This window comes from Streptomyces sp. CB02414, from assembly GCF_001905385.1.
In the GTDB taxonomy this organism is placed as follows: domain Bacteria; phylum Actinomycetota; class Actinomycetes; order Streptomycetales; family Streptomycetaceae; genus Streptomyces.
Window position 1 is genome coordinate 57,672 of record NZ_LIPF01000015.1, and the last position, 55,950, is coordinate 113,621.

The following is a 55,950-nucleotide window of genomic DNA, read 5'->3' on the forward strand; positions in this document are numbered from 1 at the left end:
GCGGTCCAACCGACAGATCAACTCCTGTGGTGTGTCGTCGGGATGGACTCTCCGCAGGCGCTCGACATTTTCCCTGGCCCGCGCCTGCTGGGAGACCATCGCGTTGTCGAGTGTCTGCTGAATCAGGCCCTTGACGTCATCAGCCATGCCCATCGGAGTACTCGCCCTCTCGGATCGAGGCGCCTCGCGGGCCCCGGTATGTCGCCGCGCCTTCGGCGGCCGGATGTACAAGTCGGTGACGGCGGCTGCGCCGTGGCGCGCGGTCATCGCATGTGCGCCCACCCGTGCAACCCCTCCAGATGCCGGGGCGTCCGGCTCCCCTGCCATCCCAGCACCAGCCGCTCACGGGCCCGGGTGATCATGACGTAGTACGCCATGCGCAAGATCGCCGACGTGGGATCGGTACCCGAGTCGGACTCCGCGTCGGCGATGACGACGGTGTCGAAGTCCAGCCCCTTGGCGCTGGCCCGGTGGACGAGGACGACGCCCGGACGGGCGAGGTCGAGGTCGCGGTAGCGACCGGATGTGGCAGCCGAGCTGTACAGCTGGGGTTCCTGGGCGAGGCCGGCACGTTCCAGCAGGCGCATCAGGTCGGCCGCCGTGCGCAGGGAGTTGACGATCACGCCGATCCGATGGCGCGGTTGCCGCACCGCCATGGTGGTGATGTCTTCGGCGATGTCCTTGACGCCCGAGTACTGACGGACCACGGGCAGGGAGCCGCTGCGGAACGGGATGTCGGGATGGGCACTCCCGGTGCGGAAGTGTTCGGCCAGGGAGGCGATCTCGCGGGTGTTGCGGTGGTTGCCGGAGATCTCCACCCGCCCGGAGGAACGGCCGAGAGCGTCGGCGATCTCGGTGAGCGTGGAGTTCGTCTCGGTCAGGCGCTGGCACTCGTCGGCGAAGACCGTGACGGAGGCGGCGGCGAGACGGGCCAACCGGTAGAAGCCCGGCGACAGGTCCTGGCCCTCGTCGACGACGAGGTGGGGGACGGCAGTCTCCTCGTCCTCGTCGACAGTGGCTGCGGCCTGACGGGTAAGGGCCGTCCAGTCGAACCAGCCGTCCTCGGTGCGCGGAGCGTCCCGGCCGAAGCGACGCTGGATCCAGGCGTGCACGGTGGTGGCCTCGACCGGTGCGCCTGGGACCGTGAGGCCGTGCAGGGTGTCGCGCAGGAGCTGGCGCAGCAGGTTGGAGCGCGACAGCAGCACAGTGGGGCGACCGGTGAGGGCCAGGTGAACGGCGCGGTGTCCGGCGAGCAGGCTCTTGCCGCTTCCCGGCGGCCCGCTGACGACGTGGTTGCCGGTCAGCGGCAGAGTGTCCAGGCAGTCGCGCTGGGCCGGGGTGAGGTCGGGGTGGAGCAGGGGGGTGTTCGCGGTGGCCATGGATGTCATTCCTGAGCGGTGGCGGCGGCGTACTCGCGGCTCGCGGTGAGGACGTCGGTGAAGTAGCCGGGGACGCGGGCCGAGCCGACGACCAGGGCCCGGTCGAGGAGTGTGTTGCCGGTCTCGCAGCTCGTCTCGGGCAGCAAGGTGCAGGCGTGGCAGGCGGCCCGGTTGAGATTGCCGAAGCCCTGGCCGGTGTGTTCGGCGCACAGCGGGTCGGCGGAGCACCAGGCGGCCGCCTCCAGCATCCGGATCAGCGTCTCGGCGAAGTGCGGTGCCTCGCCCTGCCGGACGAGGCCACCGAGGGTGCCCTCGGCGTCCCCGGCAGCCGTGTAGATCAGCAGACCGTGCTGACCGTACTCGGGACGGCCGTAGACGCGTTCGCGCAGGCTGGCGGTGGTGTATCCGGAGTCGAAGGAGAGTTGGCGGATGAGGAGGTGGGCGACGGTGTGCAGGAGCTGGAAGCGGGGGGACAGTTCGCTGCCCACGGCCTCGGCGAGCTGTTCCGCGCGGAACGAGGCCTCCAGGTCGGCGCGGACGCCGCGGACGTGGACCTGGACGCGGGGATCGTTCTCCCAGGCGGTCAGACGCTCTTCGTCGAGGGTGAGGACGATGCCCTCGCCGTACACCTCGGTCGCGGGCAGCCAGCGCAGACGGCCGCTGGTGTCGGCGGGTACAAGGGTGCCGTTCGGGGAGTGCCGGCGGAAGCCGGTCAACGCCCTGACCTCGCGCAGACGGTCGGCGAGGACCACTTTGCCGACATGCGCGTCGAGGGTGGCCCAGGGCTCTTCCTTCTCGCCGTCCAGGCCGAGGCCGCCGCGCCGGATCGTGAACTCCTTCGCGGCTTCGGGGAACCGAGTGGCGTCGAAGGCGTACCACTCGTCGCGGCTCAGGTCGACCTTTCCCGTCTTTCCGGGCTTCGGCTCGGGAGACGGCGTAGTGGGGGCACCGGTGGCCTCCGCGGCGAGCTGGTCGATGAGGCCGTCCGGAGCGTCGGTGTCCTCCTTGATCATGCCGCGGAAGGTGTCTGCCCTGCGGGTGCCGAGTGCGTCGAGCAGAAGCGGCCAGTAGTCGTGCGCCAAGACGGCCGCGGCCACGCTCTGCTCCGCACGGGGGGGTTCGTCGGTCTGAGGGATGTCCAGGGCCGAGTAGACGACCGGGTAGTAGACGTTTCCGGCGGTGCGCTGCACGATGTGCACCTGCTGGCCGCAGGAGCTCCTCGCGTCCCAGCGCTGCCAGGGGTTGCGGCCCGAGCAGTGTCCGCTCTGAGGGCCGAGGACGTCGAGCAGGTCGCGTTCGGCACCGCAGGGCTTGCCGCCCGCTCCGGTGGCTCCGCAGCGCACCGAGAGCGCTTCCAGTCCGGTGGCGCGGTCGGCGACTCGAAAGCTGAGCCGGCGTGCCTTCCAGGCGTTGTCGGACTCGGAGCACGAGTCGCGCAACTCGGGCGCGAGCCTGGAGTGGGCCCAGTACCACCAGTCGACGTCGTCGAGGTGTCCGTCGGCGCAGATGCGAACGAATCGCATCGGGGTGAGGCGGGGCGCGGCGGCGCAGGACGCGCAGACGGGGGGCTCGCCCGGCTTCTCGTTCTCGCGCAGGTAGCGGGCCATGCCCCGGCAGGAGCCGCAGAACAGCCAGCCGGGAAAGCGCACATAGGGGACGCCGGGGCGGTCGGGCTGGTCGTACCGGTCGTTGAGGGTGTGTGGCGCGGCGTAGAAGCCCTTGCTGCCAAGCCGTGCGGCGAGTCGTTCGCAGGATACGGGGGTCTTGAGGTCCGGCCACCTCTCGATGCCGGCGGCGACGAAGCTTTCGCCCTGGACGTCGAGTACGGCGCCGACCCCGAAGGGAAGCACGGTCTGGGCCTGCCGGACCCGGAGTTTGCGCTTCACTTTCCTGCTCCCGTCACGGTGATCTGGCACTCCCGGTCCACGCTGCGCATCGAGTTGAGGGTTTCCCACAAGCCGTAGCGCTGCTCGAAAGCCTTGAGCAGGTTGTGCTGGCCCTTGCCCTGGCTGCGGTAGTGGAGGTTCTTGCCCTCGGCGGCGGCGGTGTCGGCTTGCCGGTACCAGTCGTCCAGCAAATAGCCGAGTTCCGTTCGCACACCGGCTCGTACGGCATCGGTGCCGGCTCCCGCGGTGACGCCGCGTTCGGCGGTCGCGGCACGCTCGGCCAAGGCGTCGGCGATACGCCCCACCTCTTCCTTGTGGTCGGTGATTCGTCCGGCCTGGTTCTCGGCGGCCAGGCCCACCCGGTGGCGGACCAGGATGACGAGTGCGGCGTGCAGGGCCCGTCGACGAGCGGGCAGCGACCAGGGGGTGACGCTGGCGGGTTCGACGTAGCGGTAGAGCGCCCGGTGGTAGTCGATGAAGGTCTCGTAGTGGGACCGGTCGCGCGGGCGCGTGGCGTTGAAGTACGTGACGACGAGTCCGGGCACCTGGTGGCGGCCGACGCGGCTGGTGGCCTGGATGTACTCGGCGGTGGTCTTGGGCTGGCCCTGCATGAGCATGTAGGCGAGCCGCTTCACGTCGACGCCGACGGAGAGCATGTTGGTGCACGGGAGGAACGACACCGAACGGGGGTCCGCCCAGGGCTTCTCCAGGCGGTCGAGGAGGATGGGCTGGTCGGCGCGCTTCACACTGCTGTCGAGTTGTTGCACCTGCTCGCCGACCAGCTCTCGGACGCCGGTGCCTTCGCCGAGTCCGCGGAGCTGGGCGGGGATGTCGTCGCCGGCGGCGGTGACGGTGCGGCCGAGTTCACGCAGGCTGTGGTGGTAGGCGACGAGCGTCCAGTAGTCGTCGCGGTGTTCCTCGGGAAGCCGGTGGACGCCCTGGAGCATGGCCGCCGTGGTGGCGACGGCGCCGCGGCCCGCGGTGTGGCCCTGCGCCATGACGCCGAGATAGAGGCGGCCGGGGCGGCCGGTGTCGGGGACGGCGAAGAAGCTGTCACGGGCGTCGAGCCCGGATGGCGGGAACAGCTGGACATCCTGTTGGTGCAGGGCACGGACCTGTTCCGCGGAGCGCCGGATCGTGGCCGTCGCTGCGACGATCTTGGGCGGGCGGCCGTCCGGGCCGGTGCACAGCTCCAGGATGGCCGCTTCGTAGAGACCGACCGTGGTGCCGAGCGGACCGGTGAGCAGGTGCAGCTCGTCCTGGATGATCAGAGACGGGGGGCGATGACCGGTGCCGGCGCCGAAGAGGCGGCCCGAGTCGGGCTCCCAGGCGAGCCGAGCGAACTTGTCGACGGTGCCCAGGACGAAGGTGGGCGGATCCTGGTACAGGTGCTGGTCGACGACGGCGACGGGCAGGACGTCGTGGAAGGCGCACGCGTCTCGCGGGCAGTAGAAGGCGAACTTGTCCGCCTTGGCGCGGACTCCGTAGTCGGAGCGGACGCTGGACCAGGTCGGTGGCAGGATGCGCGTGCCGCACCAGGGGCAGCGGTCGAGAATGAAGATGTCCTCGGGGTGGCTGGCATCGCGCTGCTCGCCGAAGGCGACCTTGGCGGACTGGAACTTGTTCGGGGTGGTGGTGTCTCCGACCCACAGACCGATGGTGATGGGTTCGTTCCCGAGGCCGAGTCCGGGCTCGGTGCGGCGGAGGTGTTCCAGGGCGCAGATCGTGGTGGCGGCGCGCTGGAACTGCTGGGTCGTGAGCAGGCTGAGGGTGTAGCGGCTGAGTACCGTGGTGCCGCCGCCCTCGCCCCAGATGCGGCGCAGGGCAATGGTGAAGGCGGCGAGGAGCAGATACGCCTCGGTCTTTCCGCCACCGGTCGGGAACCAGATGAGGTCGGTGGTCTCGCGGTCACGGTGTCCGGGGTCGACGACCCCGTCGAGGGCGAGCAGAAAGAACGCGAGCTGGAAAGGGTGCCAGCTCGCCTCGGAGTCGACGGGCGGATCGAGGGCCACGTCGTCGGAGCGCAGGCGCCGCTGACCCGCCTGGTCGGAGGCGGAGTGCCGCATCTGCAGCAGCATCGCGCGCTGAGCGATACGGAAGGCATCGAGGAGTTCGGGGCGGTCGGGGTCGCACAGGGTACGCACACCGGCCTCGACGCGGGTGACCGTCCGGCGGACGCGGTCGAGGATCCGCTCCGCGGCTTCCCGGCCCCAGGGCGGCACCTCGACGGATCGCTGCCCCGCGTACCAGGCGTGGTAGGCGGCGGCGAACTCGGCGAGCTCCTCCCGGATCTGGTCCCTGCAGACGGCGGAGTCCGCCAGATGGGCGATCCTGAGCGCCGGGGCGTCGAGCGGGCCGCCGGCCCGGATGGCAGGAACCTCGGCGCGGGGCAGCACCTCGCAGGCGAGGAGTTCGACGCCGCCGTCCTCTCCCCTCTCCTCGCGGACGGCGCAGCCGTGACCGACGGCGTGCGTGATGACGTGCCGGTACTGCAAGCGCAGTTCGCGCTCCTCGGGGTCCCGGCTGGCAAGCCGGACGCTGGGGTAGGGCAGCACTGATCCTTCGACGGGGCGAACGGTGAGCCCGCACTGGAACAGCATGTCGTCCCAGCTCGGCGCCTTGTCGCCGGATCCGGTGTGGCGCTTCTCGTTGATCAGGGCCACGGTGACCAGCGTGCCGTCCCCGTAGGAGCGGCGGGTCACCTGGATCCTCGCGCGGCCGTCCAGGACGACGACGTCCTTCTGGTCAGGGCCGATCGTGTGCGGTGTGGACGGCAGGGGTATGCGGCGCCAGCGGCGGCCACGCCCCGGTTCGCCCCGCTGCGTCTCGTAGCGGGCGGCGGTGCAGGTCACCTCGACCCGAGCGGCGTCGGTGTAGAAGCTCAGGCCGATGGACGCGGGCAGCCAGCTGTTGGTCTCCGGTACCGGGTCGGCGGCGGGGTTCACGTCGGCGGCGTCCTGCTCGGCGCCCGGTGCCTCGGGGTCGTCGGCCGCGAGGGCGAGCTGTCGCCGGAGTTCGGCCTGCTGCGGGTAGAGGGTGCCCATGAGGTACTGCCGGTCCGGCGGGGCGTCGAGCACCTCGTGGTCACCGCCGGCAGGGCCGACGAGCTGGTCGGTCAGGTAACGCACCAGCTGCTCGCGGGGGTCCATAGGGGTGATCCTTCGGGTCAGGCGGGAGGAGGTGGTTCAGAGGTTCGAGGGGATCAGCCCGTGGCGGATCAGCTGGCCGCGGAACTTGGCCTTGGCCTTCGATTCGATCTGGCGGATGCGCTCGCGGGTGACGCCGAAGACGACACCGATGTCCTCCAGTGTGTCCGGCTCGTCGCCGTCGAGACCTGTGCGCCGGATGAGGACGTGCCGCTCGCGCTCGGTGAGATGCCCCAGGACGTGTCGCAGGCGCTCCTGAAGCTCCTTGCGGAGCAGCACGACTGGAGGGCCGGGCAGACTACTCGGCCCGATGACCAGATCGGCGAGGGCGGTGTCGTCGCCGATGATCCGGTCCAGGGAGTCGGTGGGCCGGCTGATCCGGCGCACCTCCTCCACTTCGGCGAAGGTAAGACCGGTCGCGTAGGCAACATTGGCGACGGTCCTGGCGCGGCCCTCGCTCAGAAGCCTGCGCTCAGCCACGGAGACCTTGCTGACCCTTTCGTGCACGTACACGGGCAGTCGGATCATGGTGCCCTCGTCAGCGATGGCGCGGGTGATGGACTGCTTGATCCACCACGTTGCGTAGGTCGACAGCTTGAAGCCCTTGGTCGCGTCGAACTTGCGGACCGCGCGCATCAGGCCGAGAGTGCCGTGCTGGACGAGGTCCTCGACGTCCAGCCCGCGCCCCTGGTAAGCGTGTGCGATCTTCCACACCAGCCGCTGGTTGTGCAGGACGAGGCATTCATAGGCGCGCCATCGCTCGCCACCGCGAGACAGCGACTTCACCTCCTCGGCCGGAACATCGCGGTTGAGGAGATCGCCGCCGTCGCGCAGCAGCACGGCGAGGCCGACTTCCTCGTCCGCCGTGAGCAATGCCTTGCCCAAGTTCCGGCGCCACCGATCGTCTTCCAGGACGGCCCGGGCTGCTCGAACGGCGAGCGACAGTGCGTCTTCCGTGGTGGAGACGGCGGAGCGGGCGGGACGCTTCTTGCCCGTTGCCGACTTCGAGGATGCCGGAGCACGTGCGGGTGTCTCAAGGCCGACCGTTTGGGCCCCGGTGGCCCTCTGGCCGGACTGGCGCCCCGGGCGAGGGCGGGTGATAGGGAAGTAGGCCGTCAGCTCACGCGCTTCGGCGGGGCTGAGCCCATGGAGTCGCACGACACCGTCGTGGGCCAGCTTGCCGACCTTGCCGTCGCTGTCGGCGTAGCGGCCCAGCATGCGCCGGGCCTGGGCCAGGCGTTCGGCCGCTTCGCTCAGCACGGGCGCCGGTTCCAGGACGGCCCTCAGCGACGCCTCCGGTGGCGGAGACTGCCCAGCAGGCCGCCGGACCGGCCCAGCGGCTTGCGGGGCCGGCGCAGCGGTGAGCCCTGCGGATGCGGCTCCGCTCCGTCTCCGGCGCTGGGCTTTCACGTGAAGACCTACAGCGTCGAGCCCGTGGCGGAGCCTGCGCTGCTGCTCATCGCTCGTGAGTCCGAGCCGGTTCGCCTCCAGGGCGAAGGCCCGGTGACTCACGAGGCCCGAACGAGACGCGGAGCGACTCAGCCTCTCTATGACCGACGGCAACTCCGCCTCGATCGTGCGCCGTCTGGCCTCAGCCGTCGACTCCCCACCCATAGTGCCCCCCACTTGAGCGTTCGAGCACCCGGAACTTGACGTACGAGCCGGCCGGGCACATCAGCACTTTAGAACCACCACGTTTACACCGTCAACACAATCGCGTGATCGTTTACCCGTTCGAGTTGGGTCGCTTGACGGCGTCAACGGGTAGGGTGAAGAACGTCAGCGCAGACCTCGCGCGCCCCGGAAGGTCGCCCATGCCCCAGCTCGAACTCCTGGCTGAAACACCCGAGTTCCGCATCAAGCTCCCCAAAGACGGAGGCTACGCCCGCGGGCACCTGCTCGCCGAGTTCGGCGGCAACGGCACCCACAAGTTCGTGCTGCGGGAGGGCTCCGTGGTCGCCGCCGAGGTCTGGCCCGGACTGGGTGATCACGCCCGCCGCAATCGTGCGGACCTGCGCGCGGGTGGCGCCCTGATCGACGCCCCTGCGGATGCCGACCTGCCGGGGGCGCCGAGCCGGTGGGTGGTGACCAGGGACATCGAGTGCAACTCGTCCTCGGCCGCCGCTGCGCTCGTCTACGGCTACGACGCCTCCGGCCCCGAGTCGTGGCGCACGGCGGAGGGCCATCCGCTCGCCGACTACCTGTCCACCGGCTGGCGTGCTCCGCGCAAGGCGTGGCTGGTGCGCGGCTCCAACGTCTCCGGTCACAACCTGGTGCGGCAACTGTGGCTGACGGAGGGATTCGTCTCCCTCGCGGCCGCGCACCTGCCGCCTCTGGAGGAGGCTGATCCGACCAAGAGCGCGCTGCGGCGCTTCGTGGAGGACGGGTACGAGGGAGCGGCCTCGTACAACCAGAAGCGCGGTCTCGTCGACGAACTCCACGCCTTTCTGACGCAGATGCGCGTCGGTGACACCGTCGCCGCCATTGGTGACGGACGGCTGTACATCGGGCGGATCACCGGCGACGCCGTGCAGGCCTCGTCGCCGGGCGGGCTGTCCAATCTGCGGCGCACCGTCACCTGGTCGCCGCGGAACCACGCGTACGAAGACCTGCCGGAGGAAGTGCAACAGAAGCTGTCCGTCCAGCATGACGTCGTCGACCTGACCGGCGTGCTGGAAGCACTCGATGAGCTCACCGGGCAGCCGGAGCGCACGGACTTGGCTGCACCCGGCGAGGCCCCCACCGCGCAGCGGCCGGCGCCCCGAGAGCTGTCCCTTCCGGACATCAGCGAGGCGCTCGCCGAGGACCTTCTCGTCCACGACCGGGCCTGGCTGGACGAAATGCGGGAACTCCTCGCCGACGAGCGACAGCTGGTGTTCTACGGCCCACCCGGCACCGGCAAGACGTTTCTGGCGATGAGGCTGGCCGAGTACCTCGGCGGCGGACCGGAGCAGGTCAAGATCGTGCAGTTCCATCCCTCGTACGCCTACGAGGACTTCTTCGAGGGGTTCCGTCCCGTGGAGGACCCCGAGACACGGGAAGTGGCCTTCCGGCTGACGGCGGGGCCGCTCCGAGAGCTGGCCGATCTGGCCTCGCGCGAGGGCAACCGGCACGTCCCGCACTTCCTGATCATCGACGAGATCAACCGTGCCAATCTGGCCAAGGTCTTCGGCGAGCTGTACTTCCTCCTGGAGTACCGGGACCGCTCCGTCCGTCTCACCTACTCCGGGGACGACTTCCCCCTCCCGCCCAACCTCTTCGTGATCGGCACGATGAACACCGCCGACCGCTCGATCGCCCTCGTGGACGCGGCGATGCGGCGCCGTTTCGCGTTCGTCGAGCTGTCTCCACGCACCGAGCCGACCGCCGGGCTGCTCGCCCGCTGGCTGGAGCGAGAGGGCAGGGACCCGGAGCCCGCCCGTCTCCTCGACGCTCTCAACGCCCGGATAGACGACGCCGACTTCGCCATCGGGCCTTCGTACCTGATGAAGCCGGGCGTGTACCGCGACGGCGGCCTCGAAAGGACTTGGCGCACGAAGATCCTGCCGCTTCTGGAGGAACACCACTACGGCGAGGGCCTCGACGTCGCCGCCCGCTACGGCCTCGACTCGCTGCGCGAGCAGCACCCGTGACGCAGCCTGGGTCCGACGTGTCCCTGCGCGAGTACGGACCGGCCGTCTCCGTGCCGCTGAGCGCCGAGGCCGGACGGGCGCTGGCCGCCTCCGGCGTCCTGCAGAGTGCGACCCCCGACCCCGGGCAGGTCGGGCACTGGCTGCTCAGGGCGGGCAGCCGGGTCGGCGCCGTGCGCACACCCGGCGGTCCGGTCGTGCGGATCATGCCCAAGACGCCGGTGAGCCGGCTGTTCTTCCTTCTCGGCTTCAGCCTCGACCCGGCCCGCGCCTGGCGGGACAGCAGGGAGGGCACCGTCGATACCGGCACGTACGACGACGTCGTCCCGGCGCTCGCGCACGCCGTGGAGCGGCAGATCGACGGTGCGCTGCGGCGGGGCGTCCTCCAGGGGTACCGGGAAGTGGAGGAGTCAGCGCTGGTCGTCCGCGGGCGCTTGCGCGAGGCTGAGCAGATCCGCCGGCACTTCGGCCGTACGCCGCCCGTGGAGATCGTCCACGACGCGTACACCGCCGACATCGCCGAGAACCGCATCCTGCGCGCCGCCGCCGAGCGGTTGCTGCGGCTGCCGGGCGTTCCCGGGCCGGTCCGGCGGCGCCTGGCCCACCAGCGGGTGCGGCTGGCTGACGCGCAGCCCCTGGTGCGGGGGCAGGGACTGCCGCGTTGGCAGCCCTCCCGCCTGAACCTCCGTTACGAGCCGGCGCTGCGGCTCGCCGAGGCGGTCCTGCGCGGCACCTCTCCGGAGCACCGGCCCGGCGGGACCGACCCACTCACCGTGGACGGCTTCCTCTTCGACATGAACCAGCTGTTCGAGGACTTCGTCACGGTGGCCCTGGGCGAGGCCCTCCGGGAGCACGGCCTGACAGCGCGTCCCCAGGACGTCCATCACCTCGACGTCGCCGGTCTTGTGCGGGTACGCCCGGACCTCGTCGTACGGACCGGCGACGGCCGCACCCCGCTCGCCGTCGTCGACGCCAAGTACAAGGTGGAGAAGGGCGACGGCCTCCTCAACGCGGACCTCTACCAGGCGCTCACCTACGCCACCGTGCTCGGACTGCGCGAGGCACACCTGGTGTACGCGGCCGGACGCCGGCCCGAGCGCTTCCACGAGGTGCGGGGAACGACAGCGGGACCGGACGGCCGGGGAGTGCGGCTCTTCCAGCACAGTCTCGATCTCTCCGGCGAACCCGCACGGCTTCTGGCCTCGCTGAGGCACATCGCCGCGCGGCTGGCCGGGAGTTCCCCTCATCCGCGATCATGAAGAACCGTCCGGTGGAAAGGAAGGACCCCCATGCCCCGGCTCGCCTTCACCCAGAGCTTCTGGGACGGATACGACACCCTGGAGAAGCCGGTCCGAGCCGGAGTGCGCAAGGCCATGGCGAAGTTCCAGGCCATGCGCGTCGCCGAACTCAACGCGGACAAGGGACTGCACCTGGAGTCCGTGGAGAATGCCCGTGATCCCCGGATGCGCACCATTCGCATCACCGACTTCTGGCGGGGCGTCGTTCTCGCACCCGACGACGGCAGTGACACGTTCCTGTTGGTCAACGTCCTGCCGCACGACGACGCCTACACCTGGGCGGCGAAACGCCTGTACAGCTCGAACTCCGCCACACGAGCCCTGGAGGTACGGAACGCCGTCGCCCTGGACGAGCTGACACCGCTGTACGAGACGGCCGCACGCACCGCCCCCCAGCTGCTGTTCGCGGGTGTCTCCGACGGCACACTGCGGGAGCTCGGCGTCGACGACCAGGTTCTGCGCGCCGCACGGTCCCTGGTGGACAAGGCACAGCTGGAGGCCTTCGCCACGCTCCTCCCGGAGGACCAGCTGGAGGTGCTCCAGTACCTCGCCGAGGGGTTCAGCCCGGAGGAGGTCTACCGGGACGTGGTGGCGGTCCGCCGTCCCGCCGACGCGCCCACCGAACCGGTCGAGGACCTGGCCACCGTGATCGCCAACACTGCCGCACGCATCCGGCTGGTCACCGGACCGCATGAGCTGGAGGAGATACTGGAGAAGCCGTTCGCAGCTTGGCGGGTCTTCCTGCACCCCTCCCAACGTCGCGTGGCCTACCGCGCCTCGCACGGCGGCCCCGTCCAGGTCACCGGAGGACCCGGCACAGGCAAGACGGTGGCCGCCCTGCACCGGGTCAAGCACCTGCTCGGCCGCTCCGAGGACGGCCGTATCCTGCTCACCACTTACACGAACGCGCTCGCCGCCGGACTGCGCGACATGCTCGGCCTGCTCCTCGACGAGGACGACAGGCTGCTGGCACGAGTGGACGTGACCACGGTCGATGCCTTCGCGAACGGCGTCGTGCGCGCCGGCTCGGCTGCCGCGCCGAAACCGATCGGGGACCGGGAGCAACGGCAGCTGTGGGAGAAGGCGGTCAAGCAACTCGATCTGCCGTTCGCCGCCCAGTTCCTGGCACAGGAGTATCGGCACGTCGTCCTCGGCCAGAACCTCCGCGACCTGGACGCCTACCTCGGCGCGAGTCGCCGTGGCCGCGGCACGGGCCTCGGCCCCGCTCGACGCCGCGAGGTGTGGAGCGGCGTGGAGCGGTTCGAGCAGTTCCTGCGGGACCGCGGCGAGACCACGCACCTGCGCGTCTGCGCCCGCGCGGCGGGACTCCTCGCCGACCGGCCGGCTCCGTACGCCCACGTCGTCGTCGACGAGGCACAGGATCTGCACCCCGCGCAGTGGCGTGTGCTGCGCGCAGCCGTCCCACCCGGTCCCGACGACCTGTTCGTGACCGGCGACCCGCATCAGCGAATCTACGACTCCCGGGTGTCGCTCGGCTCGCTGGGCATATCCACGACCGGCCGCAGCTTCCGGCTGCGCGTCAACTACCGGTCCACGGAAGAGATCCTCGCCTGGTCGGCTCGCCTCCTCGCACCCGTGGCCGTCGACACCCTCGAGGGCGAGGGCACGGATTCGCTGGCTGGGTACCGTTCACTGCTCCATGGCCGCCGCCCGGAGGTACGGGGGCACGCCACTCGGCAGAAGGAGACCGAGGCGCTGGTGGCACGGGTCCGCACGCTGCTCGACGAGGGACTCGCGCCGCACGAGATCGGCGTGTGCGGACGTTTCAACCTCTCCCTGGACACCGCCGAGGACAAGTTGAGGGCCGCCGGCATCCCGGTACTGCGGGTGAGGGGCCAGGTCACGAAGGGCGCGGAAGGCGTACGGCTGGCGACGATGCACGCAATGAAGGGGCTGGAGTTCCGGGCGGTGTCCGTGCTCGGTGCCGCCGAGGGCACCGTGCCGTTCGCGCGGGAGGTCACCCCTCGTGAGGCTGACCCGCTCCAGCACGAGGCCGACCTGCTCCGTGAGCGCTGCCTGCTCTTCGTCGCCTGCACACGGGCTCGCGAGTCCCTGAGCGTAACGTGGAGCGGGACCGCAAGCCCGTTCCTACAGCACGCGGCCTGACACCCGTGTCCTCGGCACCGTGTTCATTGCCGCGGTGCCAGGGCACCCGTAGCAAGACCGTCACGGGCGACCTCGGCGAGTTGCCGACTCAGCTCGTCGACTTTGCGCATTCCCTCCTCGAACGTGGCCAGGGTCCGGAAGGCGGAGCCGTACCGGCGTTGGTCGTCGATGCCCATACGGGGGATGCGTGCGCCCTTGCCGTCGAAGCGGTAGGTTCCGCTCGCGCTCGTGGACCGGCGGGCGTTGGCGGAGCTACGCAAGAATCCTTGCAGGTAGTCCGTGTCGAGTTGCTCGCTGGCCGAGACCGGCTCCTGCCCTTCGTACGCCACGAGTCCGGCTCGGGCGAGATCCGCGACGCTTGTGGTGGCGCCGTCCAAGGAACCCGGCCCCTCACCCGCCAAGAGCTCGGGCAGAAGGGCGGCGAGTCGACGGATCCGGTCCTCCAGCTCCTTGCGCAGGGCGGCGTACTCACCGGGGTAGTCACGGTGCCGGGGAAGGAGATGACTCCCGGGCGTCAGATCGACGGTGTCGTCGAGCAGTTCGATCAACGGCACGTCGGCGACCTGGTCCGGGAGTGGTTCCAGATTCCCGTCAGGGCTGTTGTCCGTCAGGTCGACCATGCGCACGGTGCGATACGTGTCCGCGCCCTCCGAGCTCTCGGGACGCTCCAGACACCACAGATGGACGGGCAGAGCGTGTGAGGTCGCCGTGCCCGGTGGCAGGGCGACGACTTGGCGCACGATGCCCCGGCGTACGAGCTCCGCACGGATGCGTCGTCCTGCCTTGCGGTAGGCGACCGAGGCCGGCATGACCATGAGGACGTGGCCCCCGGGCACGGTGTGCGCGTAGGCATGCTGCAGCCAGGCCAGCTCGCCTTCGGCCTTCGACGGGGTGCCCAGGTCCCAGCGGGAGTCGAGGAGCAGTTCCTCCCTGCCCCACTCGGTCACGCCGGCCGGAGGGTCACAGACAACCAGGTCTGCCTTGAGATCCGGCCATGCGTCCGCGCGCAGTGAGTCACCTGCCACGATGCGCACGCCCGACTGTCCCAGAAGGTCGGCGCGGAGCTGCGCGAAGCGAGCACTGTCGGCGTCGATCTCCTGACCGAGGCGACGTAGGGCGACTTCGGAGGCGACGGACAGGAGCAGCACGCCGATTCCGCAGGCAGGATCGAAAATGGTGGCGTCCGACGACAGCTCGGGAGCGAAGTGACGGACGGCACGCACCAACCGCTCGGACGTCACCTGGTCGGATCCGGCACGCCGGGCGGAGTCCATGAACCGTTCGACCAGTCCGTCGACGAGGTCAGCGGGCGTTTCGCCGCGGATCAGCTCCTGGACACGGGTGGCGATGTCGGCGGGCACTCCGGTTTCCGCCCCTTCGGCAAGCACCGCGGCGACCTGAGCCAAGCCCACGATCATCTGCTCGCCGTACACAGCCCGCATGGCCTGCCACAACTCGACCTCGGGCGATACCTCTTGGCCCTTGCGCTGCCTGTCCAGCCACTCCTGGACTTCCGCGAGCGCGTAGAGCGGGCTGTTCGAGGCTCCTCCCGCCGGCGCCGGGAAGTCGTCGTAACGCCGACGCCAGTTGGAAACAGCAGCCCGGGTGACTCCGGCCAGCCGAGCGATCTCGGCGCCGGTGACCAATGGTCCGACCGAAGAAGCGGCAGTGTCCGTCGTGTCCGTCATAGCCTCAGCGTACACGGATAGACACCCGCCCTCCAGAGCTAACTCTGTTGACGGAGTACACGGATTCCTGACACCCTTCACCGTGTACTTTGACCTCTCCTGTACCGGTACGTCGCAATGCGCGCCGCAGACCCTGTCCGTGGAGGCAATCACCCTTGGCATCGAACACCGCAGTACGCACCGTTTACCGACTGTCCGGCGTCTCCCCCACCTCGGAGGCCATGCTGTCCGCACTCGACGCCGCGCTTCTGGACGGCCTCGGCGCCGAGCTCCATGTACCCAATGCGCTGGGACACCGGCCGTGTACGTCACCTGCGGAATGGAACGCACCGAGGCCCCTTGGTGCGGCCCCATGTCGCGCACCACCGGTATCACGGTCAGTGAGAGCGTCCGACGCACCGCCGCCCTGCTCCTGCTCGCCGTCGACGACACGGTGTACGCCATAGGCTGCGACCAGGGGTACCGGCTGCTTCCCGACCACCTCAAGGACGAGCGCTTCGGCTTCTCCTTCGCCATCCGGCAGATGGACCCGAACGTGATCCGCGGAGCTGTGTCCAGGTCTCTCGGGCAGGCACGCACCGACATCTCACTGGTTCCGGGGGGAGCCTCGGTTCCGCTGCTGGGCATTCGTGATCACTCCCGCATCGTGCGGAGTCTGGGCGGATACCTCGACGAGCTGCCGCTCACCCGCTCGCGATTCACTCGCGGACGGGCGGTCAGCGCTCAGGGGGGGTTGCGGCCTGAGGATCGCTCTCGGCGTCGAGCCCGAGGCCCTGCTCTCCGACCTGCGGACGATCGCGAGGATCTGCCGCGAGGACACCCCGCACCAGGAACTGGAGTTCGTCGACCACATCGTGCCGGTCAGCGACACGAGCGTCCTCGACGACCTCGCCCGGGCGCTGGACAACCGTCTCGGCCAGCCCGACGACGGGACCATCTCCGTCTCTGTCCCCTCCGAACACCACGAGGCATACACAGAGGCCACCACGTACATGACGCAGATCAACAGCTCAGGCGCCTTGCACTCCGACGGCTTCGACCTCGGCTATGTCCTCACCTGTGCCCGGCTCGCGCCCTCCGGTGGACGCGTCGAGGTGCTGCGCGAAGGGACGGTGACCCTGTCCAAGGGCCGCCGGGCAGGGGTCGCCGACACGCTCGCCGTCACCAGCACGTTGAGTTGGTTGGAGACCGGCATCCCACTCGGTTCGCGACGTTAGGGTGACGCCGACGCCCCTTCCTCTCCTTCGCATGACGCAGCGATCCGCACGACGGTCCGCTGCTGACCCTCGGACGCTTGGCCACCGGCATGCCCTGCACTTGGGTGCGGCGGATGGGTCCCCAGTGATCGCACCGGCAGCCCCTCCTGGACAGCAAGACCCAACTGCTAGTCGACTGGGCGGCTCCCCGCGCATTCGCGGCGTCCTCGACATTCTTACGTGAGGAATGGACGAACTGGGCCGGGTTCGTTCTATATCCGCACCGTACGGAGGGTCCCAACTCTCGTTACGCACGGGTGACGGATCGTTCGGCGTAGGGCACGGCACTTCGCCCATGCCCCAATATGTCCGCCGGGTGCCGCCTCGTCGCCAGGCTGCCGGAACTACTCACCAACTGCATGCCGTTGGGGCAGGCGCACACGCATGCCCTGTGCAGAGCCGAATAGGACGCCCTGCCCCATGGAAGCCCTCTGGGAGTCTTCTGGGACTTCCGACCACATCAGCCAGCACGAGCATGAAAGAAGCGAAAGAGCGCTCACACAGGTCAACGACTACCGGCGGCCAGACGTCGCAGGTCACGACCTTGGCCGGTCTTTCCCGGGACACCCGACCGGCTCCAGGACCATTGCCGCCGATCACCTCCTGAGCCGCGTGCACGTGAGTCAGGAGGGGATCGGCTTCGTGCGGAACTCGCTCACCGCGGCCTGGATGCCACCCTGTCCCCCATGTCGAACTCGTATGCGCAGCCCATCCTGAGAACGGCCGATCTCGCGGCGGCCATGCGGCTCGTTCAGCAGTTGCTCGACATCGCCGACACGACCGAGCTCGAGATCGACTTCGAGGCGAGGATCTCATCGGCTCCCTCCCTGACAGCGCTGATGGAGCTGCTCCCGGACACGGACTGGTGGGCCGAAGGAGACCGGGACGCGTCGTCGGCCGACGGGGACGACCCGGTGGCGCATCTCCCCGTCAGAGTGCTGGGCTGGGCGCTGCCGCCCGCCTCCGCGGCTTCGCTGCTCAAGATCGCGGGCAGCGCCCCCGCCGCAGTGCGGTGGGACTTCTCCGGCTGGCCGGAGGCACCCGAGGTGGGGCTCGGTGTCGGCGGGTACCGAGGCGCGTTCGTGACGCTGTGCCTGAACTGTCTCGACCTTGACCTGGAGGAGCCCGCGACGGACCACACCGTGTTCGTGCACGTCAAGCAGTTCGAAGCCGAACGTGCCCCGTGGCTGGCGGCGCAAGTGGGTCTGCGGGTCATCGGCGACCTGGTGATGTCTCCACACTGATCGGTGCCATTCACATCCGGTAGGAGATTTCCTACGTTTGACGCGTAGGGAATCTCCTACCTATGGTGGGTCGCATGAACATCACCCACGCCTCCTTCGTCACCGTCCCCGTGTCCGACCAGGACGCGGCCCTCCGCTTCTACACGGACGTGCTCGGCTTCGAGGTCACCGCGGACCTCCAGACGGCCCCCGGCCGCTGGCTCCAGGTCGCCCCGAAGGGCGCCCAGACCGTGCTCACCCTCTCCGGCCCCGGTATGGGCGGCTTCACTCCCGGAACCGCACGAGGGATCATGTTCGTGACGACAGACGTGGACGCGGACTGCGCCAGGCTCGCCGAAGCCGGAGTGACCGTGGACGGCCCGACCGATCTCCCCTGGGGACGGATGGCCGGCTTCGAGGACCCCGACGGCAACAGCCTGATGCTGCTCACGGAGAAGGAAGGCTTCTGACCGAAGTGGTCACCCAGAGCGCCCGGGACCAGGGCCAGGACCAGGACCGGCTCTTCGCCGCCCTCGCGAACGCGACCCGGCGCGAGGTGCTGCGCCTGCTGCGTGACCAGGGTCCCCAGTCGGTCCAGACGCTCGCGGAGCACTTCGACATGCGCCGCCCCAGCCTCTCGGAGCATCTGAAGGTGCTCCGGGAGGCCGGCCTCGTCTCCGAGGAGCGCCGGGGCAGACAGCGCATCTACCGGCTGGAGGCGGCCCCGCTCGCCGAGGTACAGGACTGGCTCCATCCGTACGAGCGGTTCTGGCGCGACAAGCTGAAGGGTCTGGGCGATCTGCTCGACCGCATGCCGGACGATGAGACATGACGATGCCCCAGGCGCCCGACGGACCGGATGACGACGACCTGACCACGATCAGGGTCGATCACTTTCTGCCGCACCCGCCCGCCAAGGTCTGGCGGGCCCTGACCGAGCCCGACCTGATCGCCCAGTGGATGATGCCCGGCGATTTCCGCCTGGAGGTCGGCCACCGCTACACGATGACCGCCGTGCCCCGCCCCAACACCAACTTCTCCGGCACCGTCCGGGCCGAGGTCCTCGCCTACGACGTCGGGCGGATGCTGAGTGTCCGCTGGCAGGACGCCGTCGGGAGTCAGGGGAACGCCGCCGACTGGACCATCACCTGGACCCTGGAGCCGGAAGGCCGCGGCACACGTCTCTTCCTCGTGCACACCGGGTTCGACCCGGACGACCCGGCCCAGCGGATGGCGCACCGGATCATGGGTGGAGGCTGGCGTTCCTACGTCATCGGCGCGCTGGAGAACGTACTGGAGACGTACTGACTCCGCCGACCCGCGAGGCTCACGCTTCCGGATGGCGTTCCGCGGCCGGGCGCGCCGGTTCCGTCCCGCCAGGCAATGACTTCAGTGAGTGACTCGGCTCCGGGCCACCAGTCGTCGAGAGCGGGCATGCGATGTACCGGCACTTGGGTCACGGGCTGCGCTCCTCCTTGCGCAACAACGGACAGGCGTACGGGTTCTCCGTGACCATCACCGCGGCCGCCGCGGTGCTGAACGCGGAGGCCGGCCGGTCCGGCTCCGTGCACCTGCTCTACTTCGCCCTGGGGGCCGCGGCCGGGTTCAGCCTGCTGGAGGCCGTCGCGACGGGAGGCTTCCGCAAGCCGCTGGAGAAGGAGCCCAGCAGCGTCACCGCGCTCGGAGTCTCGTTCAGCGTCGTCTCCGTGGCCCTGACGGTGTGTCTGTCCTGGGTCGCGGCCCATTTCGTCGGGGGCACGGGCGCCTGGCCGCTGACCGGTTTCCTGGTCTCCGTGCTGTATCCCGTCGGTGCGGGGATGGAGCTCGCCGCCGCGCAACGAGTCCGTGAGGCGAAGGACGTCGCCACGCGGGAGGAGGTCGAGAGGGACGAGGAAGAGCGCGGCGGCGGCCAGGCCCCGGACTGAACGTGGTCACGGCGTGGTCGTGCGCGGGTCCGCCGTCACCCGGGGAGACGTCCCAGCAGTCCCGTGAAGTCCGCGCCCGCCCTGCTTCTCCGTCATGCCCATCCCGGCGAGCAGGCCGCGCTTGCCGGCGGGGGTGCGCAGGCCGGGGTCGTAGACGCGGCTGGTGAGCAGGGGTTCGCAGGTCTTGGCGAGGTCGGGCGCGTGGCGCAGGGCGGGGACGACGGCGTACGTCATGGAGACCGGGCACAGGTGTCCCGGTTCCAGTGTCGTGGCCAGCATGAAGCTCGCCGCGCGTGCCACGTGGGCGCCTGGCCGTTCGTCGGCCCAGGCGGCGCCCTCGATGCCGGCGCTCACCGAGACGTCCATCAGCGAGTGGTAGGCGGGGTGGAAGCCGACCTCGTCGACGCGGCGGCCACCGCCGAGGTGTTCGCGGGCGACTGGTACCGCAGCGGTGACCTGGGCCGGGTCGACGAGGACGGGTTCGTGACGGTCGTGGACCGCATGAAGGACATCATCGTCACCGGCGGTGAGAACGTCGCCTCACAGGAGGTGGAGGGCGCGTTGCGCGGCCACCCGGACGTCCTCGACGTCGCCGTCGTCGGCCGTCCGCACCCGCAGTGGGGCGAGACCGTCGTGGCCGTCGTGGTGCCGCGCGACGGCACGGAACCGGACCTGGAGGCGGTGCGCGGCTGGCTGGAGCCGCGGATCGCCCGGTACAAGATGCCGCGCGAGCTGGTTCTGCGCCGGGAGTTGCCCCGTACCCCCTCGGGGAAGATCACCAAGCATGTGCTGCGGGCGGAGCTGGCACAGGCCGCGCCGGCGGTGCGCGGCTGATCCCGGCCGCCGGCGGTGGGCGGCAGGGATCGGCCGCCCCTCGTACGGCACACCGGCCGGGCCCGCATAGGGTCTTGGCATGGCCGACGATCAGGGACAGAGCACACGGAGGGGGCCGGGGCGCCCGCGCCAGGCGCACGTCACCCGCGCCGTCCTCGACGCCGTGGTCGACCTGGTGGCGGAGAGCGGGATGGGCGCCCTGACCATGGACGCCGTGGCGGCCCGCGCCGGGGTGAGCAAACCGGCCATGTACCGGCGCTGGCCCACCAAGCAGGATCTCGTCATCGCCGCCGCGGAGTCCCGCATCGGCCCGCTGACCGTGCCCGACATGGGCGATTTCCGGGCGGAGCTGCGCGCCGTGCTGACCGCGCGCATGGAGGCCTACCGGCAGCCCGGCGTCGACCGGCTGCTGGCCGGGGTGATCGGCGCAGCCGCGGAGGCGGGGGCCGAGCCGGGCGCCTACCGCGCCTACACGTCCCGTGTGATGAGCGAGACGCGTCACCTGCTGGAACGCGGTGTCGCGCGCGGTGACGTCCGGCCGGACGTCGACGTGGCCGACGCCGCGACGCTCGTGGCGGCGTCCCTGGTCTTCCGCATGGTCGGCGAGCAGCGGATGCCGGACGATGCGCTCGTCGAATCGATGGTGGAGCTGATCGGCCGGGCGGTCGGCACCCGGCCGTAACCCGGCCGCCGGCGCTCGCGCCCACGCCGGTCCGTCACCCCGTGCGCCGCTCCGCCCTCTCCTGCCCCGCCCTGCCCGGAATCGGCCGCTCCGCCGTACGGAGCGCGCTCACGAAACCCACGCCGAAACAACTCGTCCCGACCCCTTGCCCCACCACGAGCCAATATCGATACTGCCGGTTACGTAATCTGTCCGCTGTCGGGAGGTACCCCATGCAGGCCGTCGCCTCGACCCCTGTGGCCAACCCCAAGCCCGTACTCGACAAGCCCCTCATGCACTACGGCAGCCGCGTCCTGGACCGACTCGCCCCCGGCGCGGAGCAGTTCACGTACCGGCTGCTGGAAATCTCCCCGCTCACCCCGCACTTCGGTGCCGTGCTCGGCGGCGTCGACCTGACCCGGCCGGTCACCGACGAACTCGCCGCGGAACTGCGCCAGGCGCTGCTCGAATGGAAGGTGATTTTCTTCCGCGGCCAGCGCGGCTTCACCGCCGAGCACCAGCTCGCCCTGTCCGGCGTGTGGGGACCGCCCGAACCGAACCCGTTCTTCGCGCGGACCGGGACCCCGGGCATCTCCCGGCTCGCCAAGGACGCCAAGGCCGCGGGCAACAAGAACATCTGGCACAGCGACCACTCGTTCATGGCCAACCCGTCGCTCGGCGCCGTACTTCGCGCGGTGGACGTGCCGGCGGCGGGCGGCGACACCATGTGGGCGGACATGGCCGCCGCCTACGACAACCTGCCCGATGACGTGAAAGAGCGGATCGAGGACCTCACCGCCGTCCACGACTGGGAGGCCAGCTGGGGTGCGCTCATGAACGACGAGCAGAAGGCCGCCTTCCGTGAGAGCTGGCCGCGGGTCGAGCACCCCGTCGTCGTGCGCCACCCGCGCAGCGGCCGCCGGACCCTGTACGTGAACGAGCCGTTCACCCGCCGCATCAACGGCCTGTCCGGCGCGGAGAACCGCGAACTCCTCGACATCCTGGTCCTCCAGGCGCGCATCCCGGAGTTCCAGGTCCGCTTCCACTGGGAGCCCGACTCCGTCGCCGTCTGGGACAACATCGCCACCCAGCACTACGCGGTCAACGACTACTTCCCGCAGCGCAGGGTGATGGAGCGCGTCGCCATCGTCGGAGTCCCGCTGTCCTGACCGGCCCTCCCTCTCTTCCCCAGGAGCCCCCATGACCGCGGTACCCACAGTGCCCCAGCACCCCACGGGGACCACCGAGGCCACCGGCAGCGGCCGGCGTGCCTGGACGGTGACCGTGCTGCTCGTGGTTTTCATGATGGTCAACTTCGCGGACAAGTCCGTCCTCGGCCTCGCCGCCGACGAGATCCGCGCCGATCTCCATCTGAGCGCCACCCAGTTCGGTCTCGCCAACAGCGCGTTCTTCCTGCTCTTCTCCGTGGCCGCGGTCGTGGTCGGGCTCGCCGCCGACCGGATGTCGCCGAAACTGCTGATCCTGGTGATGGCCGTCCTGTGGTCCGTGGCCCAGGTACCCGCGGCGATCGGCGGCGGCCTCGCCGTGCTGGTCGCCTCGCGGGTCTTCCTGGGCGCGGCGGAGGGCCCCGCCTTCCCCGTCGCCCAACAGGCCACGCTGGCCTGGTTCCCCGACCACCGGCGCAACCTGCCCGGCGCCCTGATCACCCTCGGCGTCACGCTCGGCGTGATCGTCTCGGCGCCCGGCCTGTCGTGGGTGATCCAGCACCACGGGTGGCGGGCCGCGCTGTGGGTGCTCGTCGCCGTGGGGGCCGTGTGGGCCGCGGCCTGGGCCGTTCTCGGCGCGGACGGCCGGCACCGGACCGTCACGGCCGCGGCCGCCCGGCCCGAGAAGGTGCGGGCGGCCGTGCCGTACCGGAGGATCTTCGCCAGCCGCACCTGGATCGGCGCCACCCTCGCGTACTTCACCAGCTACTGGACCGTGGCCCTGATGCTGGTCTGGCTGCCCTCCTACCTGCGGGGCGGCCTCGGCTACTCGGCCCACACGGCCGGCACCGTCGTCGTCGCGCCGTGGACGATCGGCGCCGTTGTGCTCCTCGCGCAGGCGGGCGTCACCGGCCGGCTGATGCGGCGCGGCGTCGGCAGCCGCCGCGCCCGGGGCTGGGTGGGCGGCTGGCTCCTCGCCCTCGGCGCCGCCTGCTGCCTGGCGCTGCCGCTCGCCGACAGCACGACCGCGAAGACCGTGCTGGTCGCGCTCGGCTTCGGCTTCGGCGGCTCGTACGCCACGATCGCCGCGACCACCGTCGCCGAACTGGCCCCGTCGTCCCGCGAGGGCGGCGCCCTGGGCACCATGAACGCGGTGGTGACGGCGGCCGGTCTCGCCGCGCCCGCCCTCGTCGGGGCGCTCGTCGACGCCCAGGGCACCGACGGCTACCAGAGCGCGGTCCTGCTGTCCGGGCTGCTCCTCGCCGTGGGCGCCGCCGCTTCCTTCGTACTCGTCGACCCGGCGCGGGACACAGCCCGGCTGACCCGCTGACGCCACCCTCTCCCCGCCCCTTGAGGAGTTCCCCTTGACCACCGCACCCTCACTCGACACCGCGCCCCTCGACCAGGCCGTCGCCGACCTGCGCGAGCACGCGGCCTCCTGGACCGCGACGCCGCTCGCCGAGCGGATCGGCCTGCTGGAGCGGATGCTCCCCCGCATCGGCGACGGGGCGCCCGCCATGGTCGCCGAGTCGGCCCGCACCAAGGGCTACGACGCCTCGTCCGACCGGTCCGCCGAGGACTGGGTCACCGCGCCCTGGGCGCTGGCGCAGACCGTGGGCGCGTATCTGCACGTGCTGCGCCGACTGGCCGCCGGGCACGGTCCGGTGCCCGCAAAGGCCGTCCGCACGCGCGACGGCCGCACCGTCGTCGACGTCTTCCCCGCCACGACCGCCGACCGCCTCCTGCTGAGCGGTTTCACCGCCGAGGTGTGGTCCTTGCCCGGCACGACGCGCGAGCAGGTCCTGGCCCGCGCCGCGGGCGAGTACCGCGGCCGGCCCGGCGAACCGGCCGTCGCGCTGGTGCTCGGCGCCGGTAACGTCCCGGCGATCACCCCGCTCGACGTCCTGCACAAGTTGTACGCGGACGGCCAGGTCGTCCTCGCCAAGATGAACCCGGTCAACTCCTGTCTGCGTCCGCACTTCGAGAAGGTGTTCACCGATTTCGTGGAGCGCGGCTGGGTCCGCTTCGTCGACGGGGGCGCCGCCGAGGGGGCGTACCTCACCGCTCACGACGACGTCGACACCATCCACGTCACCGGCAGCGAGCGCACGCACGACGCCATCGTGTGGGGCACCGGCGAGCGGGGCGAGGAGCGCCGGCGCGCGGACACCCCGCTCAACGACAAGCCGTTCACCAGCGAACTGGGCGGCGTCAGCCCCTGCATCGTGACGCCGGGCCCGTGGAGCGCCGCGGACTTCCGCTTCCAGGCCGAGCACATCGTCACCAGCAAGCTGAACAACTCCGGCCACAACTGCGTCGCCACCCAGATCCTGCTTCTGCCCCGCCACTGGGACGGCACCGAGCGGCTGCTCGCCGAGATCCGCCGGGTCCTCGGCACGCTTCCGCGGCGCCGTGCCCACTACCCCGGCGCCGCCGACCGCCTCGCCGCCGTGACCCGCGCGCACCCGGAGGCCGAGACCTACGGCGACGACAGCACCGTCCTGGTCCCGGACATCGCCGACGCGGAGGACCCGATGCTCACCCACGAGGTGTTCGCCGGCGCCCTGGGCGTGGTCCGCCTGCCGGGCGAGGACGTGACCGGCTTCCTGCGCGCGGCCACCGAGTTCGCCAACGACAGGCTGCCCGGCACCCTCGGCGCCACGCTCCTCGTCCACCCCCGCACCGAGCGCACCCACCGCGCCGCCGTGGACGAGGCCGTCGCCGCGCTGCGCTACGGCACGCTGGGCGTCAACTGCTGGTCGGCGTTTGGCTTCCTGCTCGGCTACACCCCGTGGGGGGCCTTCCCCGGCCATGACCGCCGGGACATCGGCAGCGGCGTCGGCTTCGTGCACAACGCGTATCTGCTTCAGGACGTGGAGAAGACCGTGCTGCGCGCCCCGTTCGCACCCGCGCCGCGCGGCCTGTTCACCGGCGCACCGTCACTGTCGCCACGCCCTCCGTACTACGTCACCAACCGCACGGGACGTACGACGATGGCACGGCTCACCGCGTACGCCACGGACCCCAGGCCCACCCGGATGCCCGGCATCTTCGCATCGGCCCTGCGCGGCTGAGCCGGAGGACGACGTACTCGTCGACGACGCGGGTGTCATGGCGGATTCGCGTGCCCGCATTCCGGCTTTTCGTACAGCGATACTTTCGATGTGGTGTGAATTCTGGATTGGGTAAGTATCGCAGAATTCGTTCACTCGACTGCCGCGCATCCGACGGACAAGGCAGACGTTAATTCGGATATGACCAAGGAAAACGGGGAATTGGTGACGCTTGGCCCATACACCTACCGGCCCGGCAGAAACCACTGGCCGTCACCGAGCGACGGAACTCTGACCAGAGGCGGACTCCCCGTCCCGCTCCGGGTGACGGAGCCCGTGCTGCGGCGTTTCCTGGACGTCATGGCAGACCTCGAGGCCGGCTTCGCCGAGCGTTGGGGGCGATCCCAGGGGGCCCTGACGTACACCCGGGCGGAGTGATCCGGGACGTCATGCACGAGGAACAGTTCCAGCATCACTTGTCCTACGGCGAGGGCCGATTCCGCTCCACGGGAACCGGACGGCACCGCGCCCCCGAACAGGCCTTCCAGGAAACCCTCGTCCCGCCGGAACCCGGCTGGGACCCCGCCGAAGAACTCGCCTTCCTGCTCCAGGACGCGATGGAGCAGCAGCCCCCCTCGCCGCACGCCCCGGACGCGTCGGCCCTGGCCCCCGCGCCCGGTACACCGCTGAGCAACCTGCAGGAGATCACGGCCGAGCTGCCGCCGTTGCGGGAGACACCCACGAGTCATCGCAGGATCCGCAGAAGGGTGAGCCGGCTGCGCGCCGCGAGCCTGTTCGTGGCGGCGCTCGCCGCGGTCATCGCGGCCTCGGTGAGCCTGTTCGGCGGCATGGTGGCCTACGAGCCCCTGCGCCTGGCAGCCGTGACCCGCACCCGCGGCAGCGTCGTGTCCTGGTGGCCGCTGCTGGTCTACGGGCCCTGGCTGGTGGCGTCGCTGGCCGTGCTGCGGTCCGCGCTGCACCAGCGCCGCGCGGTCCATTCCTGGGCGGTGGTCCTGCTGTTCTCGGCCATCGCGATGCTGCTGTGCGTCGCCCAGGCACCCAGAACGCTCAGCGACGCGGCGGCCGCCGCCCTGCCGGGGCTGGCCTCGCTGGTCTGCTTCCAGCAGATCGTTCGGCAGATCACGCTGACCCGCCCGCCCCGGCGGGCGGTGGCGCCGCGCCACCGGCAACGCGACGCGTCCGGGCCGGGCGCCGGGACGGCCGGTCCGGCGTCCCCGGACCCGGTGGCCCTGCCGCAGCAGCGGCAGAATCCCCCGCGCTCGCCGCGGCCCGGCGCCGAGACGAGGAAGCGCCCCTGACCACAGCCGACCGCCGATGCCGCGGGCCCCCGCACCGACGTGATGCGGGGGCCCGCGGTGTCGGGGCTCAGCCCTGGACCAGGGTCACGTCCTGGCCGTGGCGCGCGTGGAAGCTGGGGAGCGGCACGATGCCCATGGGGCGCAGCTCCATCAGGGTGGCTTCGACGTGGGCCGCGCCGGGCCTCAGGGCGACCGAGTCGGGAGTGCCCGTGTTGACCCAACGGTGCTCCAGTCCGTCGCAGACCGCGCGGGTGCCGCCGACGCCGTACCGGACCGACGGGTCGCTCTGGCTGACCGTGGAGCTGACGTAGACGGGGCCGGTGCCTGCGGTGCAGCGGTAGGTGCCGGAGAGGGTGACGGTGCCGTCCGCGGCGATGCGGCCGGTCGGGTCGACCGTCACCGACTCCGTGACGTGGCGGGCGTCGTGCGGGGCCGCCGTGGCGGCGGGGGCGGCCAGCAGGAACAGGGCGGCGCCGGCGGCCGTGGCGAGGGCCGCGGATCGTACGGGCATGGGGGACCTCCCGGTCGGGTGGGAATGGGGGTTCCACTGGTACCGGGCGGACGGGCCGACGGGGGTGACCGTCACCCCTTCGGTGGCGAGTCCCGTCCGGCCTCGCACGGTGGCTAGGGCCTGTCCGGCGGATCATGCCGCAGACGCGGAGTCCGGCACGCCCATCTGCGGCGTTGTCGTCGGTTGCCGACTCCCCCACGCTCGGCTTCGCTCGCGCGGGGGGACCCCCATCGCGTCGACGCCCTCCTCCGCCTTGCAGCTGGACGCACCAGACTCCGCTCACCTGCACTGATCAGTCGCCGCACCTTTCCTGCGACCTGATCCGCCGGACAGGCCCTAGTCCGCTCCGGCCGTCGTGGAACGGTCGCCGGGTTGTCCGGGTGTTGTCACGCTTGCCGGCCGGGTCTTGGCGACGACTCGGCGCCGGGCGCACGGTCTGTACATGCGACGGTCCCGACGACGGGACGGTCTCCCGATGTGGAGGTGCGCCATGTGTACCCACCGGTCCTCCTGCCCCGCCGCCGGCTCCCCCGCCGCGCGACCGGCGTCCGCGCACGTCGTCGCCGCCCACCCCGAGCAGGGGTGGAGCCTGTTGTGCGACGGCACGATCGTCTTCGACGACACCGGCGAGCTGCGGCCCGACGGCCGGGTGGTCGGGCCGCGCCGGGTACCGTCCGGGCGGCTGGCGATCGCGGCCTGACCGGTCCCGCCCGGGGCGGCGCTCAGGGCTTCTCGGCGATGAACTCCCGCAGCAGTGAGGCGAGCAGTTCCGGCTGGTCCTCGGCGACGAGTGTCCGGGTGTCCTCGATCTCCACGAGCCGTCCCCGCGGGAGCAGTTCGGCCAGCCGTCGGCCGTGGGCGCGGGGCATCATCAGGTCCTCGGTCGCCCAGACCACGAGCGCGGGCCGCTCGAAGCGCCGCAACCCCTGGGCGGCCGCCAGCAGTTCGTCACGGCGCACGTGCGTGTTGTAGTGCCGGAAGTCGCGCCGGATCGCGGGGTCGGTGCGCAGCGGGCGCAGCCAGCCGTCGACGATCGCGTCCGGCACGGGCCGCTTGGTGAGCGCGCCGATGCCGACGGGGAGCCGGCGCAGCGGCTTCAGCCCGAGCACGCGGACCAGCAGGGACACGCCGCCCGGCACCCGGCAGACGGCGCCGATCATCTTCCCGGGCAGTCCCGGCGGATAGTTGTCGAAGGCCTCGCACGCGACGAGGACCAGCCGCGCCAGGCGTTCCGGGTGCCGGGCCGCCACCGTCTGGGCCCGTCCGCAGTCGTTCTCGACCAGGGTGACGTCCCTCAGGTCGAGGCGGTCGAGGAACTCGGCGATCAGCTCGTTGACCAGGTCCGGCGTGGGCGGCCGGGACATGGGCCTGCGGTGGGCGCCGTAGGGCAGGGTCGGGGCGACGACCCGGTGGTCGGTGCGCAGGTCGGCGATCACCTTGCGCCAGACGGTCGCGTCGTGGACGAGGCCGTGGAGGAGGACGACGACCGGGCCGTCGCCGCCGGTGTCCTCGTACTCGATGGTTCCCGCGGTCAGTTCGATGTCCGGCATGCCGGAACTCTAGGGTCTGGGGGCCGTCTAGGGCAGTACGGCGAATCCGTCGAGTTCCACCAACGCCCGCTCGTCCCACAGGCGTACGACCTCCACGACCGCCATCGCCGGGTAGTCGCGGCCGGCCAGCTCGCGCCAGGTGCGGCCGAGTTCGGCGGCGTGGGTGCGGTAGGCGGCGACGTCCGTGGCGTAGACGGTGACGCGGGCGAGGTCGGCGGGGGTGCCGCCGGCGGCTCGCAGGGCGGTGAGGAGGTTGGTGAGGGCCTGCTCGAACTGGTCGGGGAGGGTGTCACCGGTGACCTTGCCGTCGGTGTCGAGGGCGGTCTGGCCGGCCAGGAACACGACGCGGGTGCCGGTGGCGACGACGGCGTGGGAGAAGCCGGTGGGAGGGGAGAGTTCGGGCGGGTTCAGCCGTTCGGCGGTCAACTTCCGGCCTCCTCGGTCGTCGCGTCCAGGGTGCGGTACAGCTCCTTGGCGATGATGCCGCGCTGCACCTCGCTCGCGCCCTCGTAGACGCGCGGGGCGCGCACCTCCCGGTAGAGGTGTTCGAGGAGGTGGCCGCGGCGCAGGGCGCGGGCGCCGTGCAACTGGACGGCGCGGTCGACGACGTACTGGGCGGTCTCGGTGGCGAGGAGCTTCGCCATCGCGGAGCGGCGCGGGACGTCCGGCGCGCCCTCGTCGTACGCGGTGGCCGCCGCGTACACCATCAGGCGGGCCGCCTCGGTGCGCAGGGCCATCTCGGCGGTCTGGTGGGCGACGGTCTGCAGGTCGCGCAGTCTGCCGCCGAAGGCCTCGCGGGCGGTGGTGTGCGCGAGGGTGGCGTCGAGGGCGGCCTGTGCCATGCCGACGGCGAAGGCGCCGACGCTGGGGCGGAACAGGTTGAGGGTGCCCATGGCGACCCGGAAGCCGCGGTCGGGCTCGCCGAGGACGTCGTCGGCGGTGACGGGGACGGCGTCGAAGGAGAGGGCGCCGATGGGGTGCGGGGAGAGCATGTCGAGGGGGGTGCCGGTGAGGCCGGGACGGTCGGCGGGCACGAGGAAGGCGGTGACTCCGCGGGCGCCGGCGCCGGGGGTGGTGCGGGCGAAGACGGTGTAGAAGTCGGCCTCGGGGGCGTTGGAGATCCAGCATTTCTCGCCGGTGAGCCGCCAGGCGGAGGGGCCGTCGCGGTGGGCGGCGAGAGGGGTGGGTACGGGAGAGGGCTGGGCGCCGGGCCCCCCGGCGCCCGCCCGGTCCGTGTCCGGTGCCGCCGCGAGGGTCAGCGCCGCCGCGTCCGAGCCGGCGTCGGGCTCGCTGAGGGCGAAGGCGGCGACCGCGCTGCCGTCACTCACCCGGGGGAGCCAGCGGGTGCGCTGGGCCTCGGTGCCGTGGGCGTGGACGGGGTGGGCGCCGAGTCCCTGGAGGGCGAGGGCGGTCTCGGCCTCCGTGCAGGCGTGGGCCAGGGACTCGCGCATCAGACAGAGGTCGAGGGCGCCCGAGGTGAACAGGCGGGGCAGCAGCCCGAGGGTGCCGAGTTCGGCGAGGAGGGCGCGGTTCACGCGGCCCGGCTCGCCCTTCTCGGCCAGCGGGCGCAGCCGTTCGGCGGCCAGGGCGCGCAACTCGGCACACCAGGCGAGTTGTGCCGGTTCGAGCGAGAATGCGGTCATCGACGGTCCCTTCCCCTGCCACGTCCCCCGCTACGACCCGCGCCGCGTCCCGGCCTCCCGTGCGCCGGGCCACACCCGAGGTTATCGCGCACCGTTGACTGTCGTCACCAACACGATACGCTCGTTGCGCGAGCCCACCACGACAAAGGGGGCGAACCGCCATGGCGCAGACGCACCGCGCGGAGCCGCACCGCTCCGGCCACGTCGACACCTTCGCGCGCGAACACCTGCCGCCCCCGGACCAGTGGCCCGAGCTCCGCTTCGACCTGCCGGAGCTGCGCTACCCCGCCCGGCTGAACTGCGCGGCCGAGCTGCTCACCGGCCCGCCCGACGACCGCCCGGTCTTCCGCACCGCGTCCGGGGACGACTGGACGTACGGGCGGCTGCGGGACCGGGTCGACCGGCTCGCCCACCTCCTCACCGGCGACCTCGGGGTCGTCCCGGGCAACCGGGTGCTGCTGCGCGGCCCCACCACCCCGTGGCTGGCGGCCTGCTGGCTGGCGGTGCTGAAGGCGGGCGCGGTGGCGGTCACCGTGCTGGCCCAGCAGCGCCCGCACGAGCTGCGCGCGATCTGCGAGATCGCCCGGGTGCGCCACGCGCTGTGCGACGTACGGTCCGTCGACGACCTCGCCAAGGCGGAGGTGCCGGGGCTGCGGATCACGACGTACGGCGGTGACGCGCCCGACGACCTGCTGACCCGCGCGGAGGCCGGCACGGAAGCCGGCGGGGAGGCCGGCGCGGCGCCCGGTACGCCGTACCCGGCCGCGGACACGGCGGCCGACGACGTGGCGCTGATCGCGTTCACCTCCGGCACCACCGGCCGGCCCAAGGGCTGCATGCACTTCCACCGCGACGTGCTGGCGATCGCCGACACCTTCTCCGCGCACGTGCTCCGACCGCGCCCGGACGACGTCTTCGCGGGCAGCCCGCCGCTCGGTTTCACCTTCGGTCTCGGCGGGCTGGTGATCTTCCCGATGCGCGCGGGGGCGAGCGCGCTGCTGCTCGAACAGGCGGGCCCCCGGCAGCTGTTGCCCGCCGTCGCCGAGCACCGGGTGTCGGTGCTGTTCACCGCGCCGACGGCGTACCGCGCGATGCTCGACGAGCTGGACGCGTACGACGTCACCAGCCTCAGGCGCTGTGTCTCGGCGGGCGAGAACCTGCCCGCGGCCACCTGGCGGGCCTGGCACGAACGCACCGGACTGCGCGTCATCAACGGCATCGGCGCCACCGAGCTGCTGCACATCTTCGTCTCCGCGGCCGACGGCGACATCAGGCCCGGCACGACCGGCGTCCCGGTGCCGGGGTGGCACGCGCGCGTGCAGGACGAGTCCGGGGTGCCGGTGCCCGACGGGGAGCCGGGGCTGCTGGCGGTGCGGGGGCCGGTGGGCTGCCGCTACCTGGCCGATCCGCGGCAGCGGGAGTACGTGCGCGACGGGTGGAACATCACCGGGGACACCTATGTGCGGGAGCCCGACGGGTACTTCCGGTACGTGGCCCGTGCCGACGACATGATCATCTCCGCCGGGTACAACATCGCCGGGCCGGAGGTGGAGGACGCCCTGCTGCGCCACCCGGACGTGGTGGAGGCGGCGGTGGTGGGCCGGCCCGACGCGCACCGCGGGCAGGTCGTGGTCGCCCACGCGGTGCTGCGGGAGGGCGCCGAGCGGGACGCCGACGCGCTGCGCGCCTTCCTCAGGGCGGAGCTCGCGCCGTACAAGTGCCCGCGCGAGATCCACTTCCCGGACGCGCTGCCGCGCACGGCGACCGGGAAGCTCCAGCGCTACCGGCTGCTCCCGCCGCCCGACCGTCCCCGGGGCGACCAGGCGTGATGACGACAACCTAAGATGATCAACGTGTCCGAGCAGCACGCGCAGCACGCCCCTAGGTCCCTGATCGTCACGCTCTACGGCGCGTACGGCCGCTTCGCGCCGGGCCCGGTGCCCGTCGCCGAGCTGATCCGGCTGCTGGCCGCGGTCGGGGTGGACGCCCCCTCCGTACGCTCGTCGGTGTCCCGGCTGAAACGGCGCGGACTGCTGATGCCCGCCCGCACGTCCGAGGGTGCGGCCGGTTACGAACTCTCCCCGGAGGCCCGGCAGCTGCTGGACGACGGGGACCGTCGCATCTACGCCACGGCGCCCTACGACGACCAGGGCTGGGTGCTCGCGGTGTTCTCGGTGCCGGAGTCGCAGCGGCAGAAGCGGCACGTGCTGCGCTCCCGCCTGGCGGGGCTGGGCTTCGGCACCGCGGCCCCCGGCGTCTGGATCGCTCCCGCCCGCCTGTACGGGGAGACCCGGCACACGCTGGGCCGCCTCGGCCTGGAGCCCTACGTGGACTTCTTCCGCGGTGAGCACCTGGGTTTCACGCCGACCGCCGACGCGGTGGCCCGCTGGTGGGACCTGGCCGCGGTCGCCAAGGAGCACGAGGCGTTCCTCGACCGCCACGCGCGCGTGCTGCGCGACTGGGAGCGCCGGGCCGACACCCCGCCCGAGGAGGCGTACCGCGACTACCTCCTCGCGCTGGACTCCTGGCGCCACCTGCCCTACGCCGACCCGGGCCTGCCCGCCCGGCTGCTGCCCGAGGGATGGCCGGGCACGCGCTCGGCGGCCGTCTTCCACGCGCTGCACGAGCGGCTGCGCGACGCGGGGGCGGTCTACGCCGCGCTCGACACCCCACCCCCTCAGTGACTCCCATCACATTTTGTGATGATCATGGAACCCTCAGCCTTCTCAGGCCCTCTTCTCAGGTTCGTCACCTACCGTGCGGACGCATGAGTCTCGCACGTAACTTGAACCGGGCCCTCACCGTCACCACCGGCCTCCAGGTACGGAGAGCTCCCCACAGAGCGAAGGGGAAGAAGGCGTCCGCCGCGCCGGAACCCGCCCAGCGGCCCACGCCCGCCTACCGGTGCCCGCCGACCGGGGAGCTGGCGACCGAGCGGCTGCTGCGGCGGCCCGTCTTCATCATCTCCTCCATCCGCTCCGGCTCCACCCTGCTGCGCATGATGCTGGGCGCCCACCCCCGACTGCACGCCCCGCACGAGCTGCACCTCGGCCGGATGGAGGTCGACTGCACCAACTGGTTCTCCCAGCGCGCGATGAGCACCCTCGGCCTGGAGCGCGGCGACCTGGAGCACCTGCTGTGGGACCGCGTGATGCACCGGGAGCTGACCAGGTCCGGCAAGGACTTCGTCGTGGAGAAGACCCCCGCCAACGTCTACATGTTCCAGCGGCTGAAGGACTGCTGGCCCGACGCGCGCTTCGTCTTCCTGCTGCGCCACCCCGAGTCGATCGCCCGCTCCTGGCACGAGAGCGACCCCGTCAAGCGGCCGTACGACAAGGCCGTCGGCGACGTGCTGCCCTACGTGAACGCCGTCGAGGAGGCCCGCACCGCCGACTCCGACGGCTTCACCGTCCGCTACGAGGACATCACCGACGCCCCCGAGCGGGAGATGCGCCGCCTGTGCGCGTTCCTCGGCGTCGACTACGACCCGGCCATGCTCGACTACGGCCGCAAGAGCGACGGCGAGCTGGTCCGGGGCCTCGGCGACTGGCGGGACAACATCCGCACCGGCACGGTCCAGCCGGGCCGCGCGCTGCCCGCCGAGGACGAGATCGCCGGACCGCTGCGCCCGGTGAGCGCGGCCTGGGGCTACACGTCCTGACGTCCGCCGTGCAACGTGAGCCTGGGCTTGGGGGCGTCGGTGCGTCCGGTCACCGGGCGGCGACTGCCCGCCCGGTACGGGGCCGGCCATCCGACGCCCGGCCCCTCGTAACCCTGCTCGGCCGCCGCGTGCAGGGTCCAATGCGGGTCGTAGAGGTGGGGGCGGGCGAGGGCGCACAGGTCGGCGCGCCCGGCAAGGATCAGCGAGTTCACGTCGTCCCAGGAGGAGATCGCGCCGACGGCGATCACCGGGACGCCCGCCTCGTGCCGGATGCGGTCGGCGTACGGGACCTGGTACGAGCGCCCGAACTCCGGCCGCTCCTCGGCCACGACCTGCCCCGTGGACACGTCGACGGCGTCGGCGCCGTGCGCCGCGAAGGCGCGGGCGATGGCCACGGCCTCCTCGGGGCTCGTGCCGCCCTCGGCCCAGTCGGTCGCGGAGACGCGTACGGTCATGGGCCGGTCCTCGGGCCATTCGGCGCGTACGGCGTCGAAGACCTCCAGCGGGAAGCGGAGCCGTTTCTCCGGTGAGCCGCCGTAGGCGTCGGTGCGGCGGTTGGTGAGCGGGGAGAGGAAGCCGGAGAGCAGGTAGCCGTGGGCGCAGTGCAGTTCGAGGAGGTCGAACCCGGCCCGCGCGGCGCGGTGGGCGGCGGCCGTGAACTGTTCGCGGATGTCGGTGAGCTGTGCCCGGGTCAGCTCGCGCGGGACCTGGCCGCCCGGTTTGTACGGCAGCGGCGAGGGGGCCACCAGGGGCCAGTTGCCCTCGGGGAGCGGTTCGTCCATGCCCTCCCACATCAGCCGGGTCGAACCCTTGCGGCCGCTGTGCCCGAGCTGCACGCCGATCGCGGTGCCGGGCGCCTGCGCGTGCACGAAGTCCGTGATCCGCCGCCACGCCTCGGCCTGGCGTCCGGTGTAGAGACCCGCGCAACCCGGGGTGATGCGGCCCTGCTCGCTGACGCACACCATCTCGGTCATCACCAGTCCGGCGCCGCCCAGGGCCCTCGCCCCCAGGTGGACCAGGTGGAAGTCGCCGGGGACACCGTCGGTGGCCGAGTACATGTCCATCGGGGAGACGACGACCCGGTTGCGCAGGGTCAGGCCGCGCAGCCGGAACGGGGTGAACATCGGGGGCGTGCCGGGCGGGCAGCCGAACTCGCGCTCGACGGACTCGGTGAAGCGGGCGTCGCGCAGCCGCAGGTTGTCGTGGGTGACGCGACGGCTGCGGGTGAGCAGGTTGAAGGCGAAGCGGCGGGACGGCTGGTCCAGGTACCGGGGCAGGTCCTCGAACCACTCCAGGCTGGCCTTGGCCGCCCGCTGGGTGGAGGCGACGACGGGGCGCCGTTCCTCCTCGTAGGCGGCGAGGGCCTGTTCGAGAGTGGGCTGTTCCTCCAGGCAGGCGGCGAGCGCGAGGGCGTCCTCGACGGCGAGCTTGGTGCCGGAGCCGATAGAGAAGTGGGCGGTGTGGGCGGCGTCGCCGAGCAGGACGACGTTGCCGTGCGACCAGCGTTCGTTCACGACCGTGCGGAAGGTGGTCCAGGCCGACTTGTTGGACTTCAGCGGGCGGCCGCCGAGGGCGTCGGCGAAGATCTTGGCGCAGCGGGCGGTGGACTCGGCCTCGTCGAGCTCGTCGAAGCCGGCCGCCTGCCAGACCTCCTCGCGCATCTCGACGATGACGGTGGAGGCGTGGGGCGCGTAGGGGTAGCCGTGCAGCTGCATCACGCCGTGCTCGGTCTCGGCGATGTCGAAGCGGAAGGCGTCGAAGGCGAAGTCGGCGGCCAGCCAGATGTAGCGGCAGCGGTGGGTGGTGAGGCGGGGCCGGAACGCGTCGCGGTAGGCCTCGCGGGTGGTGCTGTGTACGCCGTCGGCTGCGACGACCAGGTCGTACTCCCGCGCCAGCCGGTCCGGGGACGGGGCCTCGGTGCGGAAGCGCAGGTCCACGCCGAGGGAGCGGCAGCGGTCGTGCAGGATGGTGAGGAGGCGGCGGCGGCCCAGGGCGGCGAAGCCGTGTCCTCCGGAGGTTCGGCGGGTGCCTCGGTGGGTGATGTGGATGTCGTCCCAGCGGACGAAGTCGGCCTGGAGAGCCGCGTACACCGCCGGGTCGGCGTGTTCGATGCCGCCCAGGGTCTCGTCGGAGAGGACCACGCCGAAGCCGAAGGTGTCGTCGGGGGCGTTGCGTTCCCAGACGGTGACCTCGCGGTCGGGGGCGAGGCGTTTGAGGAGGGCGGCGGTGTAGAGGCCGCCGGGGCCTCCGCCGATGATCGCGGTGCGTAGGGGGTGGCTTGTCGTCGCGGGCGCGTGCGGCGTCGTTGTGGTTGCTCGCGCCCCGCGGCGGAGCCGCATATCGACGCTGTCCCGCGCCCCTGAGGTTGGCGTGCTCCCCTGAGTTGAAGACATGCCCTACCTCCCTTGCCACTTCGGGGGGCGCTTTTCTGTGAAGGCCGCGTGGAACTCGGCGTAGTCCTCGCCGTTCATCAGGAGGGCCTGGGTCGAGGCGTCCAGTTCCACCGCTGCCGCGAGCGGCATGTCCAGCTCTGCCGTGAGGAGGGCCTTGGTCTGGGCGTGGGCGAGGGCGGGGCCGTCGGCCAGGCGGCGGGCCAGGGTCTGGGCGGCCTCGTCGGCGCGGCCCTCGTCGGTCAGCTCGCTGATCAGTCCGATCCGCTCGGCCTCCGGCGCCCGCACCGCGTCGCCGAGCATCAGCAGCCGGGTCGCGTGGCCCAGGCCCACCACTCTGGGCAGCAGGTACGCCGCGCCCATGTCGCCGCCGGAGAGGCCGACGCGGGTGAAGAGGAAGGCGAAGCGGGCGGACGGGTCGGCGACGCGGAAGTCGGCGGCGAGGGCGAGGACCGCACCCGCCCCGGCGGCGACTCCGTGCAGGGCGGCGATCACCGGGAACGGACACTCCCGTACCGCCCGCACCACCTGGCCCGTCATGCGGTTGAAGTCGAGGAGCTGGGCGGTGTCCATGGAGAGCGTGGCGCCGATGATCTCGTCGACGTCGCCGCCGGAGCAGAAGCCGCGCCCCTCCCCCGCCAGCACCAGCGCCCGCACGGACCGCTCCCGGGACAGCTCGGCGAGCAGGTCGCGCAGGTCGGCGTAGGCCTCGAAGGTGAGCGCGTTGAGCTTGTCGGGCCGGGCGAGGGTCACGGTGGCGACGCCGTCGGTGAGATCGACGCGCAGGTGCCGCCAGTCGGAGGTGGGGGCGGCGGAGCCGGTGAAGGGACTCATGACACTCGAAGTTATCACCGTTCTGTGACTGTCGTCACGGGTGCGCGATAGAGACGGCGGGCCCGTGAGCGCCGGGCCGAAGGTCCCGGGCGGTGCCCGTCGAACGGCTCTGCCGGTGGCGCCGTACCATTCATAAGGTTGAAAGCAGGACAGGACCGCCTGCTCCACGAAACGGACCCGCCGTGCACGATCACCCTTCCGCCCCCGCCTCCTGGCGCATCGCGCTGCCGCACTCCGCCGCGGCCGTGCCGGTGGCCCGTGCCCTGGTGCGTACGGCGCTGGCCGAGCGGGAGCACACGGCCGACGGCGACACGGCGGAGCTGCTGACGGCGGAGCTGGTGGCGAACGCCGTCGAGCACACCGCGGGCGGGTCGCCGATCGAGCTGGTCGTGGAGCTGATGCCGACCAGCTGCCAGGTGGAGGTCCACGACCCGGACCCGTCGCCGCCCGGTGACCTCACCCGGCCGGGCATCGAGCCGCCCGACCCCTGGCAGGAGCACGGGCGCGGTCTGCTGCTGATCCGCGCCCTCAGCTCGTCCTGCGGTCACCGGCCCACCGGGGCGGGCAAGGCGGTCTGGTTCAGGCTTCCTGCGATACCCGCTCAGCGGGGTCCCGCGGAGTGACGTCCGCGTCCGTCCGGGCCAGGCGGGAGTGCCGGCGCCCGTAGGCGGCGTACGCCAGCAGGCCCACGGCGAGGAACACCGCGAACTGGAGCCAGGTCGTCGCGCCCGTCTCGTAGATCAGGTACAGGCAGAAGCCGACGCCGAGCAGCGGCGTCACCGGGTACAGCGGCACGCGGAAGGTGCGGGCGAGGCCCGGCTCGCGGCGGCGCAGCGCGATCACGGCGACGTTGACGGCGGCCATGGTGGCCAGCGTGCCGATGGTGCAGAGGTTGACCACCGCGTCGAGCGGGGCGAAGGCCGCGGGGAGGGCGAAGAGCACGCCGACGATGAGCGTGCCGGCGACGGGGGTCGCGGTGCGCGGCGAGACCTTCTCGAAGACGCGGGGGATCAGGCCGTCCCGGGACATGGACATCAGGATGCGGGTCTGGCCGTACATGACCGCGAGCACGACCGAGGCGATGGCGACGACCGCGCCGAAGGCGACCACGCCGCCGCCGACGGTGGAGCCGGTGACCTCGTTCACGACGTAGGAGAGGGCCGCGGGCCGGTCGCCGACCTGGTCGCCGCCGACGGCGCCGATCGCGGCCACGGCGACCGCGCAGTACAGCAGGGTGACCAGGCCGATGCAGACCAGGATGGCGACGGGGATGTCCCGGCGCGGGTTCTTGGCCTCCTCGCCGGCCGTGGTGATCGCGTCGAAGCCGATGTACGAGAAGAAGGCGGCCGTGGTGCCGGCGCCGATGCCGCCGAGACCGGCCGGGGAGAACGGGCTGAGGTTGCCGTCCTTGAAGGCGTAGAAGCCGATGGCGCAGAAGGCGATCAGGACGGCCAGCTTGAGGACGGCCATCGCGGCCGTTGCGCGGGCGCTCTCCCGTACGCCGCGCACCAGGAGCACGCAGGCCAGGGCGATGACGATCACCGCGGGGAGGTTGACCGCGCCGCCGTCGCCGGGGCCGGCGGAGAGGGCGTGCGGGAGCTGGACGCCCAGGACGCTGTCGAGCAGCTCGTTGACGTACTGGCTCCAGCCGACGGCGACCGCGGAGACGGAGACGCCGTACTCCAGGAGCAGGCACCAGCCGACGAGGAAGGCGGTGCGCTCGCCGAGTCCGGCGTAGGCGAAGGAGTACGAGGAGCCGGAGACCGGGATCGCACCGCCCAGCTCGGCGAAGGCGAAGGCGGTGAAGACGCAGGTGATCGCGGCGAGGACGAAGGAGACGACGACGGCCGGGCCGGCCTCGGCGACCGAGTCGGACAGGCCGACGAAGATCCCGGTGCCGACGATCGCGCCGACGCCGAAGCAGACGAGCTGGAACAGGCCCATCGTGCGCTTCAGGCCGTGGCCTTCGCGGTCGGCGCCGGACTCGGCCACCAGGAGGTGGGGGGACTTGATGCGGGAAGCGGGCATTGCGGGTGGTGCTCGTTTCTGGTGGTGCGGGGGGCGCGACGGTGGTCGCGGCCGGCGGCACCGGAAGGGGTGGCTCCGGGACCGCCGGTCAGGATAACGGTCCTGGTCAGGCCAGCGTGGTGACGAGGACGGCCTTGATGGTGTGCAGCCGGTTCTCCGCCTCGTCGAAGACGACCGAGTGCGCGGACTCGAAGACCTCGTCCGTGACCTCCAGGGAGTCGAGGCCGTGAGCCTCGAAGATCTCCTGGCCGACCTTGGTGCCCAGGTCGTGGAAGGCGGGCAGACAGTGCAGGAACTTCACGTCCGGGTTGCCGGTGGCGCGCAGGACGTCCATGGTCACCGCGTACGGGGCGAGGGCCTTGATCCGCTCGGCCCAGACGTCCTTGGGCTCGCCCATGGAGACCCAGACGTCGGTGACGACGAAGTCGGCGCCGCGCACGCCGTCGTCCACGGTCTCGGTGAGGGTGATGCGCGCCCCGCTGGACTCGGCGAGCGCCTTCGCCCGGTCGACGACCTCCTGGGCGGGCCAGTAGGCCTTCGGGGCGACGATGCGTACGTCCATGCCGAGCAGGGCGCCGGTGACCAGGTAGGAGTTGCCCATGTTGAAGCGGGCGTCGCCGAGGTAGGCGAAGGCGATCTCGTGCAGCGGCTTGTCGCTGTGCTCGGTCATCGTGAGCACGTCGGCGAGCATCTGGGTGGGGTGCCAGTCATCGGTCAGGCCGTTGTAGACGGGGACGCCGGCGAAGGCGGCCAGCTCCTCGACCTTCTGCTGGCTGTCGCCCCGGTACTCGATCCCGTCGAACATGCGCCCCAGCACGCGCGCGGTGTCCTTCACGGACTCCTTGTGCCCGATCTGCGAGCCGGACGGGTCGAGGTACGTCGTGGACGCGCCCTGGTCGGCAGCGGCGACCTCGAACGCGCACCGGGTGCGCGTCGAGGTCTTCTCGAAGATCAGCGCGATGTTCCGGCCCTGGAGATACCGTGTCTCGGTCCCGGCCCGCTTGGCCGCCTTCAGCTCCGCGGCCAGCTCGACCAGGCCGCGGAACTCCTCCGCGGTGAAGTCGAGCTCCTTGAGGAAGTGGCGGCCGGCGAGGGCGATCGGGACTGTCGCCATGGGGTGCTCCAGAAAGTACGGGGACGGGACTCAATGGAACAGTATACGAGAGGTTGAATTCTTATACGGGCCGCCGCTCGACCGGGCAGCTCATGCAGCGCGGGCCGCCCCTGCCCCGGCCCAGTTCGCTGCCCGGGATCTCGATCACCTCGATGCCCTGTTTGCGCAGGTGGGTGTTTGTGGTGGCGTTCCGCTCGTAGGCGACGACGACGCCGGGCTCGACGGCCAGCACGTTGCAGCCGTCGTCCCACTGCTCGCGCTCGGCGGCGTGCACGTCCTGCGTCGCGGTCAGCACCCGGATCTCGTTGAGGCCGAGACCGGCGGCGATCGCGCGGTGCATGTGCTCCGGCGGGTGGTCGGTGACCTTCAGCTCCTTGTCCCCCGCGCCCGGCTCGATGGTGTAGGAGCGGAGCATGCCGAGCCCGGCGTACTGGGTGAAGGTGTCGCCGTCGACCATGGTCATCACGGTGTCCAGGTGCATGAAGGCCCGTCTCTTCGGCATGTCCAGGGCCACGATGGTGCGGGCGGAGCCCGCCGCGAACAGCTTGTGCGCGAGCATCTCGACGGCCTGGGGCGTGGTCCGCTCGCTCATGCCGATGAGGACGGCGCCGTTGCCGATGACGAGGACGTCGCCGCCCTCGATGGTGGAGGGGTAGTCGGCCTGCCCTTCGGACCAGAGGTGGAAGGTCTCGTCGCGGAAGAGGGGGTGGTGCCGGTAGATCGCCTCGAAGTGGACCGTCTCGCGCTGGCGGGCGGGCCAGCGCATGGCGTTGATGGAGACACCGTCGTAGATCCAGGCCGAGGTGTCCCGGGTGAAGAGGTGGTTGGGCAGCGGTCCGAGCAGGAAGTCGTCCAGTTCCATGGCGTGGAAGCGCACGGAGGTCGGCTCCGGGTGCGCTTCCAGGTACTCCCGCTTGGTCATGCCGCCGACCAGGGCCTCGGCGAGCTCCCGGGCGGGCAGCGTCTCGAAGGCGGCCCGGAGGTGGTCCGTGGCCAGCACTCCGTACTCCTTCTCGTCGAAGACCCGGTCCAGGACGAGCCGGCGGGCGGCCGGGACGTCCAGGGTCTCGGTGAGCAGGTCACCGAAGAGGTGCACCGCCACCCCGCGGTCGCGGAGCACGTCGGCGAACCCGTCGTGCTCGGCGCGCGCCCGGCGCACCCACAGCACGTCGTCGAAGAGGAGGGCGTCCTTGTTGCTGGGGGTGAGCCTTTTGAGCTCGAGATCCGGCCGGTGCAGTATGACGCGGGTGAGCCGCCCGGCCTCGGAGTCGACTTGGAATCCCATGACTCCATCCTGACCATTCGGGCGCCTGTTCACCCCCTGCTTGCGCAGACCCGTGCGCGTCAGGGCCCGGCGGGCCGGAGCAGCTCCGGGCGGGCGAGTGCGTGGCGGGTGCCGGGGCCCGGGTCCAGGAGCGCGCGGGCGACGATCCAGCCGGACCGTGCGTGGGGGTCGGCGGGGTCACGGGCCAGGTCCTTGGCGTAGCCGTCCAGCGCGGTGGCGGGGTCACCGGCGGCGAGGTGCTCGTCGGAGGTACGGGGGACGGCGGGGCGGGTGGCGAAGGCATGGGTGCGGGTGTCGGGCCAGAAGCCGCGGTCCGGCCGGAAGCGGAGGGTGCCGTCCGGCCCGGCAGGGGCGGCGGCGACGTTGCGCAGCCGCCACTGGGTGCGGTGCAGGGCGGCGGCCGTACGGGCGCGGGACAGGGCGGCCGGGTCGACGGGTTCGCGCAGCCAGCCGTCCAGCGTCCGGGCGAGGCCGGTGACCAGTCGGCGTCCCGGCGCGGTGAGGCGGGCACTGCTCAGCAGCGTGCGCACGACCAGCCGGCTCTGCAGCCGGCGCAGCGCGAAGTGGTAAGCGGCGGCCTCGGCGTGCGCCGGCTCGGCCAGCCGGTCCCGCCAGAAACCGGCGACTCCGGTGAAGGCGTACGCGCCGTGTAGCAGACCGGTGAGGTGGCGCGGGTCGGCGCGCCAGGGGGCGTAGTAGCGCTCCGCGCGGTCGTCGTCGAGGAGGGGGAAGAGGTGGAGGAGGGCGGCGAGCTTGCTGTGCTGGAACTCGTGGACGAGGGTCTCGGCGAGGGCGAGCGCGGACCCGGGGCGGGAGATGAGCATGGCGCCGAAGGAGTCGCCGCTGGAGGCCGAGACGGCGACGGTGGGCGCGGCGGGCGGGGTGGCGGCGGTACGTCCATAGGGCACGACGGCGCGTATCAGGGCCGGGTCGAGCCGCCCCGGGCCCTGTGCGGTGCCGCTCGCGGCGAGTATCGCGACGGCGTCGTCGAAGACCCGCTGCCACTCGGCCGCCTCCTCGGCGTCGAGCCGGGCGGGCGGCACCGGGTCGTCGAGGTCGCGGTAGGGGTCGAGGTCGTCGAGGGGGATGGCGACGGGGCCGGCGGGGGTGGGGTGAGTGAGGGTCCGGAGCGGGAGCCAGGGGTCCGTCTCGGTGGCGGGGGGTGTGGTGGCGGTGGCGGAGGACGCCGTGCCGACGGCGGGCGACGTCACTACGGAGACGGAGGACGCCGCTTTGGAAGCGGAGGGTGCCGTACCGGAGGCGGAGGACGCCGTGCCCGAGGCGGGTGACGTCGCCCCGGAGACGGAGGGTGTCGTACCGGAGGCGGGCGACGTCACTCCGGAGACGGAAGGCGCCGTGCCGAAGGCGCTGGGCGCCGCCCCGGAGACAGAAGGCGCCGCCCCGGAGACGGAGGACGCCGTGCCGGAGGCGGAGGACGCCGTGCCGAAGGCGGGCGACGTCACTCCGGAGACGGAAGGCGCCGTGCCGAAGGCGCTGGGCGCCGCCCCGGAGACAGAAGGCGCCGCCCCGGAGGCGGAGGGTGTCGTGCTGGTGGACGAGCCCTCGGTGGTGGACGCTGGTGCGGTCGGGCGGGTGCGGGAGGAGTCCTGGGGGCCGTCCGGCCCGGCCGGGGAAGGTTCTGTCGGGCGGGCGGCGGGAGTGCCGCCCTCGACGGGCGGAGGCACCGAGGAACCGGCTACGCGCAAGCCCCCAGGGTCCTCAGGCCCGTCCGGGGCGGCCCCGGACGGGCCGACACCGGAGAAGCCCCGGGAGCCGCCCGACCCGGTGGAGGGGGCAGGTGGACAAGCTCGGGAAGCACCGTCCGCGATGTCCGGTCCGGCGGGAGGGGACGTCGGCGGGGTCTTCGCCGGAGCGGTTCTGGGGTGGCATGTCACCGATGGCCGGGGGCCGTGGTCCAGAGGGCCGGTGAGGGTCAGTTCGCCCGTCCTCGTCGTGGTGGCCCGGGCGACGGTCGGGCCCGGCGGTGCGTCCGGGAGGCGGAGCAGGCCCAGGCCCGGCAGGTGCAGGCCGCCGTCAACCAGCGGGACCGTCAGCTCCGTCTCCGCGCCGGCGTGCAGTGCCGCGGTGACCGCCAGGACGTTCAGCCGGCCGGCCTCGGCCCACAGCGGCGGCCCGGTCGCGGTGCCGTGCACCCGGCGCAGCATGTGGGCGATCCAGCCGCCGGTGGTCGGCGCGAGCAGTAGCCCGTCGACGGCCTCGGGGGCCCGCCCGGCGGCCAGCTTGAACACCTCCCAGGCCTCCGCGACCGGGGTCAGAGGCGTCGGCAGTGGGGCGAGCCGGTCCAGCAGCGTCCGCAGCAGGAGCAGCCGCCGGGCCCGTTCGCCGCGCTCCAGGAAGGCGACGGCCTCCGTGGAACCGCCTCCGGCGGCCAGTTCCGCGAAGAGCCGGTCCGGTACGCGGAACGGGGCGGGGCGCGGCTCGCTGGTCATGGGCGGGAACCTCCGGGTCGGGGCGGGCATGCCCGAAGCCCGGCGGGCACACGGTCCCGTCGGGTTCCGTCGCCGTCGGGGTCGGACGCGATGAGCTCTGTCGTCGGGTGCGGGCGGCGGCTATTCGGCCCGGGCGCCGCCGCCACCGCCCTCGCTGCCCCCTCTGACGCCACCGCGGGCGCGCAGGACCTCTTCGAGCAGGCGGGCGGTGGGGGCGAGCGGCGTGAGACCGTCCACGGCGGTCAGGGGCACCGCCGCGACGTCCGCCAGGTCCGACTCCCAGACGGCGTCGGCGCGCCCGGGGGCGGCCGGTCGCGCACGGGCGGCGGCTTCGGCATGGCGCAGAGCGGGCGGCTGATCCAAGATGCTCCCCCTTCTCGCACGGTGGCACTCGATGCCCCGCGTCTCTTTCCATCATGGCCATTTGAAGGCATGTCGAAAACCGTACGATCACGCCACCCGATCATCACCTGGTGTGCGAGCGTCCCGCGGAGTCCGCCAAATCCCTTATCGCATCGGCGAGTTCGCCTTTCCGTTCAGGATCGTCGTCGACGGTCACCACGGCGTCGTACAGATCCCACAGCGCCTGCGGGCGGCGTCTGAGGAGCCCGCCCAGGATGCCGGCCGCGTCCGTGCGCGCCTTGGTGTGACGGGGAAGTGTCCCGGTGACGCCCGGGTCCAGCGCGGCGACCACCGTCTGCCGCTCGGCCGGGTCGCTCATCAGCGGATAGGCCAGGAGCGCGTCCACGGCCCGCAGCAGCGGAGAGGCCGGCCGCTCCCGGCCGCCGGGCGCCCCCGGGACGAGGACCTCGGTGCGTTCGGGGCTCTGCAGCCGGATCTCGGGATACTGCAGAGTACGACCCGCTTCCCTGAGGGCTGCGATACGCGCTCGTACGGCCGGAAACAGTTCCTCCGGATCGGGCGGCGCGGGCAGTACGGCCGCCCGGTCGGCCAGCAGGGCGAGCAGGACGTCGGAGAACAGACCCGTCGCGCGCACCGGGTCGTTGGCCGCGGTCCGGCCCCGTCCGGCGGCGCGTAGCACGGTCTGCCGGTGCGCGGTGCCGCGCCTGCCGACCGGCAGCGCGTCCGGCGGCAGCGCCTCCCGGAAGGCGAGCGCCTCCTCGAAGGTCTCGCAGGCGTCCACCAGCCACAACTGGTCCGCGAGGCCCGGCACCGCGTCCCCGGCGTAGCGTTCCAGCGCGGAGTCCAGGTCGATGCCCAGCTTGTCCTCGGTGGTGGCGTCCGCGCAGAACAGCCGCAGGTGCCCGGCCCGGTCGAGGACGCCGTGCCCGCCCCACCAGACCCAGAGCACCTCGCCCCGGGCGGTCGGCAGTTCGCGTACGAGCTGCCGGCGCAGCGTGGCGTGGTCGGCGGGGGCGTAGGGGATTTCGGGGACGTACGGCGGCAGCGGCGCGAGGTGGAGGCGGATGTTGGCGTCCGGTACTCCGGCGGCGCGCAGCAGGCGGTGGAAGCGGACGGCGTCGCGGGCGGGTCCGGGCAGGTCCCAGCCGGGGCCTGCGTCGTAGGTCTCGACGCCGACGACGAGGGCGTGCACGCGGGCGGGGTCCACGGCCGGGGCGGGCGTCGGGCCGGTCACGGGAGCCGGTCCGCGATGGCCCGGTACACGGCCGGATCGGTCCAGTAGGCACTGTGCGCGGCGGGGAACGGCTGGCGGCTGTCGACGGCCACGTCGGTGACCCGGCCGGGGAACAGGCCGGCGCCGAGGTAGGAGAGCAGGTCCCGGGGGTCGTAGAGGTTGAGCCAGTCGGGGACGTGGGCCGGCAGGGGCTCGGGGTGTTCGAGGGAGGGCAGGGACCCGGACTCGTACAGGAAGGGCGCCTGGGAACCGGCGGTGACCAGCAGCCTGACCTGGGGCAGCGGGGTGAGGACCAGGGTGTCCAGGGCGATGATGCCGCCGAGGCTGTGGGCGACGATCGCGACGGGCGGCTCCAGTCCGGCGATCAGGGTGCGCAGTCCCGCGCGGACCGCCTCGCCCCGGCTGAGGTAGCGCAGGACGTCCCCGGCGGCGGGGTGGGCGGCCTCCGTGAGGGCGCGGCGGCGGCGTACGACGGCGCGGGAGGCCGCGGAGCCCGCGACCCGCAGTGCCAGGGAGCGCACGCCGCGCTCCGTACCGCGGGCGGGTGCCCCGAGAGCGGCGGCGAGCCGGCCGGCGACGGCGTCCCGGGTGGCGCCGCCGGGCACGAGGGGCGCGTCCGAGTCGAGGAGGCCGGCGACGACCCGGGCGGTCAGGCAGCGGGCCGCGACCTCGGCGAGGTCGTCCGCGGCGAGGGAGACGGCCGCGGCGGTGAGCAGCGGGTGGGCCGCCAGGTCGGCGGCGGCGCGGGCCAGGCCGGGGCCCAGCTCGGCCGCCGGTCCGTCGCCCTCGGCGGCGAGGGCGGCCAGCCGGGTCCGTAGGTGCTGGTCCGGTGGCAGGGTGCCGGGCGGCAGTTCCGCGGCCGGGGGCGAACCGGCGGCGACGAGCGCCAGTTCGGCGTACGGGTCGGCGTAGAGGGCCGCCCAGCCGGCGGTGTCGTCGTCGCCGGGGGCGTCCGCCTCGAGCGGGCCCCGGCCGGTGCCCGAGGCGGGAGGCAGGCTCGCTCCGCCCGCGGCCAGCACGGCTCCGTGTTCGCCGCCCCAGTAGTACGGCACGACGCGCAGGCCGTCGCGCAGTGCCGTCACTCCGACGGAGAAGCGCCCCGCCAGCGCAGAGAAGCCCGGTTCGCGCACTCCCGTGCCGTGGATGAAGACGACCGCCGTCATGTGCCCCCCGTGACCCTGGTGATTCTCCGTGTACGACTTTCGATGGACCGTCAGATCGTTTCTATTCTAGGCAAGTTGGAGCGCGTTCACGGGAACGCTTCGAACGCGGGGCCGCCGAACAGCGGACCGCCGGACATGTCTGCGGGCCGGACGGCCACCGGACCAACGGGGGGACAGGATGAGCCCTGACGCGCTGATCACGCACTTCGTGGGGGCGTCGGCCCTCGTGCTGGTGGCCGCCCACGCGGCCGGCTGGCTGGCCCGGAGGCTGAAGCAGCCGTACATCGTGGGCCAGTTGTCGGCGGGCATCGCGCTCGGGCCCTCCCTGCTCGGCACGGTGGCTCCGGACGCGTACGCGACGCTGTTCCCCGCGGAGATCGGGACCGCGCTGACCGGCTTCGCGCAGTTCGCGCTGGTGGTCTTCCTGTTCGCGGTGGGCTACGAGCTGGATCTGAAGATCCTCGGCGACCGGGCCCGCACCTCGCTGACCGTGGCCCTGGCCTCCTTCGTGGTGCCGATGGCGGTGGGCTGCGGGGGCGCGCTGCTCTTTCGGGAGCAGCTGCACGGCCTGGGCATGCCGCGCGACCCGTCCCCCGCCATGGTGGTGTTCGCCGGGATCGCCCTGTCGATAACGGCGGTGCCCGTGCTGACCGCCATCGTGCGGGAGAACGAACTGTCCCGGTCCGTTCCCGGGGTGGTGGCGGTGTCCGCGGCCGGGGTGCTGGACGCGGTCTGCTGGACGGTGCTGGCCGCGGCGCTGATGGACGGCGGCGAGCCGACGGCGCCGGCCTGGCCGTGGCGGGTGGCGCTGGCCGCCGGCTTCGTCACCGTGATGCTGCTCGCGGCCCGGCCGGTACTGCGCCGGCTGCTGTGGCGGACGCGGCTGGAGCCCTCGCTGCGGCTGGCGCTGCTCATCGGGTTCGCCCTCGGGTCGGCCTGGGTGACGCACTCCCTGGGCCTGCATGTGATCTTCGGTGCGCTGCTCGCGGGGGTGGTGGTCCCGCGTGAGGAGGGCGGCACGCTCGATCCGGACCTGCTGCGTCCGCTGCACGAGGTCAGCTCGCTGCTGCTGCCGTTCTTCTTCGTGCTCTCGGGTCAGTCGGTGACGCTGAACGGCATGGACGGCACGGGCTGGGCCGTCCTGCTGGTGGTGACGGTGCTGGCGGTGGTGACCAAGGTGGGCAGCGGGACGCTCGCCGCCCGGCTGGGCGGACTGGACCGGCACGACGCGCGGACCGTCGGCGTGCTCCTCAGCGCACGGGGCCTCACCGAGCTGATCGCCCTCGACGCCGGCCTGCGAGCGGGCCTGCTCTCCCCCGCGCTGTACACGGTGCTGGTCCTCATGGCCCTCGCCACCACCCTGTTCACCCAGCCGCTGCTGCTCCTGACCCGCCGCCTGGCCGAACGCGACCACGCCCGCCGGTCTCCCCCGCCCCGCCTCACGTCCCCGCCCTCCCAGGACGGCACGACGACGGCACCGGCGGACCTGGGCTGAGCCCCGCCCCCGCACCGGGGCAGCGCCCCCTTCCCTCCGACCCACGTACCGCCGGACACCACCTGCCGGGCGCGCCCGGCACGCCGCACGCACCGAACCGCGGCGCACTCCGCACTGCCCGGCCGTACGCCGCGTCTCAGGCCGGGCCCGGCACCCCGCCCGACCGCCGGAGGCTACAGCGGCATCGGAGCCATGTCGCACTCGATGCGCCGGCGGCGGCGTGCGGCGGTGAGCCAGGGGTGGTCGGCGCGGACCTTCTCGGTGAAGCCCTCGACCGCCCGGCGCTCCAGTTCGTCCGCCTCCGCGCCGCGGCCCAGGCCCCGCAGGTCGAGCGCGAGGTTGGCGGTGCAGGCGAGGGTGAGCGGGTGGTCCTCGCCGGCGACCTCGGCGAGCAGCGGCAGGTTGGCCTCGTCGATCTCGCGGGCCCGGTCGAAGTCCAGCCGGGCGTAGGCCGTGCTGGCCTGTCCGATGGCGGTGGTCAGCGTGGTGATGTGCCGCTCCCCCACCGTCTCGGCCAGCCGGCGGGCCGCGTCGTCCTCCTCCTCCTGCGCGCTGTCCAGGGCGCCGAGGCTCCGCAGCGTGGCAGCCAGGTTGGCCCGGGTCAGCAGGGTGCACAGGTGGTTGGCGCCGAGCCGCTGCTCGTAGCGCCGGACGGTGTCCTCGGCGAGCTGCCGCGAGCTGTCGAGGTCGCCGGCGAGACGCCGGTCGACGGAGAGGTTGGTCGCGGTCGCCAGCGAGTCGAAGTGGTCGCTGCCGTACCGGTTGACGAAGCGCCGCAGCGTCTCCTCGGTGAGCTTGGCCGCCTTGTCGACCGCCCCGTCGCGGCGCCGGCAGACCGCGAGGTTGCGGGCGATGCGCAGGGTGAGCGGGTGCTCGTCGCCGAACGCGGTGCGGGCCCGCTGGTACACGTCCTCCTGGAAGTCGCGGGCGCCGGGGTAGTCGCCGCCCTCGCGCATGTCGATGGCCAGGCCGTTGAGGGTGTTGAGGGTGAAGAAGCTGGCCGGGCCGAACAGCAGGTCGCGCAGCCGGGCGTTCTCCTGGTCCAGCGGCAGCGCCTCGCGGAACTCCCCGACCAGCCGGAGGTCGACGCCCCACGAGTGCGTCGCCCGCAGGGTGGCGGGGTCGTCGGTGCCGAAGAGGGACCGGGCCAGTTCGGTGGCCTCCCGGCTGACGCTCCGTCCCTCCTCCAGCCGGCCCTGGTAGCGGCGGGCGTCGGCCATCTCGCACAGGGAGTCGATGAGTTCCTCCGGTTCGACCTCCAGCCGGCGGGAGGTCTCCAGCGCCTTCTCGATCAGCGGGATCGACTCGGGCACCTGCCCGGTCTGCCGCAGCAGGAAGGAGAAGCTCTTCGTCATGCGGACGACGTGGATGTCCTCCTCGCCGGAGGCCGCGAGCCAGCGGTTCCAGGCCTCCCGCGCGAAGTCCGCGGCACCCTCGTGGTCGCCCCAGTAGTAGAGGAACCAGACGGTGTCGGCGACCAGGTCCCGCACCCAGGTGTCGGAGCTGCTCACGGCCTGCGAGGCCAGGACGTGGGGCAGCAGCGCCTGGTAGGCGGGCCATTCGAGGGAGGAGCCGTACGGGCCCGGCTTGGCCGCGGAGAGCAGCTGGTGGGCGGCGCCGCGCATCCGCTCGCGCTCCTCCTCGCCGAGCTTGGCCAGGAGCACGGTCTGCAGCAGGCGGTGCATCTGCAGGGTGTCGGCGCGCGGGTCGACCCTGATGAGGGAGAACTGGCTGAGGTCGCGCACCGCGCGGTTCAGCCGGATCGACTGGCGCAGCAGCGGGTCGACCTCGGGCGTGATGCTGACGCCCCGGCTGCCGCGGAGGATGGAGCGCGGAATGGGCTCCGGGGCCATGCTGGCGCAGATGTCGAGGAGCTGGCGGGCGCCGGGGTTGTTCTGCTGGATGCGCTCCAGCGAGAGGTCCCAGGCGGCGGCGACGGAGACCGGGTAGTCGGGTGCCGGGTCGAGTTCCAGGATCTCGGGGCTGCGCTGGGCGAGCAGGTCGAGGTACTCGTCGACGAGCATCCCGGTGACCGCGCGCCAGGCGCCGGCCTGCTCGACGGCGAGCGGCAGGTCGCCGAGGGCCTCGGCGAGCCGGTCGGCGTCCTCGGTGCTCAGGTCGGGCGAACGCTTCTGGAGCAGCTCGATGGACTCGGAGCGGTCGAAGACGTTCACCGGCAGCGGGGTCGCCACGCGTTCCCAGGCCCGGTTCCGGGAGGTGACGATGACCTTGCCCGGCCCGTTGGTGGGGAAGTACTGGCGTACCGCCTCGACGTCCTCGGCGTTGTCGAAGACGAGCAGCCAGTCGTTGAACGGCGTTCCGTTGCGCAGTGCCTCCAGCACGGCGGGGACGGCGGTGTTGGCGGCCGGCGCGCCCACGCGGTCCTGGCTGGACGGGGCCACGCCCAGCTGGGCGGCGAGGTTGCCCAGCGCGGCCAGGATGAGGCTCTCGCGTTCGGCGGGGATCCAGCAGATCACCCTGTAGTCGTGCTGGTGGGTGTAGATGTACTCCAGGGCGAGCTGGGACTTGCCGACGCCGCCGAGTCCGTGCAGCGCGTGCGGGAGGACCGCGGCCGTGTCCTGGGCACCCAGTTGCTCCTCCACGGCCGTCAGCAGTCCCTGCCGGCCGACGAACGAGGTGTTGCGCAGGGGCACGTTCACCAGCATGGCGGGCGTCGCGGTCGTGGTGCTCTGCATGAGCTGCTCAGCCTCCGGGGCTTCGGGTGGGGTGGCGTCGGTTACCAGGGGCGGCACGGGGTCTCCAGGTTCGTCGGCGTTGTTCGACGCTGGATCCCTGCCTGCTCGGCCGCCGGATGATCCCCCGCCGCCCGCAGGGTTCACCTCAGTGGGTGTACCCGGGGGCAAACCGGTGCCCACCCGTTCGGCCGCACCGGACGGCGGGCGCCCGGAGAGTCGGGGTTCGATGCGCCTGGCCCGGTCGGAGTAGGGGCCCGAGAGGGCGCGCATCACGGCCAGTTCGCTGCGTGCCCAGCCCCGTTCGGCGGGGTCGGGCAGGGCGGCCCCGGCCGGGTCGTGCAGCGCGGCGCGCAGCGCGACGCCGCGGGTGCCGGCGGCGGGCAGCTCGCCCACCATGCTGACGGTTCGGGCGAGTTGGCTGCGGGTGGTGGTGGCGAGCAGTGCCTCGCGGACGCCGTCGGCGAACTCCGGGCGGCCCTCGCCGCCGCTGTCCCAGTCGATCAGCCCGCCCATGAGGATCTCGGCGAGGTGGTCGGGCCCGGTCTCCGGCATGGTGCGGCGCCGCAGCTGCTCCACGAGATCGAAGTCGAAGGGCACGGCTGCCAGTTGGGTGGCGAGCCGGCGTGCGGCCGGAGTGGCGAGGGTGAAGAAGCGGCGCACGGCGGCGGTGGCGGCGCGCGGCAGCCGGGGCGCGCGCAGGCCTGGCGCGGGCGCGCCTTTGGCGAGCGCGCCGGCGAGCACGACGGGCAGGGACCGGCGTACGCCCCGCTCGCCGGTGACGAGGTCGGCCCAGGTGCCGAGCGAGCCGGGTTTGAGGGAGAGCACGGGCACCGGCAGTGAGCCGTCGCCGGCCTCGGGCAGGGGCCGCAGCGGGTCGGGGCCGCCGGGCGGCGCCCAGTGGCCGAGGCCTTCGTTGGGGGCGCCGAACCCGCCCGCCTCCAGGACCGCCTGGTACGGGTAGAGGGAGGTGCGGTGTCGCAGGTGGGGCGGCAGCAGGTGGACGAGGGCCGTGGGACCGGCGTGGCCGAGACGGCCGAGCAGGTCGTCGGCGGCCTGGGCGGCCCAGCCGTGGGCGAGCCCGTCGGTGACGACGAGGAAGACCCGGCCGCCCCGGCCGTCGAGGAGTTCGGCGGGGTCTGCGGGGGCGCGGTCGTCGGGGCGGCGCAGGGTTGCGGTGCCGGTGCGCGGCAGGTGCACGCGGACGGCGCGGACGCCGCGGAAGGCGCCGCTGTGTTCGGCGGCCTCGGTGAGGCGGGCGCAGGTCTCCTGCCAGATGCGCATGGTCGGGGCGTCGTCGACGAGCAGCACCAGGTCGAAGGCGGTGGCCCGGGCGGGCCGCAGGAAGGGCAGCCAGAGGCCGTCGGACACGCCCTGCTCGGCGGTGGCCTCCTCGTCGAGCTCCAGGGTGTGCCGGGAGGGGATGCGCCGGGCCAGCCGGTGCAGGGCGCGGGCGAGCAGCGCGGTGGTGCGGCCGGGACCCGGCTGGGGGCGTTCCTCGACGGGCAGCAGCGGGCGCCCGATGTGCAGCGTGAAGGTGCCGTCCGTGTCGGGTAACAGCCGTCGTCGCGTGCCCTGTTGGGAGGGTGCGGCATCCCGGGGGCCGGGGCCCTCGTGGAGACCGGGCGGCGGCGCGGGGTCGGCGGGGGTGCCGGGGGTGGTCGGCCGCGGGGCCGTTCCGGGGGCGGTGGAGTCGGCGGTGCCGGCGCCGCCGTCGGTCGCGGACGGATCGGGCGGACTCTCGTCCTCCGCTCCGGTTCCGGACTCGGTTTCCGCCCGCGGGGGACGCGGGTGCGCGCGGGCGGGTGCGGGCTCGGACTCCGGTTCCGGACGGCCGCCGTCCGGGCCGCCGTGCCGGTTCCAGTAGGCGGCGAGCCAGACCGCCTCGGCGACCTCCCGCCAGTGCGCGTCGGACGGTTCACTCCCGTCCTGGTACGGCTGGTCGCGGGCGGACGCCTGCCGGGCCGGGGCAGCGCCGGGCGCCGCTCCGTACCCGTTCGCGCCTTCGACGGACTCGGGGAACGCCGACGGAGGCGACGTCCCTGATACGGGATCACCGTCGCCCGGTCCGGATGCGCGCTCCCTGGGAAAGCCGGTCATTCAGCGGCCCTTCGCGAGGTCGCGGAGCAGCATTTCCACGAGCTTACGCCCGTCACCGGCCGCCTGGAAACCACCCGCGGTAGTCATCTGGACAGCGTTGAGTAGCTGATCCAGGGAGTGGGTGCCGCCGGAGCGGATCCGTCGTACGAATTCGCCCACCAGGTCCTCGGTGCCCTCGGGCCGCACGCCCAAGTGCCCCTCCACCAGGGCGAGCAGCTGCTCGTGGTCGGGGGTGCGCAGCTCCAGGGGCAGGCAGCGGCGGCGGAAGGCCGCGGGGAACTCGCGTTCTCCGTTGCTGGTGATCACCACGACCGGGAACTCCCGGCACTCGACGCGCCCGTCCCGCACCAGCGCCTGGCCCGCGGGATCGCTGGTGTGCACGCGCGCGGTCTCCGCGGCGTCGCGCACCAGCTCCGGGACCTCATAACTTCCGTTCTCCAGTACGTGCAGCAGGTCGTTCGGCAGGTCGATGTCGCTCTTGTCGAGTTCGTCGACGAGGAGCACCCGGGGACGATCGTAGGGCAGCAGGGCGGTGCCCAGTGGGCCGAGGGTGATGAAGTCCCCCAGTACGGGCGGGAGTTGGCGTTCCGATGATACGACCGCCGGGTTGACGCCGTCCGGTTCGTCCGCCGCGGCGGCCGCGACCTCAGGGGTGACCGTGCCGCGCAAGCCCGCCTGCCAGGCCGCGATGGCCTGCGCGCGGCCCATCGCGTCGTGGACGTAGAGCCCGTCCCGCAGGGTGGTGCGGCTGACGATGTTCCACTCCAGGACCCGGCCGAGGCCCAGTTCCCTGGAGATCACGTAGGCCAGTGTGGACTTGCCGATGCCGGGCGGGCCGGTGATCAGCAGTGGCCTGCGCAGCAGCAGTGCGGCGTTGACGGTGTCGATCTCCTCGGGGCCGAGCTGCGGGGTCACCTCGCCGGGGCCCAGCCTGCGCACCGCCGCCTCCGGCTCGTCCGGCGGGGCGGGCTGGGCCGGTGTGCCGAGGAACCGTCGCCAGGGCGGCGCCTGGGGCAGCGGGGGCGCGACGGCCGGCGGCCGGCCGGTGCCGTGGAACACGCGCCAGCCGTTCGGGGACGTCTGCTCCTGCGTGCTCATGCCGGTGCCTCCTCGTCGGCGAGATCGCCGGGTTCGATGGTGTGCATGTCGACGATTCGGGTGGGATCATCCCAGAAGAACCCGATGTGCCGCCCCAGGAGTCTGCCCGGGCCCTGCTGGTTGAGTTCGGCGCTCCGCCGCAGCCGGTGGATGGCGACCGGGATCTGTCCGGGCGTCGGCACCGACGCGAAGACGGCCGTCACCACTTCGCGCCGCTCCTCGGGAAAGGCCCCTCTGCGGTCCCACACCGCCAGTCCGATGCCCTCCGCTATGGCGGCCTTGAGCGCCTCCATGGCGGAGAGGCCGGCCGGGGCGTCCAGCACCACGGCGGTATGCCTGGTGTCCCCCGCGAGCGTCGCCTGCCACGCGTCGAGCCGCCGCGCGTCCGGCTTGGTCCAGCCGTGCACGCCGACCCCGTGCTGCCGCAGCGCCTGCCAGCGCTCCTGCCACTGGTGCCGGACCAGCGCGTCGTCGGTGCGCATCCGCTCCAGACTCCGTAGGTGCACGCCGTACTTCAGCCCGAGCGGCAACGGCCGCCCGTCGCCGATCCGGTACGTCAGACTCGCCACATCGTGGTTGAGGAGGTCGTACGGAAGGACGAACTCCACGTACGCCGGCGGCCGGCCCTGTCCACCGCCACCGGCCTCCTGCGGCCCGCCCCAGAGCCGGGCGCCCTGCCGCAGCGCGTCGTCCACGGCCGGGCCGAGGTCCTCCAGGGTGGTCACCGCGGGCGCTCCGGGCTGCGGGTCCCAGTGACCCGGCGCGGTGTTGAGCCAGGGCCGCACGACGACGTCGTCGGTACCGTCGCGGGCCGGCTCGACGGCGACGATCAGGCAGCGGGGGACGTCCGGGTCCCGCACCGTCCGCGCGCGTGCCTCCCGGCGCCGTTTCAGCTCGGGGGCCAGTCCGGCCCGCCCGGCCCACTCGTCGACCCAGCCGCGCAGCGCGGCACGGTGGCCGTGGGCGGCGGCGAGGGGGACCGCCCGGTCGAGGAGGAGGACGGCGGGCGGCAGGCCGTCCGGCTGGGCGTTCCAGGCCAGTACGTGGAGGAAGAGCTGGTCGGGCAGGAGGCCGGTGGGCAGGTCGAGGCCGCTCAGTTCCTCGACGAGGTCGTCGCGCAGCGTTCCGGCGGGCAGTTCGCCCCCGGCGAGTACGGCGCGCGCCGCGCTCTCGTCGTCACGGCCGAGCGGACCCGGCGGTGCCTGAGGCGCGGAGGCCGGTTCGGCGGTGACCAGCCGGAGCACCTCGTCGCCGGCGGGGCCCCCTTCGAGGATGCGCACCACGTCGGCGAGTACGCGCTCGCCGCCCGTCACGTTCAGGGCGGCGCGGACCAGGACGACCACGTCCTCACGCTGCTTGACGCCGCGCAGGTCGACGGCACGCCCCAGCTGTCCTTCGAGCAGCGAGGCGAAATAGACGCGCCCCTGGGCGTCCTCCGTGCAGCCGAATCCGCACAGGACCTCGGTCAGCTCCAGCAGCAGTGCCAGTCCCCGCGCCTGTCCGGAGTCGTCCTCGGCTCCGCCGAATCCCGCGCCTGTCTCCACCGACTGTCCCCCATGAGTCGGTACGTTGCCTGACCGACCTGCGAAGTTAGCACGGCAACTGACGGTTCACCAGGGACTCTTGAGGTCCCGGGGCACAGCGTCCGGCCGAGGTGCCCCCTGAGAGGCAACTCGGCCGAAAACAGGTGCTAGATGTGCTGTCCCGCGACGTTGGTGACACGCCTGCTGGGTGCTTGAACAGGTGAG

At 72.3% G+C, this 55,950-nt stretch carries 42 protein-coding genes and 3 pseudogenes (1 of these 45 cut by a window edge); 22 read left to right on the plus strand and 23 right to left on the minus strand.

Translation table 11 applies throughout. The features are described 5' to 3' along the window. From AMK11_RS35020 to AMK11_RS35040, 5 genes are all read right to left on the minus strand, one after another. Positions 1–147, minus strand: partial view of a hypothetical protein gene (locus tag AMK11_RS35020; RefSeq protein WP_241847156.1) — the 5' portion only. It extends 486 nt beyond the left edge of the window; the window shows 147 of its 633 coding nt (coding positions 1–147); it begins with the start codon at positions 145–147; its stop codon lies off the left edge, out of view. 116 nt (positions 148–263) lie between these two features. Beyond that, positions 264–1,379: an AAA family ATPase gene (locus tag AMK11_RS35025; RefSeq protein ID WP_073732175.1), complete on the minus strand. Its 1,116-nt coding sequence runs from the start codon at positions 1,377–1,379 to the stop codon at positions 264–266. A gap of 5 nt (positions 1,380–1,384) precedes the next feature. Next, positions 1,385–3,265, minus strand: a complete 1,881-nt coding sequence (drmB, locus tag AMK11_RS35030; RefSeq protein WP_073732176.1) for a DUF1998 domain-containing protein — start codon at positions 3,263–3,265, stop codon at positions 1,385–1,387. Continuing rightward, a complete protein-coding gene (locus AMK11_RS35035) occupies positions 3,262–6,414 on the minus strand; it encodes a helicase-related protein (protein WP_073732177.1) in 3,153 nt (1,050 codons plus the stop codon). The genes drmB and AMK11_RS35035 overlap by 4 nt, the downstream gene beginning before the upstream one ends. 36 nt (positions 6,415–6,450) lie before the next feature. Further along, on the minus strand, positions 6,451–7,671 hold the full coding sequence (locus tag AMK11_RS35040) for a sigma-70 family RNA polymerase sigma factor (protein ID WP_241847157.1): 1,221 nt from the start codon (positions 7,669–7,671) through the stop codon (positions 6,451–6,453). A gap of 554 nt (positions 7,672–8,225) precedes the next feature. Between AMK11_RS35040 and AMK11_RS35045 the strand changes: the two genes are divergently transcribed. The 3 genes from AMK11_RS35045 to AMK11_RS35055 are packed head-to-tail and all read left to right on the plus strand — an operon-like array spanning position 8,226 to position 13,465. Beyond that, positions 8,226–10,043, plus strand: a complete 1,818-nt coding sequence (locus AMK11_RS35045) for a DUF4357 domain-containing protein (protein WP_073732178.1) — start codon at positions 8,226–8,228, stop codon at positions 10,041–10,043. Next, the gene (locus AMK11_RS35050; protein ID WP_073732179.1) at positions 10,040–11,299 is read left to right on the plus strand and encodes an McrC family protein; all 1,260 of its coding nucleotides are present in this window, start codon (positions 10,040–10,042) and stop codon (positions 11,297–11,299) included. Before AMK11_RS35045 ends, AMK11_RS35050 begins: the two co-directional genes overlap by 4 nt. Before the next feature lie 30 nt (positions 11,300–11,329). Further along, positions 11,330–13,465: a UvrD-helicase domain-containing protein gene (locus AMK11_RS35055; RefSeq protein WP_073732180.1), complete on the plus strand. Its 2,136-nt coding sequence runs from the start codon at positions 11,330–11,332 to the stop codon at positions 13,463–13,465. Positions 13,466–13,488: 23 nt separating this feature from the next. On the opposite strand, the gene AMK11_RS35060 is transcribed toward AMK11_RS35055, so the two are convergent. Continuing rightward, a complete protein-coding gene (locus tag AMK11_RS35060) occupies positions 13,489–15,153 on the minus strand; it encodes an N-6 DNA methylase (protein ID WP_073732214.1) in 1,665 nt (554 codons plus the stop codon). 319 nt (positions 15,154–15,472) lie between these two features. Here AMK11_RS35060 and AMK11_RS39305 point away from each other — a divergent pair. From AMK11_RS39305 to AMK11_RS35095, 7 genes and pseudogenes are all read left to right on the plus strand, one after another. Then, positions 15,473–15,784 (plus strand): annotated as a pseudogene (locus AMK11_RS39305) (TIGR04141 family sporadically distributed protein); the annotation flags it as partial. Between the two features lies 1 nt (position 15,785). Further along, positions 15,786–16,370, plus strand: coding sequence for a TIGR04141 family sporadically distributed protein (locus AMK11_RS35070; RefSeq protein ID WP_383580361.1), 585 nt, complete (start codon positions 15,786–15,788; stop codon positions 16,368–16,370). Between the two features lie 725 nt (positions 16,371–17,095). Next, positions 17,096–17,653, plus strand: a complete 558-nt coding sequence (locus tag AMK11_RS35075) for a hypothetical protein (RefSeq protein ID WP_073732182.1) — start codon at positions 17,096–17,098, stop codon at positions 17,651–17,653. 74 nt (positions 17,654–17,727) lie between these two features. After that, positions 17,728–18,102 carry a VOC family protein gene (locus AMK11_RS35080; RefSeq protein WP_073732183.1) on the plus strand — a complete coding sequence of 125 codons (375 nt, stop codon included), beginning with the start codon at positions 17,728–17,730 and terminating at the stop codon, positions 18,100–18,102. Positions 18,103–18,107: 5 nt separating this feature from the next. Continuing rightward, positions 18,108–18,464, plus strand: a complete 357-nt coding sequence (locus tag AMK11_RS35085) for an ArsR/SmtB family transcription factor (protein ID WP_073732184.1) — start codon at positions 18,108–18,110, stop codon at positions 18,462–18,464. Further along, complete coding sequence (locus tag AMK11_RS35090; RefSeq protein ID WP_198941540.1) at positions 18,461–18,940, plus strand: SRPBCC family protein; 480 nt, start codon at positions 18,461–18,463, stop codon at positions 18,938–18,940. Before AMK11_RS35085 ends, AMK11_RS35090 begins: the two co-directional genes overlap by 4 nt. A gap of 200 nt (positions 18,941–19,140) precedes the next feature. Next, entirely contained in the window at positions 19,141–19,557 is a 417-nt protein-coding gene (locus tag AMK11_RS35095; protein WP_143194608.1) for a hypothetical protein, read from the plus strand. A gap of 75 nt (positions 19,558–19,632) precedes the next feature. Here the strand turns inward: AMK11_RS35095 and AMK11_RS35100 are convergent. Then, positions 19,633–19,971, minus strand: a pseudogene (locus AMK11_RS35100) (DNA alkylation response protein); the annotation flags it as partial. Between AMK11_RS35100 and AMK11_RS35105 the strand changes: the two are divergent. The 6 genes and pseudogenes from AMK11_RS35105 to AMK11_RS35135 form a co-directional block, all read left to right on the plus strand. After that, positions 19,954–20,391, plus strand: a pseudogene (locus tag AMK11_RS35105) (class I adenylate-forming enzyme family protein); the annotation flags it as partial. The pseudogenes AMK11_RS35100 and AMK11_RS35105 overlap by 18 nt on opposite strands. 79 nt (positions 20,392–20,470) lie before the next feature. Next, complete coding sequence (locus tag AMK11_RS35110) at positions 20,471–21,073, plus strand: TetR/AcrR family transcriptional regulator (protein WP_073732187.1); 603 nt, start codon at positions 20,471–20,473, stop codon at positions 21,071–21,073. Between the two features lie 212 nt (positions 21,074–21,285). Further along, on the plus strand, positions 21,286–22,221 hold the full coding sequence (locus AMK11_RS35115; RefSeq protein ID WP_079187895.1) for a TauD/TfdA dioxygenase family protein: 936 nt from the start codon (positions 21,286–21,288) through the stop codon (positions 22,219–22,221). 31 nt (positions 22,222–22,252) lie between these two features. Next, a complete protein-coding gene (locus AMK11_RS35120) occupies positions 22,253–23,548 on the plus strand; it encodes an MFS transporter (protein ID WP_073732188.1) in 1,296 nt (431 codons plus the stop codon). A gap of 34 nt (positions 23,549–23,582) precedes the next feature. After that, positions 23,583–25,292: an aldehyde dehydrogenase family protein gene (locus AMK11_RS35125; RefSeq protein ID WP_073732189.1), complete on the plus strand. Its 1,710-nt coding sequence runs from the start codon at positions 23,583–23,585 to the stop codon at positions 25,290–25,292. 428 nt (positions 25,293–25,720) lie between these two features. Beyond that, complete coding sequence (locus AMK11_RS35135) at positions 25,721–26,590, plus strand: hypothetical protein (RefSeq protein WP_073732216.1); 870 nt, start codon at positions 25,721–25,723, stop codon at positions 26,588–26,590. Positions 26,591–26,657: 67 nt separating this feature from the next. On the opposite strand, the gene AMK11_RS35140 is transcribed toward AMK11_RS35135, so the two are convergent. Then, positions 26,658–27,101 carry a DUF6299 family protein gene (locus AMK11_RS35140; RefSeq protein WP_073732191.1) on the minus strand — a complete coding sequence of 148 codons (444 nt, stop codon included), beginning with the start codon at positions 27,099–27,101 and terminating at the stop codon, positions 26,658–26,660. A 490-nt stretch (positions 27,102–27,591) separates the two neighbouring features. Between AMK11_RS35140 and AMK11_RS35145 the strand changes: the two genes are divergently transcribed. Further along, complete coding sequence (locus AMK11_RS35145) at positions 27,592–27,801, plus strand: DUF5999 family protein (RefSeq protein WP_073732192.1); 210 nt, start codon at positions 27,592–27,594, stop codon at positions 27,799–27,801. Positions 27,802–27,823: 22 nt separating this feature from the next. On the opposite strand, the gene AMK11_RS35150 is transcribed toward AMK11_RS35145, so the two are convergent. From AMK11_RS35150 to AMK11_RS35160, 3 genes are read right to left on the minus strand one after another with little or no spacing between them, the layout of a single operon-like run. Then, on the minus strand, positions 27,824–28,651 hold the full coding sequence (locus tag AMK11_RS35150) for an alpha/beta fold hydrolase (protein WP_073732193.1): 828 nt from the start codon (positions 28,649–28,651) through the stop codon (positions 27,824–27,826). A 27-nt stretch (positions 28,652–28,678) separates the two neighbouring features. Further along, positions 28,679–29,077: a RidA family protein gene (locus AMK11_RS35155; protein WP_073732194.1), complete on the minus strand. Its 399-nt coding sequence runs from the start codon at positions 29,075–29,077 to the stop codon at positions 28,679–28,681. Beyond that, on the minus strand, positions 29,074–30,294 hold the full coding sequence (locus AMK11_RS35160) for an acyl-CoA dehydrogenase family protein (RefSeq protein WP_073732195.1): 1,221 nt from the start codon (positions 30,292–30,294) through the stop codon (positions 29,074–29,076). Before AMK11_RS35160 ends, AMK11_RS35155 begins: the two co-directional genes overlap by 4 nt. Positions 30,295–30,455: 161 nt before the next feature. On the opposite strand from AMK11_RS35160, the gene AMK11_RS35165 reads away from it, so the two are divergent. The 3 genes from AMK11_RS35165 to AMK11_RS35175 all read left to right on the plus strand — a co-directional run bounded on the left by AMK11_RS35165 (position 30,456) and on the right by AMK11_RS35175 (position 33,955). Then, positions 30,456–32,123 (plus strand): AMP-binding protein, encoded by a 1,668-nt coding sequence (locus AMK11_RS35165; protein WP_073732196.1) that lies wholly within the window; start codon positions 30,456–30,458, stop codon positions 32,121–32,123. Positions 32,124–32,138: 15 nt separating this feature from the next. Then, positions 32,139–32,978: a PaaX family transcriptional regulator gene (locus tag AMK11_RS35170; RefSeq protein WP_073732197.1), complete on the plus strand. Its 840-nt coding sequence runs from the start codon at positions 32,139–32,141 to the stop codon at positions 32,976–32,978. Positions 32,979–33,061: 83 nt separating this feature from the next. Continuing rightward, the gene (locus tag AMK11_RS35175; RefSeq protein WP_073732198.1) at positions 33,062–33,955 is read left to right on the plus strand and encodes a sulfotransferase family protein; all 894 of its coding nucleotides are present in this window, start codon (positions 33,062–33,064) and stop codon (positions 33,953–33,955) included. On the opposite strand, the gene AMK11_RS35180 is transcribed toward AMK11_RS35175, so the two are convergent. Together AMK11_RS35180 and AMK11_RS35185 are read right to left on the minus strand one after the other, a co-directional pair. After that, on the minus strand, positions 33,943–36,348 hold the full coding sequence (locus AMK11_RS35180) for a bifunctional salicylyl-CoA 5-hydroxylase/oxidoreductase (RefSeq protein WP_073732199.1): 2,406 nt from the start codon (positions 36,346–36,348) through the stop codon (positions 33,943–33,945). The genes AMK11_RS35175 and AMK11_RS35180 overlap by 13 nt on opposite strands. A gap of 3 nt (positions 36,349–36,351) precedes the next feature. After that, the gene (locus tag AMK11_RS35185) at positions 36,352–37,179 is read right to left on the minus strand and encodes an enoyl-CoA hydratase family protein (protein WP_073732200.1); all 828 of its coding nucleotides are present in this window, start codon (positions 37,177–37,179) and stop codon (positions 36,352–36,354) included. Between the two features lie 182 nt (positions 37,180–37,361). Between AMK11_RS35185 and AMK11_RS35190 the strand changes: the two genes are divergently transcribed. Further along, positions 37,362–37,802: an ATP-binding protein gene (locus tag AMK11_RS35190; RefSeq protein ID WP_198941541.1), complete on the plus strand. Its 441-nt coding sequence runs from the start codon at positions 37,362–37,364 to the stop codon at positions 37,800–37,802. Here AMK11_RS35190 and AMK11_RS35195 read toward each other — a convergent pair. From AMK11_RS35195 to AMK11_RS35230, 7 genes are all read right to left on the minus strand, one after another. Next, entirely contained in the window at positions 37,759–39,207 is a 1,449-nt protein-coding gene (locus AMK11_RS35195) for an amino acid permease (protein WP_073732201.1), read from the minus strand. The two genes, AMK11_RS35190 and AMK11_RS35195, sit on opposite strands and share 44 nt — an antisense overlap. Before the next feature lie 106 nt (positions 39,208–39,313). Further along, positions 39,314–40,321, minus strand: coding sequence for an ornithine carbamoyltransferase (gene argF, locus AMK11_RS35200; RefSeq protein WP_073732202.1), 1,008 nt, complete (start codon positions 40,319–40,321; stop codon positions 39,314–39,316). Positions 40,322–40,382: 61 nt separating this feature from the next. Further along, positions 40,383–41,606 carry an arginine deiminase gene (locus AMK11_RS35205; RefSeq protein ID WP_073732203.1) on the minus strand — a complete coding sequence of 408 codons (1,224 nt, stop codon included), beginning with the start codon at positions 41,604–41,606 and terminating at the stop codon, positions 40,383–40,385. A gap of 59 nt (positions 41,607–41,665) precedes the next feature. Further along, entirely contained in the window at positions 41,666–44,056 is a 2,391-nt protein-coding gene (locus AMK11_RS38900) for an aKG-HExxH-type peptide beta-hydroxylase (RefSeq protein WP_241847158.1), read from the minus strand. Positions 44,057–44,176: 120 nt separating this feature from the next. After that, positions 44,177–44,419: a hypothetical protein gene (locus AMK11_RS35220; protein ID WP_073732204.1), complete on the minus strand. Its 243-nt coding sequence runs from the start codon at positions 44,417–44,419 to the stop codon at positions 44,177–44,179. A gap of 103 nt (positions 44,420–44,522) precedes the next feature. Further along, positions 44,523–45,653 (minus strand): effector-associated domain 2-containing protein, encoded by a 1,131-nt coding sequence (locus tag AMK11_RS35225; protein WP_073732205.1) that lies wholly within the window; start codon positions 45,651–45,653, stop codon positions 44,523–44,525. Next, positions 45,650–46,816: a hypothetical protein gene (locus AMK11_RS35230; protein ID WP_073732206.1), complete on the minus strand. Its 1,167-nt coding sequence runs from the start codon at positions 46,814–46,816 to the stop codon at positions 45,650–45,652. Before AMK11_RS35230 ends, AMK11_RS35225 begins: the two co-directional genes overlap by 4 nt. Before the next feature lie 178 nt (positions 46,817–46,994). Between AMK11_RS35230 and AMK11_RS35235 the strand changes: the two genes are divergently transcribed. Continuing rightward, positions 46,995–48,311: a cation:proton antiporter gene (locus AMK11_RS35235; protein ID WP_073732207.1), complete on the plus strand. Its 1,317-nt coding sequence runs from the start codon at positions 46,995–46,997 to the stop codon at positions 48,309–48,311. Positions 48,312–48,484: 173 nt separating this feature from the next. Here the strand turns inward: AMK11_RS35235 and fxsT are convergent, their stop codons facing one another. Genes fxsT through AMK11_RS35250 form a run of 3 tightly spaced genes read right to left on the minus strand, consistent with a single transcriptional unit; the run spans position 48,485 to position 55,746 of the window. Then, on the minus strand, positions 48,485–53,104 hold the full coding sequence (fxsT, locus tag AMK11_RS35240; protein ID WP_073732208.1) for an FxSxx-COOH system tetratricopeptide repeat protein: 4,620 nt from the start codon (positions 53,102–53,104) through the stop codon (positions 48,485–48,487). After that, complete coding sequence (locus AMK11_RS35245; RefSeq protein WP_073732209.1) at positions 53,105–54,202, minus strand: AAA family ATPase; 1,098 nt, start codon at positions 54,200–54,202, stop codon at positions 53,105–53,107. Then, the gene (locus AMK11_RS35250) at positions 54,199–55,746 is read right to left on the minus strand and encodes a VMAP-C domain-containing protein (RefSeq protein ID WP_073732210.1); all 1,548 of its coding nucleotides are present in this window, start codon (positions 55,744–55,746) and stop codon (positions 54,199–54,201) included. The genes AMK11_RS35245 and AMK11_RS35250 overlap by 4 nt, the downstream gene beginning before the upstream one ends. Positions 55,747–55,950 lie beyond the last annotated feature (204 nt).

Bases quoted from the DNA above. Each gene is read 5' to 3' on its own strand.
- AMK11_RS35025 (WP_073732175.1), bottom strand. From the start codon at position 1,379: ATGGCCACCGCGAACACCCCCCTGCTCCACCCCGACCTCACCCCGGCC.
- AMK11_RS35035 (WP_073732177.1), bottom strand. From the start codon at position 6,414: ATGGACCCCCGCGAGCAGCTGGTGCGTTACCTGACCGACCAGCTCGTC.
- AMK11_RS35045 (WP_073732178.1), top strand. From the start codon at position 8,226: ATGCCCCAGCTCGAACTCCTGGCTGAAACACCCGAGTTCCGCATCAAG.
- AMK11_RS35055 (WP_073732180.1), top strand. From the start codon at position 11,330: ATGCCCCGGCTCGCCTTCACCCAGAGCTTCTGGGACGGATACGACACC.
- AMK11_RS35060 (WP_073732214.1), bottom strand. From the start codon at position 15,153: ATGACGGACACGACGGACACTGCCGCTTCTTCGGTCGGACCATTGGTC.
- AMK11_RS35075 (WP_073732182.1), top strand. From the start codon at position 17,096: ATGTCGAACTCGTATGCGCAGCCCATCCTGAGAACGGCCGATCTCGCG.
- AMK11_RS35080 (WP_073732183.1), top strand. From the start codon at position 17,728: ATGAACATCACCCACGCCTCCTTCGTCACCGTCCCCGTGTCCGACCAG.
- AMK11_RS35090 (WP_198941540.1), top strand. From the start codon at position 18,461: ATGACGATGCCCCAGGCGCCCGACGGACCGGATGACGACGACCTGACC.
- AMK11_RS35110 (WP_073732187.1), top strand. From the start codon at position 20,471: ATGGCCGACGATCAGGGACAGAGCACACGGAGGGGGCCGGGGCGCCCG.
- AMK11_RS35115 (WP_079187895.1), top strand. From the start codon at position 21,286: ATGCAGGCCGTCGCCTCGACCCCTGTGGCCAACCCCAAGCCCGTACTC.
- AMK11_RS35120 (WP_073732188.1), top strand. From the start codon at position 22,253: ATGACCGCGGTACCCACAGTGCCCCAGCACCCCACGGGGACCACCGAG.
- AMK11_RS35135 (WP_073732216.1), top strand. From the start codon at position 25,721: ATGCACGAGGAACAGTTCCAGCATCACTTGTCCTACGGCGAGGGCCGA.
- AMK11_RS35140 (WP_073732191.1), bottom strand. From the start codon at position 27,101: ATGCCCGTACGATCCGCGGCCCTCGCCACGGCCGCCGGCGCCGCCCTG.
- AMK11_RS35145 (WP_073732192.1), top strand. From the start codon at position 27,592: ATGTGTACCCACCGGTCCTCCTGCCCCGCCGCCGGCTCCCCCGCCGCG.
- AMK11_RS35150 (WP_073732193.1), bottom strand. From the start codon at position 28,651: ATGCCGGACATCGAACTGACCGCGGGAACCATCGAGTACGAGGACACC.
- AMK11_RS35160 (WP_073732195.1), bottom strand. From the start codon at position 30,294: ATGACCGCATTCTCGCTCGAACCGGCACAACTCGCCTGGTGTGCCGAG.
- AMK11_RS35165 (WP_073732196.1), top strand. From the start codon at position 30,456: ATGGCGCAGACGCACCGCGCGGAGCCGCACCGCTCCGGCCACGTCGAC.
- AMK11_RS35170 (WP_073732197.1), top strand. From the start codon at position 32,139: ATGATCAACGTGTCCGAGCAGCACGCGCAGCACGCCCCTAGGTCCCTG.
- AMK11_RS35175 (WP_073732198.1), top strand. From the start codon at position 33,062: ATGAGTCTCGCACGTAACTTGAACCGGGCCCTCACCGTCACCACCGGC.
- AMK11_RS35180 (WP_073732199.1), bottom strand. From the start codon at position 36,348: ATGTCTTCAACTCAGGGGAGCACGCCAACCTCAGGGGCGCGGGACAGC.
- AMK11_RS35185 (WP_073732200.1), bottom strand. From the start codon at position 37,179: ATGAGTCCCTTCACCGGCTCCGCCGCCCCCACCTCCGACTGGCGGCAC.
- AMK11_RS35195 (WP_073732201.1), bottom strand. From the start codon at position 39,207: ATGCCCGCTTCCCGCATCAAGTCCCCCCACCTCCTGGTGGCCGAGTCC.
- argF (WP_073732202.1), bottom strand. From the start codon at position 40,321: ATGGCGACAGTCCCGATCGCCCTCGCCGGCCGCCACTTCCTCAAGGAG.
- AMK11_RS35205 (WP_073732203.1), bottom strand. From the start codon at position 41,606: ATGGGATTCCAAGTCGACTCCGAGGCCGGGCGGCTCACCCGCGTCATA.
- AMK11_RS38900 (WP_241847158.1), bottom strand. From the start codon at position 44,056: ATGACCAGCGAGCCGCGCCCCGCCCCGTTCCGCGTACCGGACCGGCTC.
- AMK11_RS35230 (WP_073732206.1), bottom strand. From the start codon at position 46,816: ATGACGGCGGTCGTCTTCATCCACGGCACGGGAGTGCGCGAACCGGGC.
- AMK11_RS35235 (WP_073732207.1), top strand. From the start codon at position 46,995: ATGAGCCCTGACGCGCTGATCACGCACTTCGTGGGGGCGTCGGCCCTC.
- fxsT (WP_073732208.1), bottom strand. From the start codon at position 53,104: ATGACCGGCTTTCCCAGGGAGCGCGCATCCGGACCGGGCGACGGTGAT.
- AMK11_RS35245 (WP_073732209.1), bottom strand. From the start codon at position 54,202: ATGAGCACGCAGGAGCAGACGTCCCCGAACGGCTGGCGCGTGTTCCAC.